Below are 57,671 nucleotides of genomic sequence, written 5' to 3'. Positions count from 1 at the left end.
ACTTAGCCTGAGCACTTCTCCCGAAGCTGGCTCCGTAGTACAGCTCAAGGATATGGAGACAGCCCAAAATCCTTTTTACCTGCGGGTGGTCACAAGTATATGCAATCCGGAAACGCTATTTATTTGGGCTGAATTTGTAAAGGATGGGAACGTGGTCGCTATGCGTACAGCCAGTCATTTTACCGTGACGCCCTAATACACGGACAGGAGAGGAAGAAAAGTATGTTAAAATATTCGGTACAAAACAAAGCCGATGCAGGCACATATGCGCTACCTTTTCAGGTCACCGGACAGGAGAACGTGCTATCTACGTTGATCATTCCTGCGAGTGAGTCTGAAGGACGTATTGTCATTGAAGCCTCCTTGGCATGGGAAAATCCGCTGCTCAACTGGGATATCGGAGAGCTGGATATCCGGCTGCGTCGCAACGACGGGCAGGGTTCCGTGCTGGACTGGCTGCAGGATTCCTGCTATCAGGAGGGCTTTGCCGAGCTAAGGTATGAGGAAACCGTGAAACAGACAGCGCCATATGTATATTGCCTGACCGTGCAATCGGCAGACCGCCGGGCCGTTGTCACGGGTCCACTCGTGATCCAAGGCTCCGTCTACGAAGATTCGGTTGATGAAAACCCGGACGGAACATGATCTGTAATCACCCAAAAGGCAGGCCGGGATGTGATGAAGTGCCCCCTTAAAGTTAGATAATTTATTTCAGACAACTTGTTGGGTATGGGCTCGGTATTGTACGGGGCTCATACCCTTTAATTTGGCCTTGATACGTTTGTGATTATAGTAATCCATATACTTCGCCAGTTCTTGCTTGAAGTGCTCCATGTTGTCAAATTCTTTTAGATATAGAAGTTCGGATTTGATGATACCAACGAAGTTTTCAATCACCGCATTATCGTAACAGTTCCCTTTACTATTTAAATAAAATAAAGTATTAGACCGTTGAAATAAAGTTGTAGACTGACAATACGTCATTAAGCTAACGGGTAGAATATTGGTAAAATATAGTTATTTAAAGTTTTGAGATTTTCAAGAATTGTACTATGATAAACTTGATTCCATTAATTGATTCGAGCAATCGTAGGGGACAGTGCCCCTTACTCTTACACAATTTAGAGAACAGTATACCTAAGGAGTGGTAGAAATGGCGCGTGTTTTATTTATTAATGGTGGATCAGAGGGACATATCAATCCGACTATTGGAGTTGTGCAAGAGCTTATTTCGCGTGGAGAAGAGGTAGTGTACTTCTCTATAGAAGCTTTTCGGGAGCGTATTGAGAAGACGGGAGCTTCAGTACGAACATTTGACGATCAAAAATTTATAAAAGCCTTTATCTCAGGTGGAAGAGATTATTTACTCGAAAGAATCAACGGTCTTTTACTTACGGCAGATATAGTCATACCAAGCGTTCTTGAACAGATCAAAGGAGAGCATTTTGATTACATCATCCATGATTCCATGTTTGGTTGTGGACGTTTACTCGCTCAAATACTTAAGCTTCCTGCAATCAACTCTTGTACCTCTTTTGCGCAGACAAAAGGTTCATTCGATAAAACGTTGGAACAATTTTCTATAAAAGTCCCTACAGAAATAGTTAAACCTATAATCGATAAATTTCAAAGCCTGACGGAAATGGTGAAAGAAAAATATGATGTGGAGATCCATTCTCCTTACGAAGTGTTTTGTAATCCTGCACCACTTACAATCGTTTATACAACAAGGGAGTTTCAACCTTATGGAGAAGCATTCGACCAAACTTATAAATTTGTAGGTCCATCCATCTCTTCACGATTAATTCAAGAAAACTTCGACTTTACTGCAATCAAGGGGAAAAAACCAATTTACATTTCACTGGGTACAGTCTTTAACCAAGCCATTGATTTCTATAAGCTTTGTTTTGAGGCATTTGGGAACACTGATCATACTATTGTCATGTCTATTGGTAATAAAACCCAAATTTCTGATTTAGGGGAAATTCCTAAAAACTTCTTCGTAAAAAATTATGTTCCACAAACTGATGTACTGCAATACACTAAATTATTTATTACACATGGTGGAATGAACAGTACCAATGAAGGTCTCTATTACGGGGTTCCACTAATTGTAATCCCACAAAGCGCGGATCAGCCGATCATTGCGGGGCAAGTCGCCAATATCGGAGCAGGCATTAAATTACAAATGCAAAGCTTGACTGCAAATCAACTACGTGAAGCTGTAGATCATGTGTTAAGCCTCTCATCTTTCAAGAAAGCTGTTGCAAATATTAGGGAATCCTTTCGAAAATCAGGTGGATATCATCAAGCTGTTAATGAGATTTTCGAATTTAAAAGTCAATAGATAGTCGAATGAGAATGAGGGCTTTATTGTGTCAGGACGGATTATACCTAAATACGAGAACGACAATTGGACATATATAGAAGAAAATTCCAGTAATACATCCTCTTCAGCTAACCTTACGAATGCCTTGTCCAGCATCTCTGATATAAGTCGTGCCCTGCTTGATATCTCAGAACGGCATCCTTTTTCTGTTCTAAATTAAATTTAGTCATGAAAAAACTGCACCTCCAAATGTTATTCGTGTCTAACAATTGGGGGGCAGTTCAGTGATTCCCGGCCTGCCTTTTACACTTGCTCCAAATGTAATGAAACAGTCAAATATTCATATGCATTACGGACGTCCCAATTCAGAATGACTGTCGTTATCATGGCACAGTTTGTTTGATACGTTCCAGAATTTCGGTGTCCGGTAGCTTATAATGTTCCGGTAACGAGGTGTTAATCCGGTTCCATATTTCATAATCCACCTCAAAATCCGGGTGCGATTGCTCGATTTCAAAAATACGGTTGTACAAGTCTCCAACTACAGGAAAAGTCATGTTCCCCCTCCTCACTATCGAATCAACGTACTAGATTGAGCGCTTGCCCGTAAATATTGATGAGCTGTGCAATCATTACATCCAGAGACCAATGCGCAGTTCCCCATGTCTTGGCACGGTCCCCCATAGCCATGCGCACGTCATCCTGAGCCAGCAAATGCTGCAAATGAGCTGCCAACACCTCCACATCGCCAACCGGGGAAACCAGTCCAGTATGTTCATGCTCCACCATTTCCGGGAGTCCACCCGCATCCGATACCACTGCCGGAAGCCCTGAAACCTGCGCCTCCATAACCGAAAACGGCTGATTATCCTGTATGCTCGGATGAACAAAAATATCTGCCAGTTGCAAAAGGGCAGGCACATCTTCACGATGCCCGAGGAAAACCACCTCTTCCACCAGCCCCAGCTCCTCCGCCTGTGTTTGAAGTTCTTCCCTTTTGTCCCCCTCTCCAACAATCCAGCAAATCCAGTCTGTACGCCGTTCTTTTAGCAAACCAAGAGCACTCATTAAGTAATGCAACCCTTTGATATATACCAGTCGTGAAGGACAAATAATGACCTTTTTTCCTGTGGGTCGTGTCATGTCCGTTCCCTTTGCTTGGACTTCCCAGAAGTGTTCAGTATCCAGGCCATATTGGAAAGTAGCAATCTGTTGCTCAGACACTTCAAACTCACGAACGAGCGTCTGCTTCATCCATTCCGTAGACGTAATGGTAATATCAGCAGATAGCGCCCCATAGTGCTCCAGCGCCCAATAATATTTCCACATCAACGATTCCCGATATCCCGGCTCCTGATCTCGTTCAAGCGCCATCATGACTTCGCGGGCCAACGAGCCGTGAATATTGGCCACGAGTGCGCTATCCTTACGTTTGACCCGGCTTAGGGCACGTGTCGCAATGACATCCTGTGTATGAATGACATCATACTGTTCAACTCCAAAATATGCCGCCGCCAGTTCCATGCAGTATCGGTCCTTTTCCACCGTCTGCACCCAGGAGTCCTTGTGTAATACAGGTACAACCGCCTCATTCAACTTCGTGTTCAGCATGGGCAACAACTGATCCTTCAGCAGTTCCTTATTTTCAAAAACAATATGGTATTTGGGTATATCCGGCCCGTTGCCCATCAGGTCCACGGTGTGACCCTGTAGCTCCAGCCGTCGTTTAATTTGCAGCATAAACGGCCACACGCCTCCCAAATGAGGGATCGGCCAGTAGGTAGCCAGTAAAATTTTCACAACAACCTCACCTCCCCTGTCTAGTACGCTATGCTACGTTCCGTCACTCCCGTAAATTTGCTGAAAGCCGGATAACGCATCTGTCCATACCGCAAAAAATCCGTTATTCGGCACGATGGTCACATCAATGAAATTACCGATCGTGACGACCGGGACCGGACTATTCCCGTTAGGATTAAAGGAGTTGTCTGTTACTCTGCAGTTCGTAAAGGTCTGCCCCCCGTCCGCCGATTCGGCCAGAAATACATCTAATGTTATCCCTCCATCCTGTGAACACTGGAAAACATGACAATTGGGAAAGCCGCTGGGTGTCACCTGAAAATTAAAGGGCATGGCGAGCATTCCTTCATTACAAATTAGTAATCATGGAAGAAGTATCTTCAAAAATATACCTTTTTTTCGGCATAGCCTACCGACAAGCATACAAGCTTTCTATTCAGTAGATTCATAGTATAGGAGCATCCCTTCGGGGGTTTTCCAATATTCTGTTTTCGAAAGGATGATTCATTTGGCTTTTACAACCGGCTATATGACAAACACTAGGGATTTTGGTACTGCCTGCTCCAATGTTGTTGTGAATCTGGTGAATGAGGATACGGTAAACGCAGCAACCGTGACCATACAAATTTTTTTCTCGCTCGTACCGGATACCAAGATCCCCTTGTACGTGACATCGGTTAACGTACCTGCAAACTCCATTGCCCGACGCACCTTCTTTATACAAGGAGTACTTGCCTACGAGGTACAATACAACGTAGTCTCCGCTGCACCCGCAAATGTTGTACTTTCCAACTTCGGACTGGACCAGTTCGGCAATGTTGTACAGGAGCATCGTGTCCTTCAGTCAGAATTGACCACGATCGCCGCGCTGTCTCCTGTTAGCTAAAAGCGACCCTGTTCCAGCACCTGATGCAGCCTATTGGTGTAATAAACGTAATTCCATTCCGGCGGCACGGACTGAACTCCTCGGCCGCTGCCTATGGTGGAGTGGTCATCTGTATAATAGGAAAAGGCATGTGTATCCTGTAGCGGGCGCAGTAAATCAGTCAGATACAGCAGATCCGTCACGGCGATATAAGGTTTGGCACCGTAGCATACTACAAAGCGGGTCACCGTTTCCCCAATCGCCTGAACCAATGCTTCCTCGACGGAATAATGTGGTCTCGGCGTTATGATTAGCCGAGGATCGAGCATCATCGGCAGGAAGGAAGAGGCGCCCTGTTCCGGCGTAAGATCCAGCAACCGCACCAAGCAATTGCTGTAATGCTGCTCCAGCAGCTGATCCAGCAACGGCTCAGCCTGAGTCATATCCGTGACAGGCATTAAAATGGTCATTTCAAGCGGAATACCCCGGCGCGCTCTCGCCTCATGCTTGGCGACTTGAAATGCGTGCCGCCAGCGTCGATGCTCCTTCTGGCTGTGCAAGCTGGCCGATACACTAAAAGCGGAATCCACCCGGTAATCCATAAGGATCTCCGGGATGAATTTCATGCTGCACGTCTCGGTCAGCCGCAGCCAGTAATCATAATCCTCCACGGGTTGCAACCGATAGCCGCCGATCCGGCGGGCATATTTGCTTTTGTACATAAATGAAACCCCAACAATGCTGGCGTTCAGCAGTTCCTCATGCGACTGGCTCTGATACCAGATCAGCGCTTGTTGATGCTGCTCATCATACAACGGGCTTCCTGCAGCATCAATCTGGCGAAAGGTGGAGAATACAAGGCCGAGCGAGTCCGGCCCGTGCTCCAGCTCACGTCGCAGTCGTTCTATAAAGCCGGGATAATATACATTGTCACTGGATACCCAGGTCACATATGTGATCGCAGGATCTTGGAACAACTCGTCAAACCCCCGGTTGAGGGCACTGGATACTCCTTTGTTCTCAGGAAGTGTAATCAACTGGACACGCGGGTCTCCCCCTGCTGCGTGGAGCGCTGGTCCCACCATTTCCGGCGCTCCGTCAATAACGATGATGAGGCGGAATTCCCTATAGCTCTGAGCCAGCACAGATGAAATCGCGGCTTGCAGATAGCCGAATTCCTGTTTGTATAGCGGCATCACAATACCTGTATCTACCATATCAATCCCTCCTGACAGACTTCCGGCTTTATTAGGAAAAACCGTTCAACAACTGACTGAAGCGATCTCGATACCGTGCTTGAGTTATGCTGTACTCCCTCTCAACGGCCGGCCAATGCTTTTGGGTTCCCATTTCATCATGCCAACGGTAGTTGACCAGCGGTTCGTTCAGAAAAGGAAATGGGTATCCCGCCAGCATCACTCGGTACCACATATCCAGATCATGGGTATACGGCAGCAATTCATCGAACAGACCGATATGTGAGAACAGCTCCTTTTTAAACATGACCGTGCATCCGTTGACCGGATTTCCTTGCTGGAAAAACCGGTAAAACTCCGGTAGGGAAGGAAACACAGCCGCTGCCTGATGGCTTGTAATCTGGCTGTAGTTATTGATGAAATTGAAATTGGTGTGAGAGATATACGCGCCTTGTTCCACCATAAAAGATACCTGGTTGTTTATTTTATCCATATGATAGGTATCATCTGAGCTGAGCCACGCAATGTATTCGCCACTAGCATGCCGAATGCCATGATTCAGTGCGCTGGCCGTTCCTCCATTGGCTTTTCCTAAATAATGTATATATGGAAGATAAGGTTGAAGCATTTCGGTATGTGTCGTGGAACCGTCATCAACGACAATAATTTCAAGCGGACCGTAGGTTTGCTCTAATGCGCTTTGCAGAGCCTGATCCACGTATCCACAGTTATAAAATGGAATGACGATTGTTACACTCGGTCTCATATCGTTCCTTCCTTTCCGGCTCGGTGGTATCGGATCATATCCTCCAGCGATTGTCCCAGCGGTATGATTGGCCTCCACCCCATGTCCTCCAGCTCCTTGGCCCGGTATGCATCTGTAGACGCTGACTCTGCCGCGTCCCCCCATTGGATGGCGACAGGTGTATCTACCAGTGCAACCATACGTTCCACGATGTTGCCCAGTTCCACGATTCGGCCTGTGCAGACCGGATAAACCTGCCCCGACACCCCTTGCTCCAGCAGCACACCGTATGCGCGGACGGCATCGCGCACGTCGAGAAAATCACGCTGTGCATGCCGGGAAGATACCCGGAACGGTGCAGGTTCGAGTGCGGGCAAAGACTCAGGTGCTGATTCGGTTGCCAGCTCCGTGTACATGCGTTCTGTACTGATGATATGACCTGCCAGCAATGCGCAAAAGCCGGTGGAAGGACCCGGTCCAATCAGATTGCAAGGCTCTGCCAGCATGACGGATTGGCCGAACAACGCGCTCCAGGAGAGTGCGACTGCTTCTTGAAGGCTTTTACTGAGACTGTACGGATGCGACGGATGATACGGAGCCTGCAAAGCCGCTTTCAGCCGGGAACCCGCCACGACAATCCGGGCTGTGGGAAAAGGGCGTAGCGCATCCAGCAGATACAGCGTGGACAGCACATTGGATTCCATATAGAGCAGCGGGCTTTGCCATGATTCGGGCACCGAATTTTTACCACCCAGATGAAGCACATAATCGGGCGCAATTTGGCCTATCACTTCACGAAGATGTTCCTTATCGAGCAAATCGCATACATAAGACGTGATGTAGAAGCCGGTGCAAGAATCTGCGCTGGAGTTCTCATCACCGTTCAACTGCAAGATCAGCTCTCGGGCGGAAACAGCCGTGCGGGTCAGCGCCGCTACCTCCCAGCCGAGCTTTGCAAAATGGCGGCAGGCGTGTATCCCGGTATAGCCTGCCGCTCCGGTAATTACAATGATGGGCCGACGTTGTTCCGCTGTGCTTCTGTCCATTCCAGCAGCTCCTTCAGCATGATGCTGTAGTGAGGAACATCGTAGAGCAGATCGGCCCGGGTAGAACGAAGTGTCCGGTCTTGCACCGGCTCATCCTTCGGCACGATCTGAATATCCTCCCTCTTCCAGATATCCTTGAACAACAGCAACAGATCATGTTTGCTGATCGGTTCAGGATGAACCAGATGAATGAGTCCATCCAGCGGCCCATTCATCAACACCCGTATAGCCTTAGCCAGTTCCAGCGTAGTAACCCCGTTCCAAAAGACACGGCGATACCCGTCAACATCCCCGCTCTGCTGCAAGAACCAGTTCAGCAGACCAATGCCCCCCGGCCGGATTTCCGGGCCGATAATGGAGGTGCGAATCGTCAGATGTCCCGGTGCCTTCACTTCTCCGAGTATTTTCGTCAATGCATAGGCGCTTGTCCCGTCAGGCTGATCCGTCTCTTGATATAGACCTCGCACTCGCTTCCCTTCAAATACGCAGTCCGTGCTGATATGAATGAAACGGGCGTCGATGCTATCCGCCGTCCGCTGGAGAAGGTGCGGCAGCAGACCGTTAATTTGATATGCTGTAACCTGATCCTCTCCGGCATACTGGTTCAGCACACCCACCGCGTTAATAATGATGTCAGGCCGCACGCTCCGCACCAGTTGCTCCACCATAAAACTGTCGTTCACATCCAGCAGCAGGCCACCTTTATTCTTGGGATCACGCGTGGTGTAGAACACGTGATATCCGCCCTGCTTTTGAAAGTATTCGACCAGCACATGGCCTGCCATGCCGTTACCGCCCAAAATAAGAAGCTTCATTTAATGAACCCCCCGCTCTGGAGAATCCTCCGTATCTCCTCTTTGGACATCAGATTGAACTCCGAGCTAAAGCTGCTGAACGACACTGGAGGGCATTGCTTGTAGCGATCCTTTAGTTGGGGGATATTCAGCGTTGGCAGAATGACCAAATACTGCTCGTCGTATACAACCGTCGTCAGACTTTCAAAGTCGCTCATTAAAATCTCATGAATTTTCTCGCCGGGGCGGACACCTTTTTCTACAATTTCTACATTCTCTACGCCCGAATCCTCGATGAGCACCTCTGCCAAATCCACAATGCGGCAGGTTGGCATGGTCATGATGAAAATTTCCCCGCCGATACTTTCCACCGACGCCTTGAACAGTAGACTGATCGCATCCCGCAAAGTCAGGAAAAAGCGCGTCATGTTCATATCCGTGATCGAAACGGTACCCTTTTGGCGAATCTGACTCTGAAAAAGATGCACCACACTTCCGTTCGTGCCCAATACATTGCCGCCACGCACCGTAACGAACTGCGTATCGCTGTTCAGCAAATTGGCGTAGACAATCAGCTTTTCACCAATCGCCTTGGTCATCCCGTAAAAATTGGATGGGTTCGCGGCCTTGTCAGTCGATATATAAATGACTTTCTTGACCTGATTGATGACAGCGGCTTCGATCACGTTTTGGGTGCCTACCACATTCGTTTTGAGTGCTTCATAGGGTTGATCTTCACATACAGGTACGTGCTTGAGAGCCGCCAAATGAAATACATAATCCACACCCTGACAGGCGGCAACCAGTGCATCCTTATCCCGAATATCCCCGATGCAGAAGCTAAGTCGTTCATCCTCAAACTGCCTGCTCATCGCAACCTGACTCGATTCTCCGCGCGAAAAGATAATGACCTCTTTGGGGTTACGCGGCAGTAACTGGGTAACCAGCTCATGCCCCCAGGAGCCGGTACCGCCGGTAACCAAGATACGTTGGTTTTCAAACATGCCGTTTCCCTCCAAGCAGAAATTTGACTACCTTATCTGACACATCCTCCGCCAGATATCCTGCGGGACACTGCCACTTATGCTTCATCCCGATCATTAAGGCTACCGCGTTCGCTATAACCTCTCCATCTAGCCCGGACACGATATTGCTGCCGCAATCCACGGTTTCCGGTCGTTCCGTCGTCCGGCGCATGGTGACCGTCGGCACACCCATGACGCAGCATTCCTCCTGCACGGTGCCGCTGTCCGTCAAAGCGCAGCGTGCATGCCGCTCCAGCAGTACGAAGTCAAAAAAACCAAACGGTTCGTGGAACTCCACCAGCGGATCAAGCTGGATCGGCGGATGGCTCGCGATACGAGCGGCAGTGCGGGGATGAATACTGCAAATGACCCGTTGTCCGGACTGCTGCGCTACCCGATTCAGGCCATCCAGTATAGCCAGCAAATGCGGCGGATGGTCGACATTTTCGGCTCTGTGGGCGGTCACCAGGAAATATTCCCCTGGCGACAGTCCCAGCTTCTTCAAAATGTCGCTGCCGGACACCTCTTTCTCGTAATGCTGCATCACTTCGTAAATCGGGTTTCCGGTCAATATAATTCGTTGGCTCGGAAAGCCTTCCCGTATTAGATGCTGCTTGCTTTGCTCCGTATACGGCATATTAATCGTAGAAATCGCATCAATGACGCGGCGATTCTTCTCTTCCGGCACATCCAGATCGTAGCAGCGGTTACCCGCCTCCATATGCACGACCGGGTAGCCCATACGTTCCGCAAGCAAAGCGCACAGGGCGCTGTTCGTATCACCGAGCAGCAGCACATGATCCGGGCGCTCCTTGTTTAAAATATCCTCCATCTGCGAGTACATGGCAGACAGTTGTTTACCCAGTGTCCCCGCCTTCTCTTGGAGCACATAATCCGGGGCACGCAGCCCCAGTTCGCGGAAGAACTGCCCGCTCAGGCTTTCCGTGTAATTTTGGCCCGTATGCACAAGCACATGCTGATCCGCATGGTGATCCAGCTTCGGAATGATCAGGCTGAGCCGTATGATTTCCGGTCTTGTGCCGAGCACGGTCAATATTTTCATCGTGTTGGAACCCACCTTTGTTGTCGTTGTTTTCCAGTAGACTGTCTGTGCTCCAGCTAAACGCTCACCTCAACGGTCCGGTGCGCTTTCACCCGGACCGTTGTTTTTTGTGGCGTCCAGCCTTGAGCGCTAGCCGCTTCCGCTTGTTCGGATGCAGATGCCTCGACACGCGCTTGAGCTTGAGTCTCCGTTTAAGCTTCCGCTTCAACCTGGGCTTCTGTTTCGACCTAGATTTCGGCAGAAGCCCTGATAGTGGAAACCAGTGAACGCTGCTCATGCGATGGCTTCTACTGCTAGTGTTGCTCTTACCCTTGCGTTTGCGATTACGCGATCTGCTATGCTTGCGACCCACTGGCCATCTCGCCCGAATGCCACGCTTGTCGTGAGGCGGGTCTGGCAATGGCTCCGGCACAGGAGCGGGTAGCTGCGGCAAGCCCGGAATGGCCACATACTCAATAGGCGGCAGACCAAGCACAGGCAGTTGGCAGACCACCGATTCGGGAAATTCCCGAATGGTGCTGGTAAAAGCCTCTGGTATCGCAGTGACCTGACGAAGCCCTTCTCCCTCCCGTGTCCATATCGGTCCTCCCGGCTGCCGAATCAGCGGGAACCATTGCGGATTATGGCACACCCATTGGCTGACCATGACGTGCAGGCTGGTTTTATAGGAATCAGGTCCGTATACACGCATAGCAGCGCTTTTGTTGCGTACACCGATCCGTTCCACTTCCTGAGGATGATTGAGCAGATAGCCCACTTTTTCCGCCAGCATATCGCTGTTTCCCGGCTCTACCAAAAACTCTGTATTTCCGGTCGCCTCCATCAGCTCCACAAGTCCACCCTGCGCAAAGGCCACAACCGGCTTGCCGTAAACTAGTCCCTCCAATGCCGTCAGACCAAAGCCTTCCTCCACCATGCTTGGGATAACGACCATATCCATCGCGCTATAGGCAGTGGATACAGATTCCTCAAATGAGCTGAACTGGAATCGGCGACTGTAGGGGGATTGGCGAATTAAAGAGACGCATTTTACGTAATATTCCGAGTCCACCGAGCTGCCGATGATCCAGAAGCGACAGCGCGAATTCGTTTCACACAACTTCAGAGCCATTTGAACAAAAGGCAGCAGTCCTTTGGCTTCGTAGATAAAGGAAGAAATATAACCAATACAAATATGCGATGCCTTTAATCCCAGCTTTTCACGTTTGCGTTTCCGTTGCAGCACATGCTCTTTGTGGGGCGGCATATCCATATCCCGGCATGGAGATAACACCGTGTGGGGAAGCGTCAGCCCCGCTCCGTGCAAAGGCCGCAAAACGGCTTGTGAAATGCCGATGACCCATCGGCTGTAACGCTCGATGATGGAAACCGAGACAGGTGTATGCTCATTCTGGTTAATGACTTCGGTTATTTTCCAGACCACTGGAATATTCAACTCATGGGAAGCCATCGCGGGCATGACGTTCACACAGGTATTGACCAGTACCACATCTGGACGTGCTTGTCGTAGCAGCTGGAGCAAAGGTGCGTACGCGGCATGATTTCGCAAATTCTCCGCATCCTGTGCCAATCCCTCATACGGGGTGTACATACCATGCAGCATGGGGAGGTTCTGAATTTGGACGGTAATTCCACGCTTGCGGGCAATTGTGGTCAGCCGTCCTTCAGCGGGCGTCACCAGAATGCAATCGAAGTACATACGAATGTCTACACAAAATTGCAATAACAACTTCTCCGCTCCCGTAATGCTGCGGACATTGCTAACATGGCTGAATAGCATCATTTTCGGTTTGATCGGAGTTCACCTCCTTTAAAATAACGACCATCGGGCGTTTGAACCGAATTAAGGTAATACGACCGACAGCAACTGGTCAATCCGGTGACCATACGTATGCTCACGCAGAGTCCGTTCCAGAGCACGCAGGGCAATCTCACGGCGTTCCTTTTCGTGTGTCAAATAAAACTCGATCTTCTCCAGCAGCTCCTGCTGGGAACTGTACGTCTCAATTTCTTCCCCCGGCTTGTAAAAACGAGCCAGATCATCCCGTGTGTCGGCGAGCTGCAAGGTGCCGCTGGCAGAAATTTCGAACGTGCGCGGATTCGGCGACGCTCCCGGAATTTTCAGAGCATTGTTATTCACGGAATCATCCTGATGTGAACGATGAAGATTAATGACAATTTTGCTGCCGTTATACGTGTCATTCGTCTCGGCTGGAGACATCCAGCGGCCCAGCTCGATTTTATCGCCGTACGATTGATAATCAGGGAGACGATCCCACCAGATTCCGTTGATTTTAATATTACGGGCCATAAGCTGCGGCATAATCGGATTAAAGAAATAGATGCGATTCCAGTAAGCCGAGCCGGTAAATCCGATTTCACGCCGTACGGAAGCGGGAGAGCTAAGCGGGAAATATTGAGTCAGAAATGCCCCAAAGGGCAAGTAATGTACAGACGAACAGCCGAGCTGGCGGTACATTTCGATGCAATTCAGCTCCAGCGTGAACACATGGTCATAATGCGTAACAATTTTGGTCGTCGTGTCCGTGTAATAGGGATCATCCGTCAGCCAGATTGCGGTCGGAATGCCCAACTGACGTACTGCTTTCACCTGCTCCAGCGGAAGATCCATCCCATCCAGCGCCAGCATCAGATTCGGACGGAGCTGGGTAGCAATATCACCTACTGGCTGACGCGGGTCGGTTACGGTAACCTGAGCCGTCATACTTTGCAACGTGGTGATCACCGCTTCATCCAGTGGAGAATAGGGAAGACCCTTACCGGAGACTACATACAGCACATGGATTTGCCGAAAAGGGAAGACCGCCTTCGTCCGGGCAAGAATCGCATTGGCGCGTCCGCGCAAATAGCCTTCGTCGTATCCGTCACCAAGTCCCGCAGTTCTCCCCTTTTCCCAGGAGGTTGTGGCCGGGTCAAACGGTCCTGTCGTAGATATCGTCATCACTTTCACTCCTCACTGTTTTTGGTGTTTACTTTAGGCCATCGCCTGGTCAAGCAATTCTTCCATACGATTCGTGTACATATGCTTTTGCATGGTGGTGTGCAGCCCGCGCCAAGCCATGCGCTCACGTTCCCAGTCATGCTTGAGATAGTAGTCCAGCTTGACCTTCAGCTCCTCTGCTCCACCAAAGGTTTCAATGTCATAGCCTGGTCGGTAATAGCGGTCCAAATCTTTCCGAATGTCCGTCATCTGGAGCGTGCCGCAGGCAGCAATTTCGTAGGTCCGGGGATTAATGGACTCCGCGGATAGCTGATGCGTATTCCGGTTATCCAGTCCGGGGTCCGTTGGACGGTGCAGATTGATAACAATTTTGGAGCCGTTATAATATTTGGCTGTTTCCTCCGGCTCCATGAAGATTGGACGGATAAATCGTTCCAGCACATCCCGTCGGGTCAGCCGATCCCAGTGCCCACCTACGATCAGCACTCTTTTGTCCGCCAAGAAGGGAGCGAGGTGGTCAAACAGCTTCACACGGTTCCAGAAGGCATTTCCAATGAAGCAAATGTCATGCTGGTGCTCCCGCTCCACCCGCCGGGGATAAAATATCCGGGCTGACGCAGCAAGCGGCAAATAGTGTGCCTGTGCCACTCCCTGATCTCGATAAAACGGCAGGCATGACATCTCGTGCGTAAATACAACATCGTAGGATTGGCAGATCAACGCCGTATCCTCCGTAAAGTAGGGATCATCTACAAACCATATGGCCGTCCGAATACCCAGGCCCCGTATTTGCTGCACCTGCTCCAGATGATCCGCCGGAAAAACATGCAGCCCGTTCATGACCAGTACGAGGTCTGGACGGTGAGCCTCGGCGTCAGCCAGCATCGTGGCAGGAGTACCGATGACCAATTGGCTGCATGTTTGGCTTAATGCCTCTTGTACCCCGGTGTCTATGGCGGCGAAGCCTTGCGGAATGTACAGCACTTTCAACTGGCGAACAGCAGGCTCCGTAGCCACGACCTGTGACAGAGCAGCCGTGCAACCGCCCATTCTGCGTCCTTCCCGGTAGCCACATCGATAGGCTTCGCGTTCATTTTCGCTTCGTTGATCGTTCACATCCTTCACCCTGTCCTGTTGTAGAATAAACTTCTGTCACTCCTAAACTATATGCGGAGGGGTCAAACGCATCATGGACGACTGCCACTGCCCGGACAAAATTGGCGTTTGCCCGTCCATCTGCCAAACCACAAATAACCCCGAAGCTGTTAGCTTCGGGGGATCAGCGGCAATAGATGATGTTCACAGTTTACTGGGCCTTGTAAGCGACCTGGTGCCCGTCCTCGTAGCCTTTGGCAAAGCCTGAATTGAAGCCCTCGTTATAGGCCGCATCATATCCCTGCTGAAATGCCTGCGGATCATGCTCCAGCACAACAGGCTCGGGCTGTGGATTTTCCGCAGCAGGGGCTGTCGCCGGGTTGGGCTGAGGCTTTTTCTGCCTACGCCGAAGAGAACGACTTCTACGGGCGGAATGAAGCCCTCTTTTACGACGTCTTAAAGCGAGCAGACGTTTTCTTCTCAGCTTTAATCTTCGGATACTCGAACGCCGGGTACCTTTGCGTCTTTTGCGGACTTTTCCCCGCGTGACGCGTTCCCACCTTATACTCATTCTCATTCCTCCTTAGCTTCCTCGTCGTTCTTGCGTTTTTGAAACAGGCAACTGGAGCAACGGCTGAGCCGGTTTTCCGTATACCTGTCGTCTTAACGGGATGCCAGCCAACATTTGCGTGATTTCCCCCTGATAGTTGCTGAGCAAACGAATGTTTTCTTCCAGACGGGCAGCGGAAATATCCGCATGGGGCGTCAAGTCCGCAAGACTGCTCAGCATCCGGGCAACCGCGTGCTGGCTGGCAGCAATGGACTCCATCATATCCAGCTTGATCTCACGTTCGCGCCTCATGCTCATTAGCTCATATCCCCCGGTCCCATGCCTCCCATGCCTCCCATCATTCCTTCCATTCCGCCGCCCTGCTCATCCTGATCCAGTAATGCCTTGAGATTGCTGCATAGTCCGGTTTGAAGCCGGGTTAAACCCTCCAGCATTTCCACCATCTGCTCATGAATTTCCAAAGGCCGTCCCAACTGCTCTTCATCTGTTTCAAATGCGTTAGGCTCCAGATGATTCAGCGTCCAGTTACGCATTTTTTCAGCTTCTACTGCCTTGGCCTCCAGGATTATGGACACATTCCACTGCATTTTGGAGGCTGCGTCTAGCATATGGAGCATCGCTTGTTCCCTGCTCATGTGTTCACTCCCTGCCCTCGGTTAGTGCGTTACTCCTCGTCCGGGTATGACGTTTCCTTCACAACGCGAACGAGCATTTCAGCCATTGCTTCCTGAAGATCGGCAATACCGTTCAAGTAGGCAACAATGCTTTTGTTTACTTGTCCCGAGCTGTCGAGAATACCCGGAATTCCGTCAAAACGCGGCTCTTCGTCCGGCAGTTCATGTATGATCTGCGACATGCGCACGACCACCTGCCGTTCCGCATCCAACAGCCTTGACATCTGCTGCTGCGAGTGCGAAATATGGATCAGCAAATCATCTACCTGGTTATGCATAAGCCCCTCCTTTATGTGCTCCGCCGTGCGGAACGCACGAATTGCCTACGGGCTTTCCGCTACTACAGCGTATGCGGCAGCGTGGAGTCGGTTCCGCCTAAAAGCGCCTATTCCGGGCATTATAAATGCCCGTGCAATACCGGTGGTGCAATAATGGGTCTTTCCTCCGTCAAAGCCGATAAATCGGCGGGGGCCAACAGCCGAATCCGGTAGTCAGCCGCCCGCCAGCTCATGGCGGCATAGGGGGTAAGGAACGGCCTTTTCCAGCCTTTCCCGATCTGATACAGTTGCTCGCCTTCCGCATAAAGGACCTGAATCCATCGCATGCGTTGAGCCGGAATATTAAGTGTAGGCAATGCGGGCATGTTCTCCAGTTCCGGAGCGGCCAGCACAGGTGCATGCTCGCCGGGAATATGCACAGTTTCCACATTTTCCAGAACACCTGGCTGTGCAGTTACGGGTGCATCCGTGACATCGGAGATCGTCACCTCCGGCTTCGGTACCAGCGGAAGGGCCAGCAGATCAAGCTGGGATACCCTGACCGGGACAACGTCCTCACCTCCCGCACCACTGACTCCATGCAGAAGGCGTCTTCTCCCCGGCTCCAGCCGATATACTGCACCAGACGGTCCCTTAACGAGTGCTCCAACGGGATAAAAGATTGCCGCTGACCCGTGTCGGGCCTTGGTTGGCGATGTCGGGCTGTCCGGCTCTGATGTGCCGAATTTGAGGCTGTGGAGCAGCTTATCCGTATCCCCCCACTTTTGGACAAAAAAGGATCGGTTCCGGCTACCATCCTCCGTCAAACCGCCTTCTCCGGTCGTCTGGGGGAAGGCATAAGCCGTATCCCGATCACTTTCTGTGCAATGGATAAACGCATTTCCCGCAATAGCCAGACGTGTCCCCAACAAACGTACACGCAACAGCCAATCTGCATCTGCCTCCTGACCGCTGTGACAGGCTTCGTCCCAGTAGCCCGTCTTTTCCAGCGTCTCTCTGCGCAGCAGCAAACAAAATCCGACCAGACTTTGGGTTTCCCGCCATGCGGACGAATTGGAAACATTATGGGAAATTGCGAAATGACGCGCTTCATGTTCGTTCGTATAAGGTACCTCAATCTGTTGCTCTCCGAACGGACCGTTCGTTACAGGCCCAACGACACCAATACGCGGATCACTGTGCAGGCACTCCAGCATTCGATCCAGCCAGCCTGGCGTTACCAGCGCATTGGGGTTCAGCACCACAATGGTGGTGCCTTTCGCCATCATCAATCCCTGATTCAAGCTGCCTGTCAAATGGATATCCTTTTGGAGTAGCGCGTAACGCACAGCGATGCTTTTACGCAGCAGATAGGTGCGTGTCCCGTCCGTTGAGCCACAATCCACCACGATGATTTCATGCGGACAGCTTGTATTTTCCTCAATACGATCAATACAGGTGCGAAGCCGATGAAGCTGATTATAGGACGGAATGATAATACTGACGCCTTCAAAGACCTTGCCGAACGAAGCCTGGCCCAATCTGTTACCCTGCTCCTGACCCCTTTTATATCCCGCCCAATAGCCTTTCTTACTGAGCCGCTTGCTGTGTTTCCTTTTTATACTCAGGCGTTTCATGCCGTTCACTCCTCCGGGTGGCATTATGCCCATAATATATGCCTGGCCCGGCCGGTTGGTGTATCGCTGAGATCAGGGCAGAAGCCCTTTCATTTTCACCCCGGCTTCCTGAAGGGAATCGAAGGTCCCCGCATCGCTCCAATACCGCCGCAAAATGTCGTATTCAAGCTTGCCTTCTGCCGCATAACAGTTGTTTACATCCGTGATTTCAAGCTCGCCACGCGTCGAAGGTGTAATCTGCCGGATCTTATCGAACACGGCGGTATCGTACATGTAGATGCCAGTTACACAATATCTGGACTGGGGATGCTGCGGCTTTTCTTCAATCCGCGCTATGCTCTCAGGCCGCTCGGGATCAAACACGGGTACTCCGTAGCGGTGGGCATCTGCCACCTTTTTTAACAATACTCTGGCGCTCCCCGGAGGCTGCTGCCCGAACCGTTCAATAACAGGTCCCAGATCTTCCTTGAACAGATTATCACCCAGCAAAACGGTGAATTTTTCTCCTGGCTCCATGTAGCTTTTCGCCAGTTCGAGTGCTTCCGCAATGCCGCCCGCCTTTTCCTGAATCCGGTACGTCAGTTGAACACCATAATTGCTGCCGCTGCCCAGAAAATCGGTGTACAGCCCGGCCGATTGTTTGCCAATAATAAGAAGCATATCGGTAATCCCCGCCTGCCGCAGTCTTTCGATACCATACACGATCATGGGATACTTGCCGACCGGAAGCAGATGCTTGTTGAGTAATGAAGTCAACGGATGAAGGCGCGATCCGGTTCCTCCTGCGAGAATAACCCCTTTCATATCTTCCTTCCTCCTTCGACAGCATGTTCGGTGCCTAAAGCTCCGCTATTTCCAGTCTCAATAAACGCTCTGGGGTCTATGTTCCATTTGTCCATAAACAAACGATGATTCCGCTCAATCAACTCTTCGACCCAGGCAGATTCCGAGTGTGAAAAGCTCGCACTCCCCTGGTGATAGACAAAACAGTCACTGCACATCAACAGTTTGTAGCCATGTACACGTGCCCGCAGACAATAATCGTCATCCTCATAATGCCCGGGATTAAACCGTTCATCCAGTAATCCGATCCGTCCCATCAGCTCACGCCGGAACATCAGACAAAACCCGACCAGCCGCTTGACCTCCTGCCATCTGGACGGATTACTTGCATTATTCTGCTCTGCAAACTGGAGACAGCTATCCAAATCCCCTGCTAATCCGTCAATCTGCTGAGTACCGCTAGCATAATTCGTCACTGGTCCCACCAGTCCCACTGTGCTTTGGCTCCGCAATGCAACCAGCATATTGGATAACCATCCCCGTGTAACCGTCACATCATTATTCAAAATGACGAGCTGATCACCCGAAGCCAGCCGAAGCCCTTGATTACAAGCTGCCGGAAAACCCCGGTTTTTGGGGAGACGGATACTAATCAGCCGTTCAGCTTCACAAAAATCATCCGTTCCGTCATTTGAAGCGTTGTCTGCAACAATAATTTCATAAGGCACATCTGCTGTATGTGTCCGAATCGCCTCAATACACGGCTTGAGCAGGTGCAGACCGTTATAGGTCGGAATAATAATGCTCGTCAGACTCATCGTGCATTCCTCCCTTTGGCGACGTCAGCCCGCGCTGGAACAGGTCCAAGCGGGGAGGCTCCGGCTACCTGAAACACCGCAGCCAGTGCCTCCGCATGATCGCCGACAATCAGTTGCTCCATGACATTCCCTTTGCCGATATTGAAAGCCCGCTTGCGGTTTGTTCCAATGACGTCGACAGCATGTACTGCCGTCACCTTCATACCGTGCAACACCGCCATAGCGTGGGCTTTCGGCGGAACAGCGAGCATGGCCGGACCGAGTAGCTCCAGCGAACGCCGTGATAACGCGTGCGGTACAGCAGTCAAGGAGCTTGCCCCCAGATCCGGCCTGCGCAGCACGCGGTTCAGAAATCCTTTGCATCGGGTCACGCTGTCCTGTCGGAAGTATGGCGGCAAATGTCTGCTCAGATCATTAAGCGCCACATCCGTTCCTTGATCTACTGCGTTGAGGAAAGGCAGCAAATCAGCCGCAGGAATCGGAAGATCCCCGTCCACAAACAGCACGATATCAGCCTGCGTTATACGCGCGCCTACCGCCCGTCCAACATCATGCCCGAGCCGATCCGGCACGCTGACGAGGGTCACACCCGGATGATGCTTCGCTACTATAGAACGTGTGCCGTCCGTGCAACCGTTCAATACGACGATAATATCCGTAAACGGCAGCTTTTCCAGCTCGCTCAGCACCCCGCCAATCGTAGATTCCTCGTTGCAGGCACTGACCACTGCGGCGGCGGTTCCCCGCAGCAGGATATCCCCGGGCAATGCCCGAACCTCCCTGGGATGAACTTCGATCATTTCCCTCCGTCGGGGCGCAGGTTTCCTCACCCTGCGGCTGTCCATCGCGGTCGTCGTTCCATGTCTTCGCTGAACCCGACGTATGCCCCGGCTTCGGTCATCATGCCTCCCTTTACGATACGCTCTGCTCACGGCTTCACCTCGTCTCTGATCCGTTTGCGTTTCAAATCCGTATATCCTGCACGCGTCCCCAGATGTGATGTAAGCCAGGCAATCGCGTCAAGATGATCCTGTACAACCACATCCGTAAGCGGGTCCCTGCCGTTCATTTTTTTGCGAGTCGCATTCACTTTACCGACGGCTATTCCACGAACAGTCACCACCCGCAAGCCAGAAGCGATCGACATGGCCTGAAATAACGGAGGTTTCTCCAAGGACTTTAGACCTATTTTATTTAGAGCCCTTAGACTTATGGCATGCGGGATTCCCGTCATGGATGCCCCTCCTAAATCAGCACGCTTCGACAAAATATTCAATACATGCTTCGCTTCAACCACAGGATGCACCGACGTACGCTCTACCGGCCCATGGTAATCATTCAGTGCAACATCCGCTCCAGCACATACGGCTTGTATGAATGGCTTGAGTCTGACGCAGGGAATGACGATATCACCATCCAGAAAAAGCAGTACCTGCCCGGAAGCCGCTTCCGCTCCGACTCGGCGGCCAATATCATGCCCCAATGGCTGCGGGAAGGAAAGCACGCGCGCACCCGCTGCTTTTGCCGCCTTGGCTGTCCTGTCTCTTGATCCGTTCTCGACAACGATGACCTCGGTATGTGGATGAACATGGCGTGCCTCACGGACCACAGCCCCGATCGTTTTTTGCTCATTCATAGCCGGAATGATGATGGATACGAGCAATTTTCCCGCCGAAGACGAACCGGGTGGCCGTTCTTCACCTGTCTGTACTTCTGCTTCTGTGCCTGGTCCCCTCCTTGTTACAGGGGTCGGGGTGATATGCACGGATGGCGTTCGTACAGGCAGCCACACCTTCGGGTAGGGGTCATGCGCATTGGAATGCCGCCTGCGATTGGCCTTGAATCCAAATCTTGCCTGCTTCCTCATGCTCCCACCTCACCTCCCTTGCTGCTGTATGGATAGACAGCATAATTAGGACAGTTCAACATAACCTATGCGCTCTAAAACCCGTGTGTAACGGCAAGCGTGGAGTCTTTTCGACAAAGCAATTTTCGACTTTATTTGACATTTCTTATTAATCCTATTAAATAAATGAGTTATTAGGGTCTAAAGAATCATTTTGGATAAATTTGTGACATACATCTTCTCGTCCGTCATTCTCTGTGCTAATATCAGAGCCAGATGATGGGAGTTCAAAAAGTCAACATTTGTTTTTTTTGCATAAGACAACTTTTTTCCATTATCCGCCTTTATTCCACTTTTACTTATACGACAGGAAAGGAGGAGTTTGTCACCTTTTCAGACTGTAAGCTTCACATGCAGTACCCTCTTTTCACGCACGCTTCATGAAAGACACTTCGGTTTTTCTTCTTCACGTTCCATTTTCTTCATGTTCCAGACGACAACACGACCAACATAAACGGCGCAATGCCTATTTCTTAACAGGATGGTCTTCATCCTGACATTAACCGGGGAGAGTGAATTTTAAATGAAAAAAGTATGGGTTTCGCTTCTTGGAGGAGCAATGTTATTAGGGTCGGTAGCGTCTGGTGCATCTGCGGAAAGTTCCGTTTCAGAGCCAAGTCAGCTTACGCCAACCTTCCACACCGAGCAATGGAAGGCCCCTTCATCGGTGTCGGGTGACGACATTGTATGGAGTTATTTGAATCGACAAAAGAAAACGTTGCTAGGTACGGACAGCACCAGTGTCCGTGATCAATTTCGCATCATTGATCGTACAAGCGACAAATCCGGTGTAAGTCATTATCGGCTGAAACAGTATGTGAACGGGATTCCCGTATATGGAGCTGAACAGACGATTCATGTAGGCAAGTCTGGTGAAGTCACCTCTTATCTGGGGGCCGTGATTACTGAGGATCAGCAGCAAGAAGCTACGGAAGGTACAACTCCGAAAATCAGTGCTACCGAGGCCGTATATACCGCTTATGAAGAAGCAGCTACACGGATTCAAGCCCTCCCTTCCTCCGACGATACGATCTCTACAGATGCTGAAAAGCAAAGCAGTGTAAGTAAAGACACTTACGCAGAAGCTGCTAACAACGACAAAACAACATCTGTTGATAAGGACGAGCTTAGTCTTGATAAAGCGTCTGCCCTGAAAGATAGCAAAATTGAAGCGGTGGAGACAGAACAAAGTTCCATTGCCAAAATTGCTAATCTGCAGCCTGAAGTAGATCCTAAAGCCGATCTGTACTTCTATCCTAACGGGGATACCCTGCAGCTGGTTTATGTGACAGAAGTCAATGTTTTAGAGCCTGCGCCACTGCGTACTCGCTACATCATTGATGCCAATGATGGCAAAATCGTATTCCAATATGACATCATTAATGAAGCGACGGGCACAGGTAAAGGTGTGCTTGGTGATACCAAGTCGTTCAACACTACGCAGTCCGGAAGCAGCTATCAGTTAAAAGACACAACACGCGGTAACGGAATCGTGACCTACACGGCCTCCAATCGTCAGACCATTCCAGGTACGCTCCTGACGGATGCCGATAACGTATGGAATGATCCAGCCGGCGTAGATGCTCATGCTTATGCGGCCAAAACATATGATTACTATAAGGACAAATTCGGACGCAACAGTATTGACGGGCGTGGCCTACAACTCCGTTCGACGGTCCATTACGGCAGCCGCTACAACAACGCCTTCTGGAACGGCTCCCAAATGACTTACGGAGACGGGGACGGTACCACATTTATCGCTTTCAGTGGTGATCCCGATGTAGTTGGTCATGAACTCACGCACGGTGTTACAGAGTATACTTCAAATTTGGATTATTACGGGGAATCCGGTGCGTTGAACGAGTCCTTCTCGGACATCATCGGCAATGACATCCAGCGTAAAAACTGGCTTGTAGGCGATGATATTTATACGCCAAGCATTGCGGGGGATGCTCTGCGCTCTATGTCTAACCCTACCCTGTACGATCAACCAGACCACTATTCTAACTTGTATAAAGGCAGCTCGGATAACGGGGGCGTTCATACCAACAGCGGCATTATTAATAAAGCATATTATCTGTTGGCACAAGGTGGTACCTTCCATAACGTAACTGTAAGTGGAATTGGTCGCGACGCAGCTGTCCAAATTTACTATAGTGCCTTTACGAACTACCTGACTTCTACTTCCAACTTCTCCAATACACGCGCCGCTGTGGTGCAAGCAGCAAAAGACCTTTACGGTGCGAATTCAGCGCAAGCAACCGCAGCCGCCAAATCTTTTGACGCTGTAGGAGTTAACTAAATCATAATTGCAATCCCTCTTATTCATCATCGTCCATAGACCATTGTCGTTGTGCAGCTGTCATCCAACCCAGCTCATAAAATGGACGAAAAAATAGGGGTGCAGTGTACAAGTCTGCGCCCCTTCCCCCTTATGTTTATGGCGTCCCCTCAAAGGGACGCCCTTTTCTTGTCTTCTGTACGTTTTCGATCAATTTCGACTAAATAAGACAAATAAAATCTAAATAAGGGTCTTTAGACTCATTTTGGAGTAATTTGTAATATACATCTTCTCGTCCTACATTCTCTGTGCTAATATCAGAGCCAAGACGGTGGAATCACAAAAAAATAAAACTTGTTTTTTTGCATAAGTTCATTTTTTTTTATGATCTTCACGTTTTAAAAAAACAACAAGACCTACATACATGGCGCCATGCCTAAAACAAAACAGGATGCACATCATCCTGACCTAAATTTGGGGAGAGTGATTTTTTTAATGAAAAAAGTATGGGTTTCACTGCTTGGGGGAGCTATATTATTAGGGGCTGTAGCACCCGGTGCCTCAGCAACGGAGAATTCCGTTCCTGATCCCACTCAGCTTACGCCAACCTTTCACGCAGAACAATGGAAGGCTCCTTCAGCCGTATCCGGTGACAATATTGTATGGAGTTATTTGAATCGACAAAAGAAAACGTTGATAGGTGCAGACAGCACCAGTGTTCGTGACCAATTTCGCATTATTGATCGTACAAGCGACAAATCCGGTGTAAACCATTATCGGTTGAAGCAGTATGTAAACGGGGTTCCCGTATATGGAGCTGAGCAGACCATCCATGTGAATCCGTCCGGTAAAGTCACCTCTTATCTGGGTGCCGTCATTTCAGAGGATCAACAGCAAGACGCCACCGAGGATACCACTCCAAAAATCAGTGCTACCCAGGCCGTCTATACCGCGTATAAAGAAGCCTCTACACGAATTCAATCCTACCCTTCCGTCACCAATAACGTTACCGAGGGCAGCAAGGATCAAGGCAGTGTAAGTAAAGACACTTACGCGGAAGCATCTAACAACGAAAAATCCATCTCGGAACAAATTTCTATTGCCACAATCGCCAATCTGGAGCCAAGTGTGGAACCTAAAGCAGAACTGTACATCTATCCTGACGGTGAGACTACACGGCTGGTTTATGTGACAGAGGTTAATATTCTGGAGCCTGCACCTTTGCGTACACGCTACTTTATTGATGCCAAGGACGGAAAAATTGTATTCCAGTATGACATCCTCAACTACGCAACGGGCACCGGTCGCGGCGTAGATGGTGAAATAAAATCGTTCACGACCACAGCTTCCGGCAACGGATATCAGTTGAGAGACACGACACGCAGTAACGGGATCGTAACCTACACCGCTGCCAACCGCCAAACGACACCAGGTACTATTTTGACGGATGCGGATAATGTATGGGATGATCCGGCGGGTGTTGATGCCCATGCCTACGCCATTCGAACCTTTGATTATTATAAGAAAAAATTCGGACGTGACAGCATTGATGGACGCGGCATGCAAATCCGTTCGACCGTCCATTACGGCAAAAAATATAACAACGCCTTCTGGAACGGCTCTCAAATGACATACGGCGACGGCGACGGCAAATTATTTACCTTTTTCAGCGGTGATCCCGATGTCGTGGGGCATGAACTCACCCACGGTGTCACAGAGTTCACCTCCAATCTGGAGTATTACGGTGAATCAGGTGCGCTGAATGAAGCCTTCTCAGATATTATTGGTAATGATATGGATGGTAGCAACTGGCTCCTTGGCGATGGCATTTATACGCCTAACATTCCGGGCGACGCTCTGCGCTCTCTATCCGACCCTGCAAAATATGGCCAGCCGGATCACTATTCCAATTTTTACCCGGACCCTAACAATGATGATGAAGGCGGAGTCCATACGAATAGCGGTATTATCAACAAAGCCTATTATTTGCTGGCACAAGGCGGTACGTCCCATGGCGTTACGGTTAGTGGTATCGGACGCGAAGCGGCTGTATACATTTACTATAATGCCTTTACGAACTATCTGACCTCTACCTCCAACTTCTCTAACGCACGTGCGGCTGTAGTGCAGGCGGCCAAGGACCTCTACGGTGCTGATTCGCCAGCAGTAACCAGCGCTATTCAATCCTTTGATGCTGTAGGAATCAAGTAAATCATATCCCGTATTCCTCGATAGTGTTCCTCATTCAGTAGATAGAAGCCTATTATGTGGCTATCATTTGATCCTACTTATAAGTGGACAAAAAATAGGGGTACAGTGTAAGTCTGTACCCCTTCCTCCTTGAGCCTGTGGCGTCCCGTTCAACGGGATGCCCCTTTTTTCGATTCGTTTCGACGATATACGACAAACAAATTAATATTTTGGGACTATTGAATCATTTTGGAGTTATTTGTAAAATAATTCTTCTCGTTCGACAATCTCTGTGCTAACATCAGAGCCGAGAAGATAGAATTGCAAAAAACTATATCTGGTTTTTTTGCATAAGGTAATTTCTTTCCATCCTCTTCACGTTTCAAAGAAGCAACAAGACCTACATACATGGCGCAATGCCTATTCAAACAGGATGATTTTCATCCTCACATCAACTTGGGAGAGTGAGTATTTAATGAAAAAAGTATGGTTTTCACTTCTTGGAGGGGCTATGCTCTTAGGCTCTGTAGTACCTGGGGCATCCGCAGCCGCGGCGGAGAATTCTGTTCCCGATCCCACTCAGTTTACGCCAACATTTCAAACCGTAAACTGGAAGTCTCCTTCATCGGTATCAGGTGACAATCTGGTCTGGAGCTTTTTGAATCGACAACAGAAAACATTAATGAGTATGGACAATACCAACAGCGGCACCCGTGTCCGTGAGCAATTTCGGATCGTGGATCGAACCAGTGATAAATTCGGTACGCAACATTATCGCCTAAAACAGTATGTGGATGGAATCCCCGTATTTGGAGCCGAGCAGACCATCCATGTGAATAAGGCTGGTAAAATTACTTCTTATCTGGGAGCTGTCATTTCAGAAGATCAACAAGCCGACGCTAAAGAAAATACAACTCCAAAAATCAGTGCTACTGAGGCCGTCTATACCGCGTATGAAGATGCAGCTACACGTGTTCAATCCCTCTCTTCCTCCGCCCATACCGCTGCTGAACCTTCCGGGGACGTTAGCAGTGTGAGTAAAGACACCTACGCAGAGGCATCTAACAACGAAGAATCTTCCTCTATGGACAAGGATAATTTGGATCTGGAAAAAACAACTGAACTGAAGAATAGCAAATTGGAAGCGGTAGAGCCTGCAACTGCACCTATCGCCAAAATCGCCAATCTGGAACCGAGCGTGGACCCTAAGGCAGAACTGTACATCTATCCTGATGGAGACACAACACGTCTGGTTTATGTAACGGAAGTTAATATTTTGCAGCCTACCTTACTGCGCACACGTTACTTTATTGATGCCAATGACGGCAAAATCGTGTTCAAGTATGACATCCTCAATGAAGTAATCGGCACAGGTCGTGGTGTACTCGGGGATACCAAAACGTTCGAAACAACGGCTTCCGGTAAAAAGTACCAATTGAAGGATGCGACTCGTGGTAAAGGCATCTTAACTTACAATGTTCACAATACCGAGACGCTTCCAGGCACCCTTTATACAAGTACAGATAACGTATGGAAAGATCCGGCTGCGGTGGATGCCCATGCTTATGCCATTCGCACCTATGATTATTATAAAGAAAAATTTGGACGCGACAGCATCGACGGACGTGGCATGGCTATTGCCTCGGCAGTCCATTATGGGGAAAAGAACTACAATAATGCCCACTGGGGCGGCACCCATATGCTATACGGAGACGGTGACGGCACGTTATTTGCCCCTTTCAGCAGCGACCTTGAAATTGTTGCTCACGAGCTGACTCACGGCGTGACCGAGCATTCATCCGGGCTGGTGTATTTCGCTGAATCTGGCGCACTGAGTGAAAGCATCTCGGATATTATTGGTAACGACATTGAGCGTACCAACTGGGATTTTGGCAAAGTCGCTTATACACCAAAAATTAAGGGTGACGCAATCCGCTCCCTTTCCGATCCTGTCAAATACGGTCAGGTAGATCACTACAGCAATTTTGATACCGACCCTAATAACGAGGATTATGGTGGTACCCACACTAATAGCGGCATTATTAACAAAGCCTACTATCTGCTGGCACAAGGCGGCACCTTCCATGGTGTCAAGGTAGATGGAATCGGACGTGATGCAGCTGTATATATTTACTATAATGCCTTTACAAATTACCTGACCTCCACCTCTAACTTCTCCACTGCACGCGCCGCCGTTATTCAGGCAGCCAAGGACAGCTATGGTGAAAATTCAATAGCAGTCATTTCTGCCATTAAGTCCTTTGACGCTGTAGGTGTGAAATAAACTGAGTCTATACATTGCTTTTCCTCGCGATGAATCCTCAACTATTGATAGAAGGCTCTGATAAGCAAACATCTGGCTCTACTTAGGATGTACAAAAAGAGGGGGATATTACCATTACAAGTATGCCCTCTTTCCTCTCATGAATACGGCGTCCCTTCATCGGGATGCCTTTTTCTTGTTTTAAGCAAATTCGCAACCATTATATAGGCATCTTTTAATCGTGCCCGATTGCAATCCACAGAATCAAACCTTCACAAACCAAACCTGCGTGTCCGCGTTCCACCGTGAACACCGTCGAATCTCTCTGACATTTCGTGACAGATACCGTTACCCCCGGTGTGCTCGCATTTCCTGTGATTGCATAATGCACGTCCTTGAATGGCTGCTCAAACACAATGCTCACTTCATCCCTTCGCGCTTCTGCGGGAATGTGAAAAGGAGTGCTGCCAAACCGTGTTGAAGCGGCTCTTGAATTAAATGTGTGTTCGCGGAGAAGCCCGTCATCATCCGTAAGAGCAGCAACGGGCTTGTCAGCGGACAACGCTACCCGCTGCTGCTTGGGGCGATGTCTGCCTTCGGCAATGTGGATACTGGTAATGGAGCAATCCAGCAACGATTCCTGCTCTGTCTGACCTCTGGACGTTACAGACGTTAGGCCGTATTCCGTCCCAGGTTCCGCATCCGTCTCTGGCACAGACAGCAGCAGTACAGACCCTCGGTTCAGCAGCATGGCTTCCTCCAACGTCTTGGGAAGCTTGTGCTTCCTCCATGCTGCTTCATCCACTGCAATAAGGTCATGTGCTTGAGCTTGGCTTTCCACGATAGACTTTACACTCACCGTCTCCCGCTGGATCGGTTTGCTGTTGCCGGATGGGGAAGCCGTTTTATTTTTGTCTATACGAGGGGAAGGAACTGCATTGGAAAGGTTACGCCGCACTGTTCTTTTATCCTTACTATTATGGTTCATACGATGGTTCATAATGACCGCTCCTTTGGCACAGAAGTGAACCAGCGGTCGCTCCGCTTTATTCACCCGGCTGGGAATCATGGCTAATGCCTATAGGATAGCCTATGCTCACAGTTGGGCTCACGTCACTACGTTACGCAATCCAGCATGATTTGCGCCCAGCGCTGTGCTGAATGCTGCCATAAAAACCGTTTTCGTACCTCGGCAATCCCGGCCTCTCCCATGCGCCGCCGCAAGTCAGGCTGCTGGAGCAGTCCGATGATAGCAGCAGCCATTTCCTGCTCCCCCGGAGATGGAGACACAAGCCAGCCCGTCTCCCCGTGCCGTACAACCTCTGGGATGCCGCCCGTACGGGAAGCAACCACAGGTACACCTGCGGCCATCGCTTCCAGATTAACCAGCCCGAAGGCCTCACTTCCCACCGAAGGAACAACGGTCACATCGGCCAACTGATACAGCGAGGCCAACGCCGGATGGGGAACATAGTCGAGAAACTTGACGTGCTTTCCCAATCTCAGCTTACGCGTCTGCCGATGCAGCGACGCCGAATAGGGCGTGAAGCGGCTCTGCCCGTAATAGGCACTGCCTGCAATGAGTAGCAGCACATCCGGACAGGCACGGACGATGCCCGGCAGGGCCTTGAGCAGCCGATGAACGCCCTTGCCCGACACCAATCTGCCCGCGTACAGCACGATGCGGCGGCCTGCCCAGCCGTAATCGCTCAGCCGCGCCGTTCTGACCGCTTCTGCCGCAGGTGTCCAGCGCGGCAGAAAATCGCCGGGATGAATGCCCAGCTCATTTATAGCGATGCGTTCCCTGACAGCATCAGAGCTGTCAGTAGCTACGGTTGCCCCCATATAGGCGCTGTTCACGATGATCCGCTCCAGCGGCTGCAGCAGTCGATCCACTTCCTTCCGTTTGAGGTGCGGCTCCCGGATGAAAGTGGTCGAATGTAAAGTCAGCACGATCCGGCTATTGGGCAAAGCGTTGTGGATCGCATATGCCACAGCCGGGCGGTTGTGCACATCAACCACCGCAGGAGACCACCTTTTCAGGTCGGCGATCACCTTGGGAATATAACTTGGCCCCTGCTTATAACGTATGCATGGCACCCCGTCCACATCGGCGTTATCTGGCACCTCTTCTCCCCGTATGCCATATATCTGTACCTGAAGCTTATCGCTGGCCAGCGGTACCATATGGGCAATAACCCGCTCTACCGAGCTGCTGCGGGGCGAAGGTATAACAAAAGAGCCCGGTGTAACGACTGCCACCTTCGGCCTCTGCATCAGCCCTGCACCTTCTTTCCTCTCTGATTCAAGCGCTCACCTGTAATTCTCTTCAACACTCATGGTGTATCATATCGCCTCCCTGCCTGAAAGGTGCCTGGCTTCTCACTTTGGGCATGCAGTAAGGCTACCGTCCATGCCTGGCCGATCTTTGATACATATGATGAACTAGAACCACTGAGTTGTCAGTTGGAGTCTCAACAAGGAAGGGCGGACATACCCATGCTGCATGTCGGCGTCATGCTCAACCCGGTGACGTACCGGGGCATCCCCGCCATGAGGACGGGATATGAATCACTCGTCAATTACGAAGACGCCGGATTGAGCTACGAGCTAATCCCCTGCTTTCTTCGTCTGGAGGATATTCATATACCGACCGGAACATGCCGGGCTTTTGTTAAACATGGTAACGGCCATCGTCAGATGACTCTCCCGTTGCCACGGGTCATCCATAATCGGACCCTCTATCGACAGAACGAAAATGCCAGTGAAATCAACAGACTGGTGGAGAAGGGAATTTACATCTTTAATGAACAAAACCGTTTCCGTAAGGACCACATACATGCAATATTGCAGGAAGACCCTCTGCTCCATCCCCATCTTCCACGTACGCTGCAAGGCAACCGGACTTCGATTCGTACCTTGATGGAGCAGACCGGAGATGTCATCATCAAGCCAAGCAGCGGGAGCATCGGCAGAGGAATTATGCGCCTGAGACATTCCCGTGGTGACTGGACTTTACAATGCGCACATCCCACTGTACCCGATCGGTGGATCACACTGCGCCTGTACGCCGGAGAACTGCCTTCATTTCTACACAAGCGGTTACTGCGTAGTCCTCATATCGTGCAGGAAACATTACCGCTCGCTTTGTATAACAACCGTCCTTTTGATATTCGTGTGACGGTGCAACGCGGATATGGCGGTATTTGGAGCGTGACAGGCATGTTTGCCAAAATTGCTCCCTCCCACACCTTCGTTTCCAATGTGGCGCAGGGCGGCTCGGCCCGTTCCTTGCCAGAGGTGTTGTCACAGGCACAGACGGCTCAGCCATGGAACGCAGCCCGTCTGATGAATGAATTGGAAAGACTCGCGCTGCAAATCGTTCATCGGCTGGCACAAAACCTTCCCCGGCTGGCTGACGTCGGTCTGGACCTGGGCATTACGCAGAAAGGCAAGATTGTTTTTATCGAATGCAACGGCCGCGATCAGCGCTACGGCTTCAGCCAGGCAGGCATGAACAATGTCTGGAAAGAAACGTACACTCAGCCGATGGCTTATGCGCGTTGGCTTCTCGAACGGATGCCCCCGGCAGACACCGACCGTCCACTCGACCGTCCACTGTATTGATTTACGTCACATTCTGTGTCAATATAGTTCAGAGCGGCCGGACAGGTTCCGGCCAAGACGGCTCGGAAATGAACAAGGGGGATCTGAAATGGCAAAACAGTGGCTGCGGCTCATGACCGAGCTATCATCGCGCAAGTGGGTGTGTCGGGTCGTGGGTTCCTTCGCGCAAAGCGGTGCAAGCCGACTTTTTATCCCCACCTTTATACGTACGTACCAGATCCAGACGCATGAGGCTGAGCAGGAATGGAAGGAATATCCTTCCTTGAATGCCTATTTTACACGCAAATTAAAAGCGGGCATGCGCCCGATTGATACGAACGCCGAGGTGATGACCAGTCCGGTGGATGCGCGGATTACATTCACTGGCCCAATTACGTCCGGCACGATTTTGAATGTCAAAGGTCAGGACTATACGCTGGATGAGCTGCTTAACCGTTCGCCGCGTCTTGAGAAATACACGCATGGCTACGCCTTTGTACTGTATCTCAGTCCGACTGATTATCATCGTATTCATGCGCCGGTATCCGGTACACTGGTGGAGAAGGAGCATTTGCGCGGCAAGGTATATCCGGTGAATGACTTCGGCTTACAGCATATGAGAGCGGTTCTGAGCCGCAATGAACGGCAGATTACGTACATTGCCCATGAATACGGCGAGGTGGCGGTCGTCAAGGTTGGCGCGATGAATGTAAGCAGCATCAAATATACCGATGATGAAGCCGTCTCATGGGAAAAAGGCGACGATCTCGCATATTTCGAGTTTGGCTCAACCGTCGTTTTGCTGACCGAAAACGGCACGTTTGATCCTGACCCTGCGTTGAAGCTAGGGGATGTAGTAAGAATGGGGCAGCGTCTCGGTTGCTTCCGGCACGCTCCGAAAGCGTAAGCGAGTTTGCCGTTACAGCATGACTACGACAACACATATGAAAGAGGACCCGGCAAAATTGCTCGGGTCCTCTTTCATATGTGCTTATCTTTTTTATTCGTTATATGACGATCCTCAGAACCACAAGTTCATTTCCACTTCTGGCTGATAGCGTCGCCGGGAAGCTGAAAATACTCCATATCCCACTCTCTGCATAAATCCCCTGACTTCACAAGCTTAGAGAAGATTACCCATTATGGCTGCATCTGAAACAGCCTGTCCACCCGATTATTCCTTTACCTGATCTCGGATGGACTTTTTCCCGTGTGTTGCTTGAACTGGCGGCTGAAGAAAAAAATATCGCGGTATCCTAAAGCCTCTGCCACCTCAGTCACATTCATTCCGGCATGCAGCAACAGATGCTGTGCGCGCTCAATTCGCATGCTGATGATATGAGATTGCGCAGAAACGCCCAGCAGCTCCTTGAACTTGATCGAAAAATAACGTGATGACAACCCTGCCCGTGCCGCTAAATCCTCGACACGATGAGGAAGCCCCGGGTGCTGGCGCACATAATTGGCCGTTTCCCGGATGACCTCGGTGAGCTGGTGGCTGGCCGGCTGCTCCTGCGGCTCCTTGCGGTCGGCACGCAGCAGATGTATCATGAGCTGCTTCAGGATTAGCGTACCCTCCTCCTCTGCCCCGTATACGCGTTCTAGGCGCAGACGGACGTACCTTGCAAGCATATGCTCCACCTCTACCGTTTCCTCCAACATACGATAGCTGGCAGGGATGATCTTCGGCGGCTCGGTTAGATCAAAATGAATATAGGTAAGTATGAGCGGTTTTTGCGGGTTATGCGTGGCCCGGGTATCATCCCCCGGCTTGAACAGGAAGCAGCTTCCTTTGCTTACCGAATAAGACTCCCCGTTCAATACAACCGTTCCTTCACCGCTCCATACATAAAATAAATCGTAGTTTGGCATCGGTCTTTCGCGTACCTGCCATTTCCAGCCCGGCTCACACACAATTTTGGCAAAGGCAGGCAACAGGATAAACGATGCCGCAGACGTATCCAGCAAAATCTGCACCTCCTTATGCTATTCTTTCGTTGTCCCATATCCCGTTAAATTATAATATAAGCGCAGAACTGCCATTACGCAAAAAATAAAGCCTTCCCTCCCCGTGGATTCATGCTCCAGCAGGTCAGGAAAGCTTCGTTGACGCTTTTGCGTGACGCTTACCGTGTGTAATGCTATAATATGTAATCAAAATGACTTGGAAGGATGAAACCGGAATGAATCCACTGGCAGCGCAGTTAAACCGCAACATTCAGGCAGGCAACGAGCATGTATATGAAATGCTTTCTCTTTTAGGTAAAGAGATTTATTTCCCAAAAGAAGGGATTTTAAGTCAATCCGCTGAGGCGGGGAAACTTGCTAAAAAGTACAACGCTACAATTGGTATTGCTACCGAGGGTAGCGGTCCTATGCATTTGGAGGTCATTCAGGAGAAGCTGTCTGCATACAGCCCCAAGGACCTGTACCCTTATGCGCCTCCTGCGGGCAAGCCCGAACTGCGTAGTGTATGGCGGGAAAAAATGCTGAAGGAAAACCCGTCGCTCGCTGGAAAAAGCTACGGCCTACCTGTGGTTACGAACGCGCTGACTCATGGTTTGAGCATCGTTGCCGACCTGTTTACGGATGAAGGGGATGCTGTCATTTATCCGGACAAAAACTGGGAAAATTATGAGCTGACCTTCGGTATTCGCCGTCATGGACGATTGGTGAATTTCCCGTTGTTCACAGAGGACCAACGTTTTAATAGTGAGGGGTTACGTGAAGCGCTGCTGGCGCAGAAGGAATACGGCAAAGCCATCGTTGTGCTGAACTTCCCGAACAACCCGACTGGCTATACACCGGGAATCGAAGAGGGCAAAGCGATTGTTGCTGCCATTCAGGAAGCAGCAGAAGCAGGCATCAATGTTGTAGTTGTGACGGATGACGCTTATTTTGGCCTGTTCTTCGAGGATTCGCTGCATGAATCGCTATTCGGCCAGTTGGCTGGACTTCATCCAAGAATTTTACCAGTCAAAATTGACGGAGCTACCAAAGAAGAATTCGTGTGGGGCTTCCGTGTCGGATTTATTACCTTTGCTTCGGAACATCAGGATGTACTGAGCGCACTGGAGCAAAAAACATTGGGAATCATTCGGGCAACAATTTCCAGCGGCCCTCACCCGTCGCAAACCTTCGTACTGGATGCTCTCAAATCACCGGATTTTCAGCAACAGAAGGAAGAAAAGTTCCAAATCATGAAAGGCCGGGCCAACAAGGTCAAGGCGTTACTTGATAGCGGAAAATACGGAGATGTATGGAGTTACTATCCTTTCAACTCGGGTTATTTCATGTGTCTCAAGCTGAACGGCTTGTCCGCCGAACAACTGCGCACACATCTGCTGGAGCAATATGGGGTGGGAACGATTGCACTAGGTGAGCATGATCTCCGTATCGCATTCTCCTGTATCGAGGAAGAATATCTGGAAGACTTGTACGACATTGTTTATCGTGGTGTGCAAGACTTATTGAACGCCTAATCTAATCGGTCGGTATTAACTGGTTAGACTTATAGCTGGATTAAGCGGTGTGCCGGATGTTGCGGCATACCGTTTTTTTATATCCCCTGTTGAACGATTCATTCACAACTCGAAGCACTTATCCCTCGGCAGCCAGCAAAGATTGTTGTGCCATCGGCAGCAAAATGATAACCTCCGTACCCGCTCCCGGCTCGCTCTCATACCGTATACTGCCGTTCATCGCTTCAATCATGCGAAAAGAGACTGCTGTTCCCAGCCCTGTCCCTACTTCTTTGGTCGAAAAAAACAAAGTGCCTACCCGTTCCAGATGTTCCGGGCTCATGCCTTTTCCAGTATCCTTGATATTCAGACATGCCTTCTCTTCCTGAACTGCCAGCTTTATGTATACCTTGCCTCCATCTTCCGCAGCCTCAATCGCATTTTTCGTGATATGAATTAGCGCCTGCAACAGTTGATTACGATCCGTATGTAGATATATTTCATTCCTCAGCTCCGTCTGCATTCTTACGCCTTGCTTGGCCGCCATCGGTTTCAGGAGCAGAACAATCTGTTGAACCATACCGGACAGATCCATCAGCTCCGTCTTCCCAATCTGCGGCTTGGATAAATTCAAATAGTCGCTAATGATTCTTTCAGCCCGATCCACCTCCGCCAGCGCCAACGCCATATATCTGCGGTTTTTTCCTTCCAGCCCTGACTGGGCCATTTGCAGGAACCCTTTTACGACCGTCAACGGATTACGAACTTCGTGAGCCATGGAAGCGGCCAGTTCCCCTAACGTATTGAGACGTTCAGCATATTTGATCTTTTTTCTCATCTCTTCCCGTTCGAGACTAAACTCCATCCAGCAAGAGGCAGCTCCGATATTTAGAAATTGAATTATAGCAAACCAAAGAACCCCCTTGATCAGCTCGACTTCATCCAGTCTGCCGTTGGCCCAGGAATGCATCATAAGAATAACCAGCATGATCACATTCATCCACACACTCATGAGCAAGTTTATCAACACCCGGGCCAGCATGCCTTTGAGATGCATAAATTTTTTTCTCACCAAGAGAGGTACGAGATAACATAACAGCATGCTAATCAGCCCCACCCCGATGGAATCAGGTCCAACATAAATGCGGGCCATCATCATGAGTGTTATATTCACCAGTCCTGCTCCGGGACCAAAATATAAAACGGAGAGGATCAGCGGAACATATCGGAGATCCCAAAACAAGCCGTACCAGCTATACGAGAAAATAAGACAAAGCACAGAAGAGATACCCAGCACCCCTCCCATGAGCAATGGGGTCTGTTTCATATGTCGATAATCCGATAAAGCGCTGTACACCAGCAAGGGTACAAAAACCAGAAATATATTCACGAGCAGCTTGTCTGCCAGCATCTCGTCGTTCCCACTTTCCAAGTAATAATGATTATATACTTCTTCTATTCTCGACAAAACGTGGCTTTTCCTCTCTATTCCCCCATATCCGCTGAAAAAAACAAGGCGCTCCGGCAATCCACCTCCACATTGGCCCACGCAATCCGAAAACCCGCTTCATAATATACGGTGTATCCTACATCACAATGACCGAGAGGAGAACGAGCATGGGAGCAGAAGAAACAAGAGGCGGTTACGGTGGTTTCGGCGCATTCACAAGCACAGGAACGATTCTGGTACTGTTCATTTTGTTAGTAATCATCAGCAAAACAATTTTTATTTAAGCAGAATGACATCTGCGCCCACGGCTGACCCATAGCAGTACCCACGCAAAAAGGCTATTCTGCAAACAGCGCTTGCTGCTTACGGAATAGCCTTTGTTTTTACTTTATACACACAGGATCAAACTTCTTCCTCATCTTGACCGTCCAGACGCCATTTTTTCGCCTGAGCGCCTCGTACCAGGTATACCACCAGCACTCCACCGGCCAGCGTAAGCAGCGTGGAAATCAGCCCTTCAGTTCCTCTCAACATAAAAGGAAGCCACAGGACGACCGCAATCGGCAACAGCAGCCGGACAACAAAGTCCAGAAAAGACGCACGACGGGTATGAGCAGGAAGCGGATAGAGCTGAAGCCATAGCGAATCCTTGTGGTACTGCCTTAGCGAAGTAATCTGCACGCCGATCAGGAATATAAAAAATAAATACACAGCGATACCGATCCAGCTCGTATGCGTGATCCATATAATCAACAGGCCGAGGATACCCAGTCTTATCACCATCCCCACAGGCTCTGTGCGCACAAAAGTTTTGAACAGCAGGTAACGATAAGCTCCCCTTTTGTCCCACGGTATGTTACCACCCAACCAGGACAACCAGCGACGCGGAGTCACTCTCTGCGTAAGGGCCGGCACATCTACAAACCAGCCCAAAGTACGCATCACACGGGCAGCCTGAATGCCTTCTGTACGGATCAGGTTTTCCCATGCCACCAGCAGCTTGACCGGAAAACGCAGGACAAGCATGTACACCACACCCACCAGCACGATAAACGGCAAGCTGCGCAGCGGAGGCTGCCACAGCCATGCGGCTACCAGCAGCACTGCCAGCATCCAGCGAAGCAGACGATACCCCATACTTGCGCCGCGCGATACCATGCGCAGCTCCTGCCAGCCGCCATAGCTGAACAGCAGCTTCAGCAGCACGAACAGCAGTATGGTCAGCAGCAGTGGCTTAGGCGCAGTATCGCTGCGGATATACAGTGGCCACGCGATCACTAGCAGCAACAGCAGGCCGAATATTTTATACACTACGCCACGGATACGGCTGGACTTAAAATATTGGTGCATCGCATGCTCCTGCGGGCGCAGGAAGACGATATCGGCTTCATTCAAATACGTACGGAAGCTTACATGAGCGACCGGAACGGCTACAATGAGCATAATCCAGCGGATGGGCAAATCCGGCGGGATATGCATAATCAGCGACGTATACCACGCGGCAAAGGCAATCAGCGCAAAGCCAAAGACGACCGCCAGGCCGCTCTGAATGACATAGCCGAGATAAGGCAGCACTTGTCCCCAGAACGCAACACGTCTTTCTTTATGCAAGCGTTGCAAATCCATGCTCATTCCCTGCCCTGTACCAGCTCATAAAATGCATCTTCCAGCGGCATGCCCGGCTTACCCGCCTGTGCTGTCACTTCGTCCAGCGTACCCTGTGCAATGATGGCACCCTGATGAAGCACAATAAAACGATCACAATAATTTTCAATCGTGGACAAAATATGAGAACTGAGCAAAATGGACGAGCCCGAGCGCTTCATTTCCAGCATAAAATCAAGCAGGGAACGAATACCGAGCGGGTCCAGACCCAAAAATGGCTCATCAATGACATATAGCGGCGGTCCCGCCAAAAATGCGCACATAATCATCACTTTCTGGCGCATCCCTTTGGAGAGATGCATCGACATGCTTCCGCTCTTATCCCGCATACGGAACAAGTCCAGCATTTGGTCACTGCGGGTGCGGAAATCAGCTTCACTGACTCCATACGCTCTGGCGGTGAATTCCATATGCTCCATCACGGTCATTTCGGGATACAGCTCTGGAGACTCGGGTACAAAAGCAATGGCTCCCTGATACTGCTCGGGATTTTCCGCCTGCTTATGTCCCTGCACGCGGATTTCTCCCGCCTGCGGTGTCATCAGTCCCAAAATATGCTTCATCGTCGTACTTTTCCCGGCTCCGTTCAGACCGATCAGCCCCACCATTTCGCCCGGCTTTACATCCAGAGAAATCTGGTGCAGCACCGGACGCTTGGCGCTGTATCCGCCTGTCAGTCCATTAATTTGCAATACAGGCTGTTGTTCCATGGCTCCCCCTCTTCTCACTTATCCGTTCGGTTTTGACCCTTTTTCCTTCAGCCATCTTGGTGCTCCCTTGTTTTTACGATCACGCTCGCGCTGCGCTTTCCCTGCTTTGGACAAAGCTGCTCCTTTGCCCTTACCTGGAGCCGAGCCATTTGCTGTAGTTCTGCCAGGACGACTGTTCTCACCGCGGGCAGGTGCCTTGCGGCTTTCCGTGGCTGCTCCGTCGGAAGTGGCTCTGGCTTCGGATGGCCTTACAGGCGCACGCTTGGCATCCACCGGACGCGGCACGACAACCCGCCCTCCGTGCAACGCACGCTCTGCAATGTCGATGCCCAGTTCACGGGAAAACTTACGCATGATGAATGTTTCGCGGTCGGTAACAACCGACGCAACCAATCCTTTGCGCCCCATTCGTCCGGTCCGTCCCGCACGGTGAACATAAGCCTGACTGTCCGTAGCCGGATCAAAATGGATCACCATTTCCAGTCCCTCAATATCCAGACCACGGGCTGCCACATCGGAAGCAATCAGCACCTTGAGCTTGTCCGCACGAAACTGGGCCAGCACGTTGGTACGTGTAACTTTGTCCGCATCACCGTACAGGGATGCTGTAGTCAGTCCCATATGCTTGAGCTTGGCCTCAATTTCCCCGATAGCATTGGTGGTATTGACGAACACTAGCGCTTTTCTCGGATTAAAATGACGCACCAGTCGGCGCAGCATGTCCACCTTATCCCGTTCTTCGGATACAAAGTAATAGTGCTCCAGACCGCTGGCCGTCTTCTGGTCGGGATCAATCCCAATTTCCACGTAATCCTTCATTTCCCGCTTGGCCAGCGCTTGAATTTCGTCGTTCAGCGTTGCGGACAGAAATACTAACTGACGGTCACGCTGGGCGGTGCCCAGGATGTTCGTGACATCGCCTGCTCCGCCGAGCTGGAACATCTGATCCACCTCGTCGATGACGATGGTTGTAATGTTGTGCATTTTCAGCTTCTTGGAAGCGATGAGTTCCCGTACACGTCCCGGTGTGCCGACCACAAGCTGCGGATGGTCCTTCAGCTTCTCGATCTGGCGCTTGACTGCCGCTCCACCGATCAGGCCGAGCACACGGATGCCGCGATGCTCCCCATAACGCTGACCTTCGCGTACAATTTGCATCGCCAGCTCCTGACTGGGAGCCAGGATCAGCTTTTGTGTAGCCTTTTTCTGTGGATCAATGGCTTGTAGTAATGGCAGCAAATAAGCCAGCGTCTTCCCTGTGCCGGTCTGCGAACGAGCCAATACATGCCTGCCCTTCATCATTTCTGGTATAGCCTGCGCCTGAACCGGCGAAGGCTGCGTAATCTCATGCTCAGCCAGCTTGGTCAACAGGTCTTGTTCAATGCCGAGCGATTCAAAATTCAATGTCATGAAAAGGTCCAACCCCTATACGTAAATTCGTTACTCTCCATTATATGCGAAAACAGCCCTGCAACCAAATGCAGATATTTAGTCCCGCCCTCCTTTGCTACGAAATAACAAAAAAAAGATGTCCCTCCACCATCACATGGTTTGCGGGACATCCTTTATTTTTTGTTCATCACACCATGACCCAGTCTGTCGGTCAGTCTGGGAGCAAGCTGATACAGCTTGAGAAAAGGAGATATCCACTGTGGCAGATTAACCTCCTCCTTGCGAAGCTCCATCGCTCTCACGATGTGCTGCGCGACCTTGTCCGGCTTTAGCATAAACCAGCCTACGTTACGGACATATCCGCCTGAAGGATCAGCGAGGTCAAAAAATGGCGTGTCGATCGGTCCGGGATTAATCGTCGTTACCGTAACTCCGCTCCCGCGCAGCTCCTGCCGAAGCGCATTGCTGAACCCTAGCAGCGCATGCTTCGTTGCTGTGTAGGAGGACGATTTGGCTGTCCCGATTTTGCCGGCCATGGATGCCACATTGACGATCTGTCCCGTACCTCTTGCTGTCATTTGCGGCAGAAATGCCTTGATACAACGGACAGCGCCCATATAGTTCACATCCATCATTTGTTCAAACTCTGTCAGGTCTGTCTCATGAAAACACTCAAACTTCCCGTAACCTGCGTTGTTGAGCAAAATATCGACCCGTCCGTACTGCTCCATCACCCGTGCAGCCACAGCCTCTACCTGCTCCTGGCGAGTGACATCCAGAGGGATCAGCTCATGCCTGCCGCTAATTCCCGCCGACACTTGCTCCAGACGTTCCTGCGAACGCGCTGTCAAAATAGGAATCGCGCCCTTTTCGCTCAGCAACCGTGCGCAAAGGGCGCCAATTCCACTGGATGCCCCTGTAATGACAACCACCTTGTTTTGCAATGTACTCATGGCCATCCCTCCATATTAAAGAAACCTGCTTCTTTAATATTAAGAGATCATCACCTGAATATCCAGCTCACCAATCCCTTCCATTGTAAGCGGAATATAAAGGGCACGCTGAGGTACGAAAGAGGTCAAGTTTTCCGACTTCATGACCTGCGGAGGCGTAATGTCGACTACAATCCCCTGATTGGACAAAATCGTGCTGGCATTACCGCTGATCATATTGCCCAATTCCGAAATGGCGCTTTTGCCCATCTCATCAATTTCAGTCAAAACGAATCCGCCCATCATCGCCGAAACCATGCGCAACGCTACCTGTTCATTCAGGCCGAACACAATATTTCCGCTAAGCTGTCCGGTCATCCCGATCATAATCCAAATATGGTCGTCTACCAGCTCGACATTTTTCACACCGAGATCGCCGGGTGAGGGAGAGATTTGGATCAATTGTTCAATGACCCGCCGCGCTGACTCCAAAAAAGGATTTATCACTTCTGCCTTCACGATCATTGCGCCCCTTTACGATGGGCTTTTAGACACACAACAAAAGTCCCATTTTAATTAGAATTTTATTTTTCAAAATGATGCATAACGAATCAATCTTCAGTAAAATACTCTCTCTATCACTTATCGACAGCTATCCAGCAATTTTTTATAGCCGAATCACAAAAAATGTGAATAATGTCCTATTTCATCGCTTTCCATCGAATTCAAATGGGTTACTTTTGATGTATAGCAGGACTTTAGTCTTTATTTTCCAATATACCATACTTCACGGTGTTCTGCTTCGATTCATTGCCCTTCCCGCTCGAATAACCTATAATTTAATGAAATAAGCATAACGATGGTTTTACATATGCACAGGTGGATTTGTGAAAAATCCTCAGGCTGTACTGCTGCGACAGAATTAAGAAAAGAGAGGAGGAACTTCATGAACATCAGTCAACTTGAAACACTTATCATGATTTCCAAAACGATGAGCTTCCGCAAAGCCGGAGAACTTCTCAATTTGACGCAGCCGGCGGTATCCGCCCAAATCAAAAGTCTGGAGGATGAGTTCAAGACCATTCTGATCGACCGCAACCAACCCGTCACCCTGACCGACCGAGGGGCTGTTTTTTTGGAACATGCAGAGCGGATCTTGAGTGTTGTCGAGGAACTGCGGCAAAAATTGTACGATCTGAACGAAACGCCGCAGGGTCATATTGCGCTGGGCACTACGACGTCCATCGCCATTCAAATTTTACCGCGTGTACTTTCCTACTTTCAGGATCAATTCCCGCTCATCAAAACCTCCATTCAATCCATGGCTTCCTCCATGATTTATCAACAGGTGGAAAACGGGCTTATTGATGTTGGCATCGGTTACTTGATCGAACGTAATCCAAATTTGAGCACTTCGATTTTGTATTACGATTCCTTTGAGCTTGTCGTATCGCCTACTCATCCGCTGGCCTCCCAACCGCATGCTACCATTGAAGCCCTTCGGGAAATTCCACTTATTCTGCTCTCACCCGATACGGTAGGACGAAAATTCGTGGACGATGTATTTAAAAAACACCAAATTGTGCCTCATGTCGTGATCGAATTGTCCAGCAGCGAGGAAGTCAAACGGATGGTCGAGATCAATCTGGGCGCTGCCATTATATCCAGGCTGTCGGTCACTCCCGAGCTACGTGCGGGTACATTGAAAATGATCCAGATTACCGAGCTGGAGGTTAGCCATCCGGTGGGAGTCATTTATAAATCCGGCCGATATCTGAACTCCGCCATGCAGCAGTTTCTAAGCGATCTAAAAGGTATGCCGGAAACCAATTTTATTAGTTCTGAATAGCGCACTCCGCTAGGAACACCATACGAAATACAAACCTTAAATACGAGAGGACGACATCCTATGAAATTTGATCTGCACACCCATCATTTCCGCTGCGGTCATGCAGACGGCAATATTCGGGACTATATCGAAGCAGGCATTCAGTCCGGTTTACAGGCAATTGGTATTTCAGACCACTCCCCCTTCTTATGCAGCGAGCAGGATCAGGCTTTTCCGAAAATTTATATGGCGAAATCACAGCTTGCCCAGTACGTAGAAGAGGTACAGCAGCTACAGAAGGAATACGAAGGCCGTATTGACGTGCTGCTCGGATTGGAAACAGATTATTTTCCTGATTTTGCAGAACTGTACCGTTCCACCCTGGCCCCTTATCCGTTCGACTACCTCATTGGTTCGATCCACAACGTTGAGGGAGACAGCATTTTTAATCGCAGTCGTTGGAATGACGTAAGTGATGCACGCAAAATCGAGGTCAAACAAGCTTACTATGCGCTCATTCAGGAATCTGCGCGGAGCGGTATGTTTCAGATTTTGGGTCATATCGACGCGATGAAGGGGAATTTCCCGGCTTTCTCAGATATTCCTGCCGATGAAGCGATTGATGAAACCTTGAAAGTGATTGCAGAATCCGGTGTAGCGATTGAAATTAACACTTCAGGTAAAACCAAGCTCAGTGGCGGATGGTACCCGTCCGTTCCTATTTTAGAAAGAGCGCATCATTTTGGCGTAGAGGTCACTTTTGGTTCAGATGCCCATAAACCTGCTCGGGTAGGCGATGATTGGGACGAAGTGAAGGCGATGCTGAAGGGTATTGGCTTCCGCGAATGGGTTTATTTTAAACAAAAACGTAAAATTCCAGTACCGTTTTAAAATTTGTTTAGGGTGGGATTTGTCGCTCCGCTGCCAACCACCTTAAACCGTACGGCTCCATTATTTTAAATAAACGACATCTATGTGTGAGGAGAATTACATATGTATCCGGAAGACCCGATGGACAAGATCAAAAAGCTAAAGCACGATATCACGCGTTTTATGCTGATCTATAAATTTGCGCTCGACGAGATGGAAACCAAGATTGAAATACTAAAGCAGGAATTTCAGGCGTTGCACGATTATAGCCCTATTGAGCATACCAAATCGCGCCTCAAATCCCCTGAGAGCATCATGAACAAAATGTTTCGTAAAAATAGCGAGCTTTCCCTTGCTGCCGTCAAGGATCACATTAAGGATATCGCGGGGCTACGCATTACCTGCTCTTTTATTTCGGACATTTATGATGTAAGTGACATGTTACAGAGACAAAGTGATTTGAAGGTGCTGGAGGTCAAGGATTACATCAAAAATCCCAAACCAAACGGCTACCAAAGTCTGCATTTGCTGATCCAGGTTCCTGTGTTCATGTCCGACTGTCAGGAGCTGGTCTGCGTGGAGGTACAAATTCGGACCATTGCGATGGATTTCTGGGCCAGTTTGGAGCATAAAATCTTTTATAAATACAACCAGTCCGTACCTGAAAGCCTGACACGCGAATTAAAAAATGCGGCAGATTCAGCCAATGCGCTTGACCTCCAAATGGAACGTCTCCACCGTGAAATCAAGGAGATTAAAGACGCCCAAGGTGAAGACGACTCTATTGAAGAGCTTCGGAAGATTATCATTAATAATCAGCAATTTACGGTGCCAGCCAACTTTTTGAAGCTGCTCGGGGAGTAACAGCCTTCGATGGTGATCCACCGCTACGCGAATGATTTGATTTTACGATCGCTGTTGCAACGGGATTCTCAGGATGGTATAACCCCTTTAAAGGGTAGAATCCCATTGCAAAGGCGAACGCCTTTAGCTGATGACGTTCTCTTCTAAACTCAAACTTAATCCTTCTTCATCATTGCTGGAGGTCACTTGGTTCGCATACTTTTTAACTTCGTCAGGCGCATTCCCCATTGCGATGCCCAGCCCAGCGAATTTCAGCATATCAATATCATTGAAATTGTCACCGATTGCCATGATTTCTTCCTTTTTAAAACCATAACGGCTGATTATCTGCTGGATTGCTTTAGATTTAGATGCATCTCCAGACATAATTTCCAGATAAGTGTCTTTTGATTTGTAGATGGTTAGAACGGCGTTGTCTTTCTTTAATACTTCTTCAAGCTCTTCGATTTCTTCAGACGGACCCATACAGAGAATTTTATGCATTTCAGGGTTTGTGTTTATGAAGGTTTTAAGATTCGCCTGAGTAGGCTGAGCCCCTGTGATATCTTGCTCTTGAACAATCCATTCGTTTTGTGGATTTTCAACAATCCATTGATCATGGCTGTAGATGTTAATATGAATGTTTGAGAATTTGCTTTTTACAGCCTCATAAATGCCAATAACATTCTCTTGAGGCAAGCCTTTGCTGAAAATAGTGGTATTACTCCTACAGTCTATTACCAGAGAACCACTGTAGCAAATAATGGGTGAATCGATTTCCAATTCTTTTTGGAGTGGCAAGATTCCACTTGGCATTCTAGCAGAAACAAGGACAAATGGTACACCCAGGTTTGTTGCTTTTTGGACTGCAAGCTTTGTTTTCTCGGTTATCACATGATTTGAATTAATTAAAGTCCCGTCTATGTCACTGAAAACTGCTTTTATCTTTGTCATATTAGCCCCCCTCGAAGTAATCTTTAACTGCCTTCCCTTCATTAATAAGTCTGATCTCAATGTTATTTTCCTCAAAATTCCTTCTAAAGCTATCTGGTGGCTTTTCATTTGTAATGATCATGTCAATATCACTAAAATTAACACCCTTATAGGAGCTGATTTGATTAAATTTCCGTGAATCCGCCAACAGAATAACCTCTTTTGATCGTTTTGCTACTAAATCTTTGATGACCGCATCTTCAAAATTCGAAAAATAGATGCCATCCTTTAAAATACCAGCTGCACCAAGAAAAACTTTATCAAAGTAAATATCATTTAACTGAGATGCCACATTAACATCGAAAAAAAAGCGATTTTCAGGATTAAACTTTCCACCCAGCAGGCATATATCGACCTCATTGTTGTTAGATAGTGCTTCTGCATTATCAAGGGAATGAGTATAAACTGTAGAGCTTGTATTGAGATGATCACAAAGAAATTTTACTGTCGTTGAGACGTCCAAAAAACAAAGGTCACCTTTGTTGATATAAGAGGCAGCTATTTTTCCAATTTTATATTTATCTTCAGAAGAAGCATGGACTCTTTCCTTATATGCTTTTATTTTGTCTTTAAACTGAGGTAAAGCAATACCCCCATGGGTTCGTATCGCAGCACCTTCATCCACTAATTTAATGAAATCCCGCCGGGCAGTGTCTCTGGAAATACCGAGCATATTGCATATCTCCTGATTCGAAATCATCTTTTCTTCCTGAAGCCTCTCAAGAATTTTCACTAACCTTTCTTCTTGATAAATAAGTATCACCTCCATAAATCAATTATAAGCATTATTGCACGATTTGTTAAGTGATATTAAGCATTTTTTTGTAAGTAGTATGTACTTATCTATTTATCGCATCGTATCCTTTGCATCCTTGTTTTCGTCTACCTTAATATAATGAGAACAAGTCCATAAGGAGTGATTAACAAATGAGAAAGATACTTGTATTGGGTGGAACGCGCTTTTTTGGCAAAAGGCTGGTAGAACGTCTCTTGGAGGCTTCCGAGAATAACGTTACGATCCTCACGAGAGGTCAAACAAGCGATTCGTTCGGTGAGCGCGTTCAGCGGATTATTGCAGATCGTAACGATGCGGAAGCGCTGGCTGAGGCGGTAGGTGAGCAGGTTTGGGATGTTGTCTACGATAATATTCGCTTTTCTCCAGATGAAGCCAGAGAAGCGTGCCGCATTTTTGATGCTAAAGCCAAACGGTATATTCTGACCTCCAGTCTATCCGTTTATGATCCAAGTCCGGAAGTGCTGACCGAGAGTGTCTTCGCCCCCCAGGCTTACCCGGTTCGCAAAGGCGGCAAGGACGATTTTACATATCAGGAGGCTAAACGGCAGGCAGAAGCGGTTTTCATGCAACAAGCTACGTTCCCGGTTGCCGCTGTTCGTTTTCCGATTGTATTAGGAACAGATGATTATACGAGAAGACTTCATTTTCATATTGAGCATGTTCGTGATGGAATAAAAATCGGCATACCGAATCCGGCAGCGCACATCTCGTTTATCCGTTCTGACGAAGCCGCAGATTTTCTGCTTTGGCTTGGTCAATCTCATTTGACAGGACCCGTAAATGCTTGCTCGGACGGTACTGTGAAGATTGGAGAACTCATTTCCACCATTGAACAGGTAACTGGAAAACAGGCCGTGATTCAAGAAAAAACAGCCGACGAGCATATGTCTCCATTTGGTATTACACAATCGTGGTACATGGATACAACTAAAGCCCGATCAGAGGGGTACTCCTTTCTTTCCCTGACCGAATGGCTTCCTGAGCTGATAAGCGACCTGAACCGTACCTATGAATCATAATAGTAACTTGTAAATCGCACGTAGCTACAATAAAAACAAGACAAAAAAAGAGGACCCGAATCATCGGGTCCCAGCAACATATATTATTCAAAAGGGGGTCATGTCTGTATTGTACCCGTCCTGTGTTAGAGTTGTTTTGCAGTTATATTTCATCTCTGTAACAAAATATTCCACTACCGTTTCTACGCATAATCCCCTTGGGTAATCGAGAACACCAATACACTCGGCACTTCTCCTGAATGATCATAGGCACTGATTGTGCGCAGCAGGCGCAACTTATTTTTGATCAGCACACGCACGGAAGCCTGATTATCCTCTTGGCAACGACCTTCGATCCGCTTGAGCTTTAAAGCACCAAAACCAAATCTCAGCATTTCCTCCACGATCTCTGTAGCCAGCCCCTGTCCCCAGAAGGGACGGTCCAAAATATAGCCTAGCTGCGCCTCACCCGCTTTTTCATTCCATTGCTGAAAAGAAGCGATACCCAGCAGCGGCGAGTGGCTGCGTTCATTATGTTCATGGAGTTCGTTGAGTTGGCCGGGTTCGTTGTTTGCTGCTGTATTTCCCCCATGCCATTCCACCGCAAAATGCAGGGAATCCAGAGAATCTGCAGCTACTCTGATTTGCGCTACCAGACGCCGCATCCGCGCATCGACTGGCTTGCGAATCCGGTTCACATACCGGATAACCAATGGATCCGACAGCATCCGTTCCAGCGCGGGGTAATCCCCCGCTTGTAGCTGGCGCAACCGGACACGGTCGGTGTAAAGCTCCGGCAGCCCTGAACGAAGCATTTCTCTGGTCAGCACAATGATCCCTCCTGCGGATGGATTGGCTTTTTGCAGCAAATAGATTGCACAATCAATCCAGGTCCTGAATTCCCCGGTAAATGCCTGTGCGCAGCTCACGGATATAATACGGCAAAGAAGGTACGCCGGCTTCCTCTGCCTGTTTTACCGCCAGTTCTATATCGTAAGGCACACGTACAAATTGAATGGAAAAAGGTGCAGGCGTATCTTCTCCCAGGTTTCCCTCCAAAATGCAGTAAGAAGCCTGCGTTACATCCAGCGGATTCCCCACACTGCCGACATTAAAAAGCGTCTTGCCCTGGAAATGCTGAATAAAGGCATTATGCACATCTCCATACCCTACAACATCCGGAGTAAAAGCGGTTTTGCCATTTTCCTCAGCCAACGGGTCGAACATGGCGAGTCTTTTCTCCAGTTCATCCCATGGCTGCACGCGATGATATACACTTTGCGGCGAAGCATGCACCAGCCGGATACGGCGTCCGCTCATCCTGAAATCATAATGAAACGGCAACTGTGCCAAATATTGTAGCCGTTCTGTGCCCAAGCGCTCGGCTTGCCAGCTAAAATTGAGATCATCCGTAATGCTAACCAGCTCATCCCAATTGCCCCGCACGACCACCTCGCAACGTTGACGGACAGCCTCCAGAACCTCGCAAGGGCTAGGCCCTTTGCCGACCAGATCCCCCAAACAAAACACACGACTAATTCCTCGGGAAGCAATATCCTCCAGCACCGCCTCGCAGGCAGGCCAATTGCCATGTATATCTGAAATGACAGCAATACGATTCATCTGAATATCACTCCTTTGTCCGAAACAGCTACATACTACACTAAACCCTTTTTATGTAGTTACAAGCCCATACTGTTGAAAGTAAATATATAATAGCCTATTGACCGGATTTCAGTGTAATGACACTCAGCTCTGGCCTGCATAGCACACGAATCGGCAGATGGGTCATGCCAATGCCCCTGCTGACATACAGCGGCATCCTGTCGCTCCCCACATGAAATAATCCCTGAATGTACTTGCGTCCACCCGGAGGCGGCATCGGCGCTCCAATGACAGGCAAGCGCACCTGTCCTCCATGCGTATGTCCCGACAGTTGAAGATCAAAGGACATTCGCGCCGCCACATCCGCATAATCCGGCTCATGCATAAGCAGCAGCTTGCACATTTCATCAGACAGTCCGTGTATGGCACGCCGCGGATTGGGTTTGCCCATAATGTCATCCTCTAACCCAACAATCGCCACACGCTGCCCGGCTCGCTCTATAATCGCGTGTTCATTTCTCAGCAACGTAAACCCGGTTTTTGGATATAGCTCCTGTACCCCGGCTGGTAAACCTCTATAATCGTGATTGCCGAGAATGGCGAATTTACCGAGTGTGGCGTGCATCGAAGCCATGACCGGAACAGCGGCTTTCATAGATACGGCATAATCATCTACAATATCACCTGTAAAACAAAGCAAATCCGGTTCCAGTCCTGCAATCCGGTCGGCAAGCTCCCGCAGGTCCTGCTCATCCATGTGAAAGCCCAAGTGTACATCACTAAAATGCACGACTCTGATACCGTCAAAAGCCGACGGCAGACGGGGCAAAGATAGCGTAAAACGTGTAATCTCCAAATGATTAGGCTCCCATAAGGAAGCGTATCCTCCGGTTAAAAGCGCGGTTCCGGCTGTCGCTAAAGCGGCTTTTTTCAAAAAACGGCGGCGCGAAGGATTGGCTGGCTCATTTGAAATGGAACGCCGCGAAGAACCGGGAGGGATAGCGGCCTCATCGTGTGGGCCATCCTGACTCTCGCGGCGGGTTTGCGGCGTCTTCTCCATATGCGTGCCTCCTTGCTATCTATTCAACTATTGTACAGTTTAGATATCTCATGGTTCAAATATCTCATGCTTTTAGCCCTCTAGCGGTTGGTGGCTAACCATCGTTCTGCATAGTCTACCAAATCACGCTGCCTCGCTAAAAAACACGATGCATCCCCGATGTTCACCCGCGTAAAGGTTGTGGGACGATCCCGCTCAAAATCAAGGCCCAGCTTGTCAAAATCATCCGAGGATATATTAAAATTCTGAAAAGATACCCATGCCCTCTCCCCGTTCACCATCATCGGGGCCTGATGGGTCGTTTCTTCACGTCCATTGTACGCCGTACGGTATTCCGCCAAATGAAAGGACGTGTTGCTGTCATGTCCGCAGCCCAGCAACAGCACATAGGCGTCTGTCTCATATAGCTTCGCCAGTGGCGAATGTTCACCCAGCCCGAAATCAAGCTCATGCCCTTCCAGCAAGCGTGAGGCCGCAGGTCCACGGGCCGCAAACGAAACATGCGGGTGTCCACTGCGCAGTGTTCTCGGCAGGCCACGAAACGTTTCCACAATAATACCCATCCCTCCGGTCAGCGTCCAGGCCGGATCATAGGCGGGCATTTCCTCGCGTACAAGTTCCCACCATGACTCATCCAGAGGCGGGTTCATCCATGTCGACGGATCGGTCAGATCATGGGACTGCGTCGGCGTGACCAGCGTTCCTTCCGGGCCAATCGCATCGGTTAATGCCAAAAGAATCGCAGAGGCCCCGCCCGGAACAAAACTGCCAAAGCTGCGCATCGACGAGTGCACAAGCAACGTCATGCCTTTTTGAACCCCCAGCTCCTTTAATCCTTTCAGCACATCCGACCCGGTAACGGGCCGACGCGTCATCGGTTGTACAGTCACCTGTCCAGCCTCCTTTTCTCCAAAAACGATACACAATACCATAATTATACCATAACTACTGCCCCACTCTCCTCCCTCCATGGTAACTCCTATCTGTCCTGAGCACAAAAAAACAGGCTTTCTCCGGTTCAGGAAAAAAGCCTGTTTTAGTATAAAGCATTCACTGTCTAGTGCTATACGGTCAACCAGCGCTTGAACATATGCTTGGTCGTTTGCTTGTTCATTTCAGCAATGGAGGTTGTCAACGGAATGCCTTTCGGGCAGGAACGTACGCAGTTTTGCGAGTTACCACAGCCTTCCAGCCCGTCGTCCGTCATCAACGCATCCAGCCGCTCCTCCTGATTCATTTCCCCAGTTGGATGACTATTGAACAGACGAACCTGAGATATCGCCGCAGGTCCAATGAATGTCGTTTTCTCGTTAACATTCGGGCAAGCCTCCAGGCAGACACCGCAGGTCATGCACTTGGACAGCTCATACGCCCATTGACGCTTCTTCTCTGCCATTCTGGGGCCGGGGCCCAGATCGTAGGTACCGTCAATCGGAATCCATGCTTTGACCTTCTTGAGCGCGTTAAACATCCGGCTGCGGTCGATGACCAAATCCCGCACAACCGGAAATGTGCTCATCGGCGCGATGGTAATCGGCTGCTCCAGCTTATCCACAAGCGCGGCACAGGCCTGACGCGGCTTGCCGTTAATCACCATGGAGCAGGCTCCGCACACTTCCTCCAGGCAGTTCGACTCCCAGCATACCGGGGCTGTCTCTTTACCATGACTGTCCACCGGGTTACGCTGAATCTCCATCAACGCACTGATTACATTCATCCCCGGTCGATAAGCCAACTCAAATTCTTCCGTATATGGATTCGCATTGGGTTCATTCTGACGGGTCACAACGAACTTTACGGTTTTATCCGATTTCACTGCTTGCTCCGACATCTCATACACTCCCTTCTGTATCTTCCTTATTACTTGTTCTTGGAGTAATCCCGAATACGCGGCTTGATCAGCGAAACGTCCACCGCTTCGTACGAGATTTGCGGTCCTTCCGTTGTCCAGTCCGCAATCGTTGTTTTCAAGAAATCCTCATCGTTACGGTCCGGGAAGTCCGGTTTGTAGTGGGCTCCACGGCTTTCGTTACGCAGCAGCGCCCCTTTGGTCATGGCCTCAGCCAATTCCATCATATTCCACAACTGACGTGTGAACGCCGCACCCGCATTGTTCCAGCGCGAAGCATCATTAATATTAATGTTGGAATAACGCTCCTTCAGCTCCTTGATCTTGTGGATCGTAGCTTCCAGCTTGTCATTATAACGAACCACGGTCATGTTGTTCGTCATCCACTCGCCCAGCTCTTTATGAAGGACATAGGCATTTTCTTTCCCGTCCATATGCAAAATACGCTCATACTTCTCCGTCTGCTGGTTGACCGCCGCATCGAACACGGAGGAACCTACATCCTGCGCGGATTTTTTCAAGCCTTTAATGTATTCCACAGCCTTTGGTCCAGCCACCATACCGCCGTAAATAGCTGACAGCAGCGAGTTTGCACCCAAACGGTTCGCTCCGTGATACTGGAATTCACATTCTCCGGCAGCAAACAGCCCCGGAATATTCGTCATCTGATTGTAATCGACCCACATGCCGCCCATCGAATAATGCACAGCCGGGAAGATTTTCATTGGTATTTTACGCGGATCGTCACCGACGAATTTTTCATAAATTTCAATAATACCGCCCAGCTTCACGTCCAGCTCTTTCGGGTCCTTATGGGACAGATCGAGGTACACCATGTTCTCGCCATTAATGCCGAGCCCATCATCGACGCATACACTGAATATTTCACGTGTCGCAATGTCACGAGGGACCAGATTTCCATAAGCCGGATACTTTTCTTCGAGGAAATACCACGGCTTGCCGTCCTTGTACGTCCAAATACGGCCGCCCTCTCCCCGTGCCGACTCGGACATCAGACGCAGCTTGTCATCCCCCGGAATAGCCGTCGGATGAATCTGGATAAATTCGCCGTTGGCATAGCGTACGCCCTGCTGATATACCGCCCCGGCAGCCGTACCGGTATTAATCACGGAATTCGTGGTTTTACCGAAAATAATGCCAGGTCCGCCCGATGCCAAAATAACCGCATCCGCTGCAAAAGTCTTCACTTCCATCGTGCGCAAATCCTGCGCACAGATGCCGCGACAGATACTCTCATCATCCAGTACAGCCTGTAAAAACTCCCAGTTTTCATACTTGGTCACCAAGCCTTCGGATTCCCAGCGTCGTACCTGCTCATCAAGTGCGTACAGAAGCTGCTGCCCTGTCGTCGCTCCGGCAAAGGCTGTCCGATGATGCTGCGTACCGCCGAAGCGGCGGAAATCCAGGAGTCCTTCCGGTGTCCGGTTAAACATGACACCCATGCGGTCCATGAGATGGATAATGCCCGGAGCCGCTTCGCACATCGCTTTTACCGGAGGCTGATTGGCCAGAAAGTCACCGCCATAGACCGAATCGTCAAAGTGAATCCAGGGCGAGTCGCCTTCACCCTTCGTATTCACCGCGCCGTTGATGCCGCCTTGAGCACAAACGGAGTGGGACCTTTTGACCGGAACCAAAGAAAATAAATGAACGTGAACTCCTGCCTCTGCCGCCTTGATCGTAGCCATTAGACCCGCAAGACCGCCGCCCACGACAATAATGTTGGATGCTGCCATTTCTGCTCACTCCTTTTTTTCAGGATTTTAGACAAATCCCCTTTTACCATAAGAAATAGAATCTGCAAACGATGTATTGCAAACACGTAAAGTGTGCATTGATTTTTTTTACAGTAGCTGTTGAATAACACTGCTTTGTATCAAGGCGGTTGCCGTATCCTGGAATTCCGCGCTGCGGAATGCCAACAGGGAAGCGATGAAGCCGATGGATACAACCACAAACAAGGTCATGCAGATATAGGAGGACACTTTTTGTGCACGCGGTCCCACCGTAATCCCCCAACTGACCATAAATGCCCATAGTCCGTTAGCAAAGTGAAAGGATGCCGAAACGACACTGATTAAATAAAGGATAAAATAGACTGGATTCGTCACAATGCCATGCATCACGCCGCCTAGCTCCTCATGTGTTACATTACCCAGAGCCACCTGAAAACGTGTATCGTATACGTGCCAGATAATGAACACGAACGTAATCACACCGGAAATGCGCTGAAACAGAAAGCGCCAGTTACGCGAATAGCCAAAACGTTTGACATTCGGATCAGCCTGGTAAGCGATATACAAGCCATAGATTCCATGGAACAGCAATGGCAAGTAAATAAATAACGTTTCAAGCACAATAACAAGCGGCAGACCATTCAGGAAGGCCACGCTGCGATTGAATCCTTCCTTGCCGCCCTCCACCGCTGTGAAGTTGGTCACCAAATGCTCTACAAAAAACAGAGCCAGCGGGATGACGCCAAGAAGCGAGTGCAGCTTTCTGGAATAAAATCCTCTCATCTAGGTAATGCTCCCTTCTCCCAATAATAGCGTTTTCAATAGTAATATAACATATAATATGACAGTTTCCGACAGGAAATGTCCAACAAGGTGTTCCTTAAAAGAGAAAACAAAGGTGTGAACATCTTGTGTCGCTTTCATGTTACTCCTTTTCGGCTTATAATGGAATTGCAATATACGTATTAATTGTTATGTCTTTTTTGCATATAGAGAGGAAGTGGATGATTTGTTTGAGGATTTGAACGCTTTTGCCGTCATTGTCGAGCAATCCAGCCTGAATAAAGCCTCCAAGCTGCTTAATCTGTCCCAGCCCGCCCTGTCCCGCAAAATCGCCAAGCTGGAGGAGGATCTGGGTGTGAACCTCTTTGATCGGAGGGGCAAACGACTCGAAATTACGTCGACAGGCCGATTTGTATATACCTTCGCACTGGAGCAGCGGCAGCGCCAGCTTCGCTTTTTACAAAAGCTGTCCCAGCACAAAAATGAAGCCCAGAGTATGCTCACCCTTGGTGCAAGTCTGACGACACTCCAAACGACACTGCCCACTCTTGTTGAAGCTTTCATGAGCAAGCATCCCCAAACCGAGCTGAAGCTACTCACAGGCAAAACCCATGAAATCGTCGCTTTTGTACGCGACAAAAAAGCAGACGCCGGCATTGTCGGGTCTGCCATTCATGAGGCCGGCTTGCGTTGCATTCCACTGTTTGACGATCATTTGGAGCTAGTCGTTCCGATCGGACATGAATTAACGACGAAGATGGGAACGGCTTCGATGAAAGACCTGCAAGGATTGCCAATGATTATTTTTTCCAAAGGAACCTGGTACCGCAGTCTGACCGATGACCTGTTCCAGCGCAGCGGCATCATGCCAGATATCCGTATGGAAATTGACTCGTTCGAGGCGATTGTGCGCCTGCTGCCGACCTGCAAGGCTTCCGCATTGCTGCCCAAATCCTACTTGCGCAGCGAGCTGCTGCGGGATAATGGGCTAACGGCGCTGTACTTGCCTGATTTGAAGGAGACACGGCGCACCACCTCCCTTATCTACTCGGAGACGACCGATCTGGGGCCGACAGCACGGCGCTGGATCAGCGAGACACGTGCATCGTTTGCGGGCTATCGTATGGTGTAGAGGAGATCAGCCTTCCTCGTTCACGTTAACAACCTCGTCCTCGAAGCGGCCGATATTGTCATTGGAGCCGATGATAACCATAATATCGTCCGCTTTTAGCCGATCCATCGCTGTGGGTGCAATCAGGATACCGTTCGCCGTATGAAGCGCCACGATGCTGCAACCAAAGCGAGTGCGGGCATTCAGCTCAGATAGCGTTTTGCCATGCAGACATGCAGGAACGTTGAGTTCCACAATACTGTATTCCTTGGACAGCTCCAAATAATCAAGCAAGTTAGGCGTAACCAGTTGGTGCGCAACCCGTATCCCCATATCCCGCTCGGGATAAATGACCCGGTCCACACCGAGCTTTTCCAACGCCCGTCCGTGCAGCACAGAAATCGCTTTGGCAACGACTTTGCTCACACCCAGCTCTTTTAGCAAAATGGCAGCCAGGATGCTAACCTGAATATCATTTCCAATCGCAACAATGCCGCAATCGAAATTGCGAATGCCTAGCGATCGTAACGAATCCTCGTCTGTAGCGTCCGCTACGACGGTATGCGTCAACAGCTCACTCATACTATCCACAATATCCTCATTCTGGTCAATGCCAAGCACTTCGCATCCCATATCCACCAATTGCAAAGCCAGGTTCGAGCCAAAGCGTCCCAAACCAATAACCACAAACTGCTGCGTTTTCATATCTACTCGAAAACTCCCTTATCCTATAATCATTTTGCCTTCCGGATGACGATACAATTCCTTACCCTTTTTCGGAGTCAGTGCATAAGCCAGTGTGAGCGGACCCAATCTGCCGGCAAACATCGTCAGGGTAATGACCAGCTTGCCTATAACCGTCAAATCAGGTGTAAGCCCCATAGACAATCCCACCGTACCAAATGCAGACACCGTCTCGAACAATATCATCAGAAAATGATGATCCTCGGTTGCTGACAAAATCATCGTCACCCCAATGACAAACAGCAGTCCCAGCAGTGTAATGGTCAAAGCCTTGTAAATTCGCCCCTGCGCAAGCCGGTATTTGAACAGCACAATATCCTCCCTGCCCCGCAGCATCGAAATCACGGCTCCAATGAGCAACGCAAACGTTGTCGTCTTAATCCCGCCTCCCGTAGAACCGGGAGAAGCACCGATAAACATCAATATAATGATGAAAAATTGCGTAGCCTGCCGCAAGCCAGCGATATCTAACGTATTGGCACCTGCGGTGCGGGGTGTTACGGATTGGAATAAAGATCCCAGCAGCTTTCCACCCCAATCCAGCGAGCCCAGTGTCTTCGGATTGGTAAACTCAAATACAAAGATGACAAGCGTGCCGACTACAATCAGAGCAGCCGTCATGCTGAGTACCACCTTGGTATGCAAGGACAGTCTCTTTCGCTTGCGGTATTCCACCAGATCGGACATGACCACAAAGCCGATGCCACCCGAAATAATCAGAAACATAGCTGTAAAATTAACAGTCGGATCATATACATAACCTGTCAGGCTGCGAAAGTGACCAAATAAATCAAAGCCTGCATTGTTAAACATCGAAATCGCATGCCAGATCCCAAAATAAATCGCCCTGCCTACAGGCATATCAAAGGACCAGCGAATGGCGAATATCGTGGCGCACACGCCCTCAATGATCAGTGA

At 49.6% G+C, this 57,671-nt stretch carries 57 protein-coding genes and 1 pseudogene (2 of these 58 running past the window's edge); 16 read left to right on the top strand and 42 right to left on the bottom strand.

The genetic code is table 11. The features are described from left to right. Positions 1–196 carry the 3' portion of a hypothetical protein gene (locus ACQ4MX_RS21080; protein WP_431087133.1) on the top strand. 152 nt of this gene lie to the left of the window's left edge, so 196 of the gene's 348 nt are visible here — the last part of the coding sequence; its start codon lies off the left edge, out of view; the stop codon is at positions 194–196. Between the two features lie 26 nt (positions 197–222). Beyond that, positions 223–645, top strand: a complete 423-nt coding sequence (locus ACQ4MX_RS21075; RefSeq protein ID WP_431087132.1) for a hypothetical protein — start codon at positions 223–225, stop codon at positions 643–645. Between the two features lie 66 nt (positions 646–711). Here the strand turns inward: ACQ4MX_RS21075 and ACQ4MX_RS21070 are convergent. Continuing rightward, a pseudogene (locus ACQ4MX_RS21070) lies at positions 712–930 on the bottom strand (IS3 family transposase); the annotation flags it as partial. Positions 931–1,153: 223 nt separating this feature from the next. Between ACQ4MX_RS21070 and ACQ4MX_RS21065 the strand changes: the two are divergent. Beyond that, complete coding sequence (locus ACQ4MX_RS21065) at positions 1,154–2,347, top strand: macrolide family glycosyltransferase (RefSeq protein WP_431087131.1); 1,194 nt, start codon at positions 1,154–1,156, stop codon at positions 2,345–2,347. Between the two features lie 365 nt (positions 2,348–2,712). On the opposite strand, the gene ACQ4MX_RS21060 is transcribed toward ACQ4MX_RS21065, so the two are convergent. The 3 genes from ACQ4MX_RS21060 to ACQ4MX_RS21050 are packed head-to-tail and all read right to left on the bottom strand — an operon-like array spanning position 2,713 to position 4,462. Then, positions 2,713–2,886, bottom strand: a complete 174-nt coding sequence (locus ACQ4MX_RS21060; RefSeq protein ID WP_431087130.1) for a hypothetical protein — start codon at positions 2,884–2,886, stop codon at positions 2,713–2,715. A 22-nt stretch (positions 2,887–2,908) separates the two neighbouring features. Continuing rightward, positions 2,909–4,129: a glycosyltransferase family 4 protein gene (locus tag ACQ4MX_RS21055; protein WP_431087129.1), complete on the bottom strand. Its 1,221-nt coding sequence runs from the start codon at positions 4,127–4,129 to the stop codon at positions 2,909–2,911. Positions 4,130–4,162: 33 nt separating this feature from the next. After that, positions 4,163–4,462: a hypothetical protein gene (locus ACQ4MX_RS21050; protein WP_431087128.1), complete on the bottom strand. Its 300-nt coding sequence runs from the start codon at positions 4,460–4,462 to the stop codon at positions 4,163–4,165. Positions 4,463–4,637: 175 nt separating this feature from the next. Here ACQ4MX_RS21050 and ACQ4MX_RS21045 point away from each other — a divergent pair, with 175 nt between their 5' ends. Beyond that, positions 4,638–5,015, top strand: coding sequence for a hypothetical protein (locus tag ACQ4MX_RS21045; RefSeq protein WP_431087126.1), 378 nt, complete (start codon positions 4,638–4,640; stop codon positions 5,013–5,015). Here the strand turns inward: ACQ4MX_RS21045 and ACQ4MX_RS21040 are convergent. From ACQ4MX_RS21040 to ACQ4MX_RS20955, 18 genes are all read right to left on the bottom strand, one after another. Beyond that, positions 5,012–6,211, bottom strand: a complete 1,200-nt coding sequence (locus ACQ4MX_RS21040) for a glycosyltransferase family 2 protein (protein ID WP_431087125.1) — start codon at positions 6,209–6,211, stop codon at positions 5,012–5,014. The two genes, ACQ4MX_RS21045 and ACQ4MX_RS21040, sit on opposite strands and share 4 nt — an antisense overlap. A 31-nt stretch (positions 6,212–6,242) precedes the next feature. After that, complete coding sequence (locus tag ACQ4MX_RS21035) at positions 6,243–6,956, bottom strand: glycosyltransferase (protein WP_431087124.1); 714 nt, start codon at positions 6,954–6,956, stop codon at positions 6,243–6,245. After that, complete coding sequence (locus ACQ4MX_RS21030) at positions 6,953–7,981, bottom strand: NAD-dependent epimerase/dehydratase family protein (protein ID WP_431087122.1); 1,029 nt, start codon at positions 7,979–7,981, stop codon at positions 6,953–6,955. The genes ACQ4MX_RS21035 and ACQ4MX_RS21030 overlap by 4 nt, the downstream gene beginning before the upstream one ends. Further along, a complete protein-coding gene (locus tag ACQ4MX_RS21025) occupies positions 7,939–8,796 on the bottom strand; it encodes a dTDP-4-dehydrorhamnose reductase family protein (protein WP_431087121.1) in 858 nt (285 codons plus the stop codon). Before ACQ4MX_RS21025 ends, ACQ4MX_RS21030 begins: the two co-directional genes overlap by 43 nt. Continuing rightward, on the bottom strand, positions 8,793–9,779 hold the full coding sequence (locus ACQ4MX_RS21020; RefSeq protein WP_431087120.1) for a polysaccharide biosynthesis protein: 987 nt from the start codon (positions 9,777–9,779) through the stop codon (positions 8,793–8,795). Before ACQ4MX_RS21020 ends, ACQ4MX_RS21025 begins: the two co-directional genes overlap by 4 nt. Continuing rightward, the gene (gene wecB / locus ACQ4MX_RS21015; RefSeq protein WP_431087119.1) at positions 9,772–10,863 is read right to left on the bottom strand and encodes a non-hydrolyzing UDP-N-acetylglucosamine 2-epimerase; all 1,092 of its coding nucleotides are present in this window, start codon (positions 10,861–10,863) and stop codon (positions 9,772–9,774) included. The genes ACQ4MX_RS21020 and wecB overlap by 8 nt, the downstream gene beginning before the upstream one ends. 88 nt (positions 10,864–10,951) lie before the next feature. Beyond that, positions 10,952–12,646, bottom strand: coding sequence for a glycosyltransferase (locus tag ACQ4MX_RS21010; protein ID WP_431087118.1), 1,695 nt, complete (start codon positions 12,644–12,646; stop codon positions 10,952–10,954). A gap of 60 nt (positions 12,647–12,706) precedes the next feature. After that, positions 12,707–13,825 carry a CgeB family protein gene (locus tag ACQ4MX_RS21005; protein WP_431087117.1) on the bottom strand — a complete coding sequence of 373 codons (1,119 nt, stop codon included), beginning with the start codon at positions 13,823–13,825 and terminating at the stop codon, positions 12,707–12,709. Between the two features lie 33 nt (positions 13,826–13,858). Continuing rightward, positions 13,859–14,950, bottom strand: coding sequence for a CgeB family protein (locus tag ACQ4MX_RS21000; RefSeq protein WP_431087116.1), 1,092 nt, complete (start codon positions 14,948–14,950; stop codon positions 13,859–13,861). Between the two features lie 181 nt (positions 14,951–15,131). Further along, positions 15,132–15,491 (bottom strand): hypothetical protein, encoded by a 360-nt coding sequence (locus tag ACQ4MX_RS20995; RefSeq protein WP_431087115.1) that lies wholly within the window; start codon positions 15,489–15,491, stop codon positions 15,132–15,134. 12 nt (positions 15,492–15,503) lie between these two features. Continuing rightward, positions 15,504–15,788, bottom strand: coding sequence for a hypothetical protein (locus tag ACQ4MX_RS20990; protein WP_431087114.1), 285 nt, complete (start codon positions 15,786–15,788; stop codon positions 15,504–15,506). Next, entirely contained in the window at positions 15,788–16,126 is a 339-nt protein-coding gene (locus tag ACQ4MX_RS20985; protein WP_431087112.1) for a restriction endonuclease subunit S, read from the bottom strand. Before ACQ4MX_RS20985 ends, ACQ4MX_RS20990 begins: the two co-directional genes overlap by 1 nt. Before the next feature lie 29 nt (positions 16,127–16,155). After that, positions 16,156–16,443 carry a nucleoside-diphosphate sugar epimerase gene (locus ACQ4MX_RS20980; RefSeq protein ID WP_431087111.1) on the bottom strand — a complete coding sequence of 96 codons (288 nt, stop codon included), beginning with the start codon at positions 16,441–16,443 and terminating at the stop codon, positions 16,156–16,158. A gap of 119 nt (positions 16,444–16,562) precedes the next feature. Beyond that, a complete protein-coding gene (locus ACQ4MX_RS20975; protein WP_431087110.1) occupies positions 16,563–18,059 on the bottom strand; it encodes a glycosyltransferase family 2 protein in 1,497 nt (498 codons plus the stop codon). Positions 18,060–18,131: 72 nt separating this feature from the next. Continuing rightward, positions 18,132–18,863, bottom strand: coding sequence for a sugar phosphate nucleotidyltransferase (locus ACQ4MX_RS20970; protein ID WP_134912917.1), 732 nt, complete (start codon positions 18,861–18,863; stop codon positions 18,132–18,134). Then, the gene (locus tag ACQ4MX_RS20965; protein ID WP_431087109.1) at positions 18,860–19,660 is read right to left on the bottom strand and encodes a glycosyltransferase family 2 protein; all 801 of its coding nucleotides are present in this window, start codon (positions 19,658–19,660) and stop codon (positions 18,860–18,862) included. The genes ACQ4MX_RS20970 and ACQ4MX_RS20965 overlap by 4 nt, the downstream gene beginning before the upstream one ends. Continuing rightward, positions 19,657–20,505: a glycosyltransferase family 2 protein gene (locus ACQ4MX_RS20960; RefSeq protein ID WP_431091375.1), complete on the bottom strand. Its 849-nt coding sequence runs from the start codon at positions 20,503–20,505 to the stop codon at positions 19,657–19,659. Before ACQ4MX_RS20960 ends, ACQ4MX_RS20965 begins: the two co-directional genes overlap by 4 nt. Positions 20,506–20,588: 83 nt before the next feature. Next, on the bottom strand, positions 20,589–21,527 hold the full coding sequence (locus ACQ4MX_RS20955) for a glycosyltransferase family 2 protein (protein ID WP_431087107.1): 939 nt from the start codon (positions 21,525–21,527) through the stop codon (positions 20,589–20,591). 562 nt (positions 21,528–22,089) lie between these two features. Here ACQ4MX_RS20955 and ACQ4MX_RS20950 point away from each other — a divergent pair. From ACQ4MX_RS20950 to ACQ4MX_RS20940, 3 genes are all read left to right on the top strand, one after another. Next, a complete protein-coding gene (locus ACQ4MX_RS20950) occupies positions 22,090–23,868 on the top strand; it encodes a M4 family metallopeptidase (protein WP_431087105.1) in 1,779 nt (592 codons plus the stop codon). A 474-nt stretch (positions 23,869–24,342) separates the two neighbouring features. Further along, on the top strand, positions 24,343–26,058 hold the full coding sequence (locus ACQ4MX_RS20945) for a M4 family metallopeptidase (RefSeq protein WP_431087104.1): 1,716 nt from the start codon (positions 24,343–24,345) through the stop codon (positions 26,056–26,058). A gap of 454 nt (positions 26,059–26,512) precedes the next feature. After that, positions 26,513–28,321 carry a M4 family metallopeptidase gene (locus tag ACQ4MX_RS20940; RefSeq protein ID WP_431087102.1) on the top strand — a complete coding sequence of 603 codons (1,809 nt, stop codon included), beginning with the start codon at positions 26,513–26,515 and terminating at the stop codon, positions 28,319–28,321. A gap of 214 nt (positions 28,322–28,535) precedes the next feature. Here the strand turns inward: ACQ4MX_RS20940 and ACQ4MX_RS20935 are convergent, their stop codons facing one another. Beyond that, positions 28,536–29,300: a WIAG-tail domain gene (locus ACQ4MX_RS20935; protein ID WP_431087101.1), complete on the bottom strand. Its 765-nt coding sequence runs from the start codon at positions 29,298–29,300 to the stop codon at positions 28,536–28,538. A gap of 116 nt (positions 29,301–29,416) precedes the next feature. Continuing rightward, the gene (locus tag ACQ4MX_RS20930; RefSeq protein WP_431087100.1) at positions 29,417–30,577 is read right to left on the bottom strand and encodes a glycosyltransferase family 4 protein; all 1,161 of its coding nucleotides are present in this window, start codon (positions 30,575–30,577) and stop codon (positions 29,417–29,419) included. 222 nt (positions 30,578–30,799) lie between these two features. Here ACQ4MX_RS20930 and ACQ4MX_RS20925 point away from each other — a divergent pair, with 222 nt between their 5' ends. Beyond that, positions 30,800–31,927, top strand: a complete 1,128-nt coding sequence (locus ACQ4MX_RS20925; RefSeq protein WP_431087099.1) for a YheC/YheD family protein — start codon at positions 30,800–30,802, stop codon at positions 31,925–31,927. 88 nt (positions 31,928–32,015) lie between these two features. Continuing rightward, on the top strand, positions 32,016–32,813 hold the full coding sequence (gene asd / locus ACQ4MX_RS20920) for an archaetidylserine decarboxylase (protein WP_134912905.1): 798 nt from the start codon (positions 32,016–32,018) through the stop codon (positions 32,811–32,813). A gap of 275 nt (positions 32,814–33,088) precedes the next feature. Here the strand turns inward: asd and ACQ4MX_RS20915 are convergent, their stop codons facing one another. Then, positions 33,089–33,874 carry a helix-turn-helix domain-containing protein gene (locus ACQ4MX_RS20915; protein ID WP_431087098.1) on the bottom strand — a complete coding sequence of 262 codons (786 nt, stop codon included), beginning with the start codon at positions 33,872–33,874 and terminating at the stop codon, positions 33,089–33,091. Between the two features lie 215 nt (positions 33,875–34,089). Here ACQ4MX_RS20915 and ACQ4MX_RS20910 point away from each other — a divergent pair, with 215 nt between their 5' ends. Next, complete coding sequence (locus ACQ4MX_RS20910) at positions 34,090–35,388, top strand: aminotransferase class I/II-fold pyridoxal phosphate-dependent enzyme (protein WP_014277792.1); 1,299 nt, start codon at positions 34,090–34,092, stop codon at positions 35,386–35,388. A gap of 118 nt (positions 35,389–35,506) precedes the next feature. On the opposite strand, the gene ACQ4MX_RS20905 is transcribed toward ACQ4MX_RS20910, so the two are convergent. Next, positions 35,507–36,835 carry an ATP-binding protein gene (locus ACQ4MX_RS20905; RefSeq protein WP_431087097.1) on the bottom strand — a complete coding sequence of 443 codons (1,329 nt, stop codon included), beginning with the start codon at positions 36,833–36,835 and terminating at the stop codon, positions 35,507–35,509. 149 nt (positions 36,836–36,984) lie between these two features. Between ACQ4MX_RS20905 and ACQ4MX_RS20900 the strand changes: the two genes are divergently transcribed. Next, complete coding sequence (locus tag ACQ4MX_RS20900; RefSeq protein ID WP_209440990.1) at positions 36,985–37,101, top strand: YjcZ family sporulation protein; 117 nt, start codon at positions 36,985–36,987, stop codon at positions 37,099–37,101. A gap of 118 nt (positions 37,102–37,219) precedes the next feature. Here ACQ4MX_RS20900 and ACQ4MX_RS20895 read toward each other — a convergent pair whose 3' ends face one another. The 5 genes from ACQ4MX_RS20895 to ACQ4MX_RS20875 form a co-directional block, all read right to left on the bottom strand. Next, the gene (locus tag ACQ4MX_RS20895) at positions 37,220–38,443 is read right to left on the bottom strand and encodes an ABC transporter permease (RefSeq protein WP_431087096.1); all 1,224 of its coding nucleotides are present in this window, start codon (positions 38,441–38,443) and stop codon (positions 37,220–37,222) included. Between the two features lie 2 nt (positions 38,444–38,445). Beyond that, positions 38,446–39,192, bottom strand: a complete 747-nt coding sequence (locus ACQ4MX_RS20890) for an ABC transporter ATP-binding protein (protein ID WP_025685414.1) — start codon at positions 39,190–39,192, stop codon at positions 38,446–38,448. 18 nt (positions 39,193–39,210) lie between these two features. After that, positions 39,211–40,602 (bottom strand): DEAD/DEAH box helicase, encoded by a 1,392-nt coding sequence (locus ACQ4MX_RS20885; protein ID WP_431087095.1) that lies wholly within the window; start codon positions 40,600–40,602, stop codon positions 39,211–39,213. A 155-nt stretch (positions 40,603–40,757) separates the two neighbouring features. Continuing rightward, positions 40,758–41,537, bottom strand: a complete 780-nt coding sequence (locus ACQ4MX_RS20880) for an SDR family NAD(P)-dependent oxidoreductase (protein WP_431087093.1) — start codon at positions 41,535–41,537, stop codon at positions 40,758–40,760. A 39-nt stretch (positions 41,538–41,576) separates the two neighbouring features. Further along, positions 41,577–42,035, bottom strand: a complete 459-nt coding sequence (locus tag ACQ4MX_RS20875) for a chemotaxis protein CheX (RefSeq protein WP_137060098.1) — start codon at positions 42,033–42,035, stop codon at positions 41,577–41,579. Between the two features lie 427 nt (positions 42,036–42,462). Here ACQ4MX_RS20875 and ACQ4MX_RS20870 point away from each other — a divergent pair, with 427 nt between their 5' ends. The 3 genes from ACQ4MX_RS20870 to ACQ4MX_RS20860 all read left to right on the top strand — a co-directional run bounded on the left by ACQ4MX_RS20870 (position 42,463) and on the right by ACQ4MX_RS20860 (position 45,078). Next, positions 42,463–43,365 carry a LysR family transcriptional regulator gene (locus ACQ4MX_RS20870; protein WP_014277800.1) on the top strand — a complete coding sequence of 301 codons (903 nt, stop codon included), beginning with the start codon at positions 42,463–42,465 and terminating at the stop codon, positions 43,363–43,365. A gap of 60 nt (positions 43,366–43,425) precedes the next feature. Then, positions 43,426–44,235, top strand: coding sequence for a histidinol-phosphatase (locus ACQ4MX_RS20865; RefSeq protein ID WP_431087091.1), 810 nt, complete (start codon positions 43,426–43,428; stop codon positions 44,233–44,235). A 102-nt stretch (positions 44,236–44,337) separates the two neighbouring features. Continuing rightward, a complete protein-coding gene (locus ACQ4MX_RS20860; protein WP_431087090.1) occupies positions 44,338–45,078 on the top strand; it encodes a GTP pyrophosphokinase in 741 nt (246 codons plus the stop codon). 123 nt (positions 45,079–45,201) lie between these two features. On the opposite strand, the gene ACQ4MX_RS20855 is transcribed toward ACQ4MX_RS20860, so the two are convergent. Both ACQ4MX_RS20855 and ACQ4MX_RS20850 read right to left on the bottom strand, forming a co-directional pair. Next, the gene (locus tag ACQ4MX_RS20855; protein WP_431087088.1) at positions 45,202–46,011 is read right to left on the bottom strand and encodes a Cof-type HAD-IIB family hydrolase; all 810 of its coding nucleotides are present in this window, start codon (positions 46,009–46,011) and stop codon (positions 45,202–45,204) included. Between the two features lies 1 nt (position 46,012). Next, positions 46,013–46,783: a DeoR/GlpR family DNA-binding transcription regulator gene (locus ACQ4MX_RS20850; protein ID WP_431087087.1), complete on the bottom strand. Its 771-nt coding sequence runs from the start codon at positions 46,781–46,783 to the stop codon at positions 46,013–46,015. A gap of 194 nt (positions 46,784–46,977) precedes the next feature. On the opposite strand from ACQ4MX_RS20850, the gene ACQ4MX_RS20845 reads away from it, so the two are divergent. Then, positions 46,978–47,865, top strand: coding sequence for an NAD(P)H-binding protein (locus ACQ4MX_RS20845; protein WP_431087086.1), 888 nt, complete (start codon positions 46,978–46,980; stop codon positions 47,863–47,865). Between the two features lie 182 nt (positions 47,866–48,047). On the opposite strand, the gene ACQ4MX_RS20840 is transcribed toward ACQ4MX_RS20845, so the two are convergent. The 7 genes from ACQ4MX_RS20840 to ACQ4MX_RS20810 form a co-directional block, all read right to left on the bottom strand. Next, positions 48,048–48,674, bottom strand: a complete 627-nt coding sequence (locus ACQ4MX_RS20840) for a GNAT family N-acetyltransferase (protein ID WP_431087085.1) — start codon at positions 48,672–48,674, stop codon at positions 48,048–48,050. A 52-nt stretch (positions 48,675–48,726) separates the two neighbouring features. Next, positions 48,727–49,467 carry a metallophosphoesterase family protein gene (locus tag ACQ4MX_RS20835; protein WP_431087084.1) on the bottom strand — a complete coding sequence of 247 codons (741 nt, stop codon included), beginning with the start codon at positions 49,465–49,467 and terminating at the stop codon, positions 48,727–48,729. Between the two features lie 97 nt (positions 49,468–49,564). Then, positions 49,565–50,509 (bottom strand): metallophosphoesterase, encoded by a 945-nt coding sequence (locus ACQ4MX_RS20830; RefSeq protein WP_431087083.1) that lies wholly within the window; start codon positions 50,507–50,509, stop codon positions 49,565–49,567. 80 nt (positions 50,510–50,589) lie between these two features. Next, positions 50,590–51,399: an aminoglycoside N(3)-acetyltransferase gene (locus ACQ4MX_RS20825; protein ID WP_431087082.1), complete on the bottom strand. Its 810-nt coding sequence runs from the start codon at positions 51,397–51,399 to the stop codon at positions 50,590–50,592. 173 nt (positions 51,400–51,572) lie between these two features. Next, positions 51,573–52,340, bottom strand: a complete 768-nt coding sequence (sdhB, locus tag ACQ4MX_RS20820; protein WP_431087081.1) for a succinate dehydrogenase iron-sulfur subunit — start codon at positions 52,338–52,340, stop codon at positions 51,573–51,575. Between the two features lie 29 nt (positions 52,341–52,369). Next, entirely contained in the window at positions 52,370–54,115 is a 1,746-nt protein-coding gene (sdhA, locus tag ACQ4MX_RS20815) for a succinate dehydrogenase flavoprotein subunit (RefSeq protein ID WP_431087080.1), read from the bottom strand. 108 nt (positions 54,116–54,223) lie between these two features. Further along, on the bottom strand, positions 54,224–54,898 hold the full coding sequence (locus ACQ4MX_RS20810; protein ID WP_431087079.1) for a succinate dehydrogenase cytochrome b558 subunit: 675 nt from the start codon (positions 54,896–54,898) through the stop codon (positions 54,224–54,226). A 226-nt stretch (positions 54,899–55,124) separates the two neighbouring features. Here ACQ4MX_RS20810 and ACQ4MX_RS20805 point away from each other — a divergent pair, with 226 nt between their 5' ends. After that, positions 55,125–56,030 carry a LysR family transcriptional regulator gene (locus tag ACQ4MX_RS20805; RefSeq protein WP_431087078.1) on the top strand — a complete coding sequence of 302 codons (906 nt, stop codon included), beginning with the start codon at positions 55,125–55,127 and terminating at the stop codon, positions 56,028–56,030. A gap of 6 nt (positions 56,031–56,036) precedes the next feature. Here ACQ4MX_RS20805 and ACQ4MX_RS20800 read toward each other — a convergent pair whose 3' ends face one another. Both ACQ4MX_RS20800 and ACQ4MX_RS20795 read right to left on the bottom strand, forming a co-directional pair. Continuing rightward, positions 56,037–56,714, bottom strand: coding sequence for a potassium channel family protein (locus ACQ4MX_RS20800; RefSeq protein WP_431087077.1), 678 nt, complete (start codon positions 56,712–56,714; stop codon positions 56,037–56,039). 18 nt (positions 56,715–56,732) lie between these two features. Next, positions 56,733–57,671, bottom strand: partial view of a TrkH family potassium uptake protein gene (locus ACQ4MX_RS20795; protein ID WP_431087076.1) — the 3' portion only. It continues 402 nt past the right edge of the window; only the last 939 of its 1,341 coding nucleotides appear in the window; its start codon lies off the right edge, out of view; the stop codon is at positions 56,733–56,735.

It is taken from the genome of Paenibacillus sp. 8b26, from assembly GCF_050626875.1.
In the GTDB taxonomy this organism is placed as follows: domain Bacteria; phylum Bacillota; class Bacilli; order Paenibacillales; family Paenibacillaceae; genus Paenibacillus.
Note: the sequence above shows the minus strand (reverse complement) of the source record. Positions and strands in the feature narration are given on the sequence as shown.

Coding starts and splice junctions, on each gene's coding strand:
- ACQ4MX_RS21075 (WP_431087132.1), top strand. CDS start 223: ATGTTAAAATATTCGGTACAAAACAAAGCCGATGCAGGCACATATGCG.
- ACQ4MX_RS21065 (WP_431087131.1), top strand. CDS start 1,154: ATGGCGCGTGTTTTATTTATTAATGGTGGATCAGAGGGACATATCAAT.
- ACQ4MX_RS21060 (WP_431087130.1), bottom strand. CDS start 2,886: ATGACTTTTCCTGTAGTTGGAGACTTGTACAACCGTATTTTTGAAATC.
- ACQ4MX_RS21050 (WP_431087128.1), bottom strand. CDS start 4,462: ATGCCCTTTAATTTTCAGGTGACACCCAGCGGCTTTCCCAATTGTCAT.
- ACQ4MX_RS21040 (WP_431087125.1), bottom strand. CDS start 6,211: ATGGTAGATACAGGTATTGTGATGCCGCTATACAAACAGGAATTCGGC.
- ACQ4MX_RS21035 (WP_431087124.1), bottom strand. CDS start 6,956: ATGAGACCGAGTGTAACAATCGTCATTCCATTTTATAACTGTGGATAC.
- ACQ4MX_RS21030 (WP_431087122.1), bottom strand. CDS start 7,981: ATGGACAGAAGCACAGCGGAACAACGTCGGCCCATCATTGTAATTACC.
- ACQ4MX_RS21025 (WP_431087121.1), bottom strand. CDS start 8,796: ATGAAGCTTCTTATTTTGGGCGGTAACGGCATGGCAGGCCATGTGCTG.
- ACQ4MX_RS21020 (WP_431087120.1), bottom strand. CDS start 9,779: ATGTTTGAAAACCAACGTATCTTGGTTACCGGCGGTACCGGCTCCTGG.
- wecB (WP_431087119.1), bottom strand. CDS start 10,863: ATGAAAATATTGACCGTGCTCGGCACAAGACCGGAAATCATACGGCTC.
- ACQ4MX_RS21010 (WP_431087118.1), bottom strand. CDS start 12,646: ATGATGCTATTCAGCCATGTTAGCAATGTCCGCAGCATTACGGGAGCG.
- ACQ4MX_RS21005 (WP_431087117.1), bottom strand. CDS start 13,825: ATGACGATATCTACGACAGGACCGTTTGACCCGGCCACAACCTCCTGG.
- ACQ4MX_RS20995 (WP_431087115.1), bottom strand. CDS start 15,491: ATGAGTATAAGGTGGGAACGCGTCACGCGGGGAAAAGTCCGCAAAAGA.
- ACQ4MX_RS20990 (WP_431087114.1), bottom strand. CDS start 15,788: ATGAGCATGAGGCGCGAACGTGAGATCAAGCTGGATATGATGGAGTCC.
- ACQ4MX_RS20985 (WP_431087112.1), bottom strand. CDS start 16,126: ATGAGCAGGGAACAAGCGATGCTCCATATGCTAGACGCAGCCTCCAAA.
- ACQ4MX_RS20980 (WP_431087111.1), bottom strand. CDS start 16,443: ATGCATAACCAGGTAGATGATTTGCTGATCCATATTTCGCACTCGCAG.
- ACQ4MX_RS20975 (WP_431087110.1), bottom strand. CDS start 18,059: ATGAAACGCCTGAGTATAAAAAGGAAACACAGCAAGCGGCTCAGTAAG.
- ACQ4MX_RS20970 (WP_134912917.1), bottom strand. CDS start 18,863: ATGAAAGGGGTTATTCTCGCAGGAGGAACCGGATCGCGCCTTCATCCG.
- ACQ4MX_RS20965 (WP_431087109.1), bottom strand. CDS start 19,660: ATGAGTCTGACGAGCATTATTATTCCGACCTATAACGGTCTGCACCTG.
- ACQ4MX_RS20960 (WP_431091375.1), bottom strand. CDS start 20,505: ATGGACAGCCGCAGGGTGAGGAAACCTGCGCCCCGACGGAGGGAAATG.
- ACQ4MX_RS20955 (WP_431087107.1), bottom strand. CDS start 21,527: ATGAGGAAGCAGGCAAGATTTGGATTCAAGGCCAATCGCAGGCGGCAT.
- ACQ4MX_RS20950 (WP_431087105.1), top strand. CDS start 22,090: ATGAAAAAAGTATGGGTTTCGCTTCTTGGAGGAGCAATGTTATTAGGG.
- ACQ4MX_RS20945 (WP_431087104.1), top strand. CDS start 24,343: ATGAAAAAAGTATGGGTTTCACTGCTTGGGGGAGCTATATTATTAGGG.
- ACQ4MX_RS20940 (WP_431087102.1), top strand. CDS start 26,513: ATGAAAAAAGTATGGTTTTCACTTCTTGGAGGGGCTATGCTCTTAGGC.
- ACQ4MX_RS20935 (WP_431087101.1), bottom strand. CDS start 29,300: ATGAACCATCGTATGAACCATAATAGTAAGGATAAAAGAACAGTGCGG.
- ACQ4MX_RS20930 (WP_431087100.1), bottom strand. CDS start 30,577: ATGCAGAGGCCGAAGGTGGCAGTCGTTACACCGGGCTCTTTTGTTATA.
- ACQ4MX_RS20925 (WP_431087099.1), top strand. CDS start 30,800: ATGCTGCATGTCGGCGTCATGCTCAACCCGGTGACGTACCGGGGCATC.
- asd (WP_134912905.1), top strand. CDS start 32,016: ATGGCAAAACAGTGGCTGCGGCTCATGACCGAGCTATCATCGCGCAAG.
- ACQ4MX_RS20910 (WP_014277792.1), top strand. CDS start 34,090: ATGAATCCACTGGCAGCGCAGTTAAACCGCAACATTCAGGCAGGCAAC.
- ACQ4MX_RS20900 (WP_209440990.1), top strand. CDS start 36,985: ATGGGAGCAGAAGAAACAAGAGGCGGTTACGGTGGTTTCGGCGCATTC.
- ACQ4MX_RS20895 (WP_431087096.1), bottom strand. CDS start 38,443: ATGGATTTGCAACGCTTGCATAAAGAAAGACGTGTTGCGTTCTGGGGA.
- ACQ4MX_RS20890 (WP_025685414.1), bottom strand. CDS start 39,192: ATGGAACAACAGCCTGTATTGCAAATTAATGGACTGACAGGCGGATAC.
- ACQ4MX_RS20885 (WP_431087095.1), bottom strand. CDS start 40,602: ATGACATTGAATTTTGAATCGCTCGGCATTGAACAAGACCTGTTGACC.
- ACQ4MX_RS20880 (WP_431087093.1), bottom strand. CDS start 41,537: ATGAGTACATTGCAAAACAAGGTGGTTGTCATTACAGGGGCATCCAGT.
- ACQ4MX_RS20870 (WP_014277800.1), top strand. CDS start 42,463: ATGAACATCAGTCAACTTGAAACACTTATCATGATTTCCAAAACGATG.
- ACQ4MX_RS20865 (WP_431087091.1), top strand. CDS start 43,426: ATGAAATTTGATCTGCACACCCATCATTTCCGCTGCGGTCATGCAGAC.
- ACQ4MX_RS20860 (WP_431087090.1), top strand. CDS start 44,338: ATGTATCCGGAAGACCCGATGGACAAGATCAAAAAGCTAAAGCACGAT.
- ACQ4MX_RS20855 (WP_431087088.1), bottom strand. CDS start 46,011: ATGACAAAGATAAAAGCAGTTTTCAGTGACATAGACGGGACTTTAATT.
- ACQ4MX_RS20845 (WP_431087086.1), top strand. CDS start 46,978: ATGAGAAAGATACTTGTATTGGGTGGAACGCGCTTTTTTGGCAAAAGG.
- ACQ4MX_RS20835 (WP_431087084.1), bottom strand. CDS start 49,467: ATGAATCGTATTGCTGTCATTTCAGATATACATGGCAATTGGCCTGCC.
- ACQ4MX_RS20830 (WP_431087083.1), bottom strand. CDS start 50,509: ATGGAGAAGACGCCGCAAACCCGCCGCGAGAGTCAGGATGGCCCACAC.
- sdhB (WP_431087081.1), bottom strand. CDS start 52,340: ATGTCGGAGCAAGCAGTGAAATCGGATAAAACCGTAAAGTTCGTTGTG.
- sdhA (WP_431087080.1), bottom strand. CDS start 54,115: ATGGCAGCATCCAACATTATTGTCGTGGGCGGCGGTCTTGCGGGTCTA.
- ACQ4MX_RS20810 (WP_431087079.1), bottom strand. CDS start 54,898: ATGAGAGGATTTTATTCCAGAAAGCTGCACTCGCTTCTTGGCGTCATC.
- ACQ4MX_RS20800 (WP_431087077.1), bottom strand. CDS start 56,714: ATGAAAACGCAGCAGTTTGTGGTTATTGGTTTGGGACGCTTTGGCTCG.